54 protein-coding genes and 1 other RNA gene (2 of these 55 running past the window's edge) are annotated in these 56931 nt (G+C 63.9%); 41 read left to right on the top strand and 14 right to left on the bottom strand.

Features of this window, described 5'->3' with window-relative positions; genetic code table 11:
- Positions 1-1014, bottom strand: the 5' portion of a protein-coding gene (locus N7422_RS14570; RefSeq protein WP_279807179.1) for a UDP-glucose/GDP-mannose dehydrogenase family protein. Its footprint begins 303 nt before the window's first position; only the first 1014 of its 1317 coding nucleotides appear in the window; the start codon lies at positions 1012-1014; the stop codon falls past the left edge of the window.
- A gap of 802 nt (positions 1015-1816) precedes the next feature.
- Positions 1817-2596: a peroxide stress protein YaaA gene (gene yaaA / locus N7422_RS14565; RefSeq protein WP_279807178.1), complete on the bottom strand. Its 780-nt coding sequence runs from the start codon at positions 2594-2596 to the stop codon at positions 1817-1819.
- Positions 2597-2732: 136 nt separating this feature from the next.
- Here yaaA and N7422_RS14560 point away from each other — a divergent pair, with 136 nt between their 5' ends.
- The 5 genes from N7422_RS14560 (at position 2733) to moaE (ending at position 7009) form a co-directional block, all read left to right on the top strand.
- Positions 2733-3863: a polysaccharide deacetylase family protein gene (locus N7422_RS14560; protein WP_279807176.1), complete on the top strand. Its 1131-nt coding sequence runs from the start codon at positions 2733-2735 to the stop codon at positions 3861-3863.
- A 358-nt stretch (positions 3864-4221) separates the two neighbouring features.
- Complete coding sequence (locus tag N7422_RS14555; protein ID WP_279807175.1) at positions 4222-5616, top strand: PhoH family protein; 1395 nt, start codon at positions 4222-4224, stop codon at positions 5614-5616.
- 222 nt (positions 5617-5838) lie between these two features.
- On the top strand, positions 5839-6309 hold the full coding sequence (gene moaC / locus N7422_RS14550; protein WP_248917348.1) for a cyclic pyranopterin monophosphate synthase MoaC: 471 nt from the start codon (positions 5839-5841) through the stop codon (positions 6307-6309).
- Positions 6309-6554 carry a MoaD/ThiS family protein gene (locus N7422_RS14545; RefSeq protein ID WP_279807174.1) on the top strand — a complete coding sequence of 82 codons (246 nt, stop codon included), beginning with the start codon at positions 6309-6311 and terminating at the stop codon, positions 6552-6554. The genes moaC and N7422_RS14545 overlap by 1 nt, the downstream gene beginning before the upstream one ends.
- Positions 6555-6556: 2 nt before the next feature.
- Complete coding sequence (gene moaE / locus N7422_RS14540) at positions 6557-7009, top strand: molybdopterin synthase catalytic subunit MoaE (protein WP_279807173.1); 453 nt, start codon at positions 6557-6559, stop codon at positions 7007-7009.
- A gap of 76 nt (positions 7010-7085) precedes the next feature.
- Here the strand turns inward: moaE and rhlB are convergent, their stop codons facing one another.
- Together rhlB and N7422_RS14530 are read right to left on the bottom strand one after the other, a co-directional pair.
- Complete coding sequence (rhlB, locus tag N7422_RS14535; protein ID WP_279807172.1) at positions 7086-8528, bottom strand: ATP-dependent RNA helicase RhlB; 1443 nt, start codon at positions 8526-8528, stop codon at positions 7086-7088.
- Between the two features lie 101 nt (positions 8529-8629).
- Positions 8630-9286, bottom strand: a complete 657-nt coding sequence (locus tag N7422_RS14530) for an alpha/beta fold hydrolase (RefSeq protein WP_279807171.1) — start codon at positions 9284-9286, stop codon at positions 8630-8632.
- A 335-nt stretch (positions 9287-9621) separates the two neighbouring features.
- Between N7422_RS14530 and N7422_RS14525 the strand changes: the two genes are divergently transcribed.
- From N7422_RS14525 to N7422_RS14510, 4 genes are all read left to right on the top strand, one after another.
- Positions 9622-10650, top strand: coding sequence for an amino acid ABC transporter substrate-binding protein (locus N7422_RS14525; protein ID WP_279807170.1), 1029 nt, complete (start codon positions 9622-9624; stop codon positions 10648-10650).
- Between the two features lie 67 nt (positions 10651-10717).
- Positions 10718-11896, top strand: a complete 1179-nt coding sequence (locus N7422_RS14520; RefSeq protein WP_279807169.1) for an amino acid ABC transporter permease — start codon at positions 10718-10720, stop codon at positions 11894-11896.
- Positions 11897-11906: 10 nt separating this feature from the next.
- Positions 11907-13004: an amino acid ABC transporter permease gene (locus tag N7422_RS14515; RefSeq protein ID WP_279807168.1), complete on the top strand. Its 1098-nt coding sequence runs from the start codon at positions 11907-11909 to the stop codon at positions 13002-13004.
- Positions 13005-13014: 10 nt separating this feature from the next.
- Entirely contained in the window at positions 13015-13779 is a 765-nt protein-coding gene (locus N7422_RS14510) for an amino acid ABC transporter ATP-binding protein (protein WP_279807167.1), read from the top strand.
- A 183-nt stretch (positions 13780-13962) separates the two neighbouring features.
- Here the strand turns inward: N7422_RS14510 and algW are convergent, their stop codons facing one another.
- Positions 13963-15123, bottom strand: coding sequence for a Do family serine endopeptidase AlgW (gene algW / locus N7422_RS14505; protein WP_279807166.1), 1161 nt, complete (start codon positions 15121-15123; stop codon positions 13963-13965).
- A gap of 281 nt (positions 15124-15404) precedes the next feature.
- Between algW and N7422_RS14500 the strand changes: the two genes are divergently transcribed.
- The 3 genes from N7422_RS14500 (at position 15405) to cysN (ending at position 19290) form a co-directional block, all read left to right on the top strand.
- Complete coding sequence (locus N7422_RS14500) at positions 15405-16163, top strand: Nif3-like dinuclear metal center hexameric protein (protein ID WP_279807165.1); 759 nt, start codon at positions 15405-15407, stop codon at positions 16161-16163.
- A 292-nt stretch (positions 16164-16455) separates the two neighbouring features.
- Entirely contained in the window at positions 16456-17373 is a 918-nt protein-coding gene (gene cysD / locus N7422_RS14495; protein ID WP_011535568.1) for a sulfate adenylyltransferase subunit CysD, read from the top strand.
- A 15-nt stretch (positions 17374-17388) separates the two neighbouring features.
- Complete coding sequence (gene cysN / locus N7422_RS14490; RefSeq protein WP_279807164.1) at positions 17389-19290, top strand: sulfate adenylyltransferase subunit CysN; 1902 nt, start codon at positions 17389-17391, stop codon at positions 19288-19290.
- A 196-nt stretch (positions 19291-19486) separates the two neighbouring features.
- On the opposite strand, the gene N7422_RS14485 is transcribed toward cysN, so the two are convergent.
- The gene (locus N7422_RS14485) at positions 19487-19966 is read right to left on the bottom strand and encodes an Lrp/AsnC family transcriptional regulator (RefSeq protein WP_279807163.1); all 480 of its coding nucleotides are present in this window, start codon (positions 19964-19966) and stop codon (positions 19487-19489) included.
- 127 nt (positions 19967-20093) lie between these two features.
- Here N7422_RS14485 and N7422_RS14480 point away from each other — a divergent pair, with 127 nt between their 5' ends.
- A complete protein-coding gene (locus tag N7422_RS14480) occupies positions 20094-21290 on the top strand; it encodes a methionine gamma-lyase (protein ID WP_279807162.1) in 1197 nt (398 codons plus the stop codon).
- A gap of 24 nt (positions 21291-21314) precedes the next feature.
- Positions 21315-24005 carry an alpha-ketoglutarate dehydrogenase gene (gene mdeB, locus N7422_RS14475; RefSeq protein WP_279807161.1) on the top strand — a complete coding sequence of 897 codons (2691 nt, stop codon included), beginning with the start codon at positions 21315-21317 and terminating at the stop codon, positions 24003-24005.
- 79 nt (positions 24006-24084) lie between these two features.
- Here mdeB and N7422_RS14470 read toward each other — a convergent pair whose 3' ends face one another.
- Positions 24085-24522 carry a DUF1043 family protein gene (locus tag N7422_RS14470; RefSeq protein ID WP_279807160.1) on the bottom strand — a complete coding sequence of 146 codons (438 nt, stop codon included), beginning with the start codon at positions 24520-24522 and terminating at the stop codon, positions 24085-24087.
- Between the two features lie 135 nt (positions 24523-24657).
- Between N7422_RS14470 and N7422_RS14465 the strand changes: the two genes are divergently transcribed.
- The 3 genes from N7422_RS14465 to zapE all read left to right on the top strand — a co-directional run bounded on the left by N7422_RS14465 (position 24658) and on the right by zapE (position 27848).
- Complete coding sequence (locus tag N7422_RS14465) at positions 24658-25293, top strand: alpha/beta fold hydrolase (protein ID WP_279807159.1); 636 nt, start codon at positions 24658-24660, stop codon at positions 25291-25293.
- Positions 25294-25318: 25 nt separating this feature from the next.
- Positions 25319-26668 carry a tryptophan--tRNA ligase gene (locus tag N7422_RS14460; protein WP_279807158.1) on the top strand — a complete coding sequence of 450 codons (1350 nt, stop codon included), beginning with the start codon at positions 25319-25321 and terminating at the stop codon, positions 26666-26668.
- Between the two features lie 85 nt (positions 26669-26753).
- Positions 26754-27848 (top strand): cell division protein ZapE, encoded by a 1095-nt coding sequence (gene zapE, locus N7422_RS14455; RefSeq protein ID WP_279807157.1) that lies wholly within the window; start codon positions 26754-26756, stop codon positions 27846-27848.
- Positions 27849-27972: 124 nt separating this feature from the next.
- Here the strand turns inward: zapE and N7422_RS14450 are convergent, their stop codons facing one another.
- Both N7422_RS14450 and N7422_RS14445 read right to left on the bottom strand, forming a co-directional pair.
- Positions 27973-28869: a GlxA family transcriptional regulator gene (locus N7422_RS14450; RefSeq protein ID WP_173862478.1), complete on the bottom strand. Its 897-nt coding sequence runs from the start codon at positions 28867-28869 to the stop codon at positions 27973-27975.
- A 269-nt stretch (positions 28870-29138) separates the two neighbouring features.
- On the bottom strand, positions 29139-30179 hold the full coding sequence (locus N7422_RS14445; RefSeq protein WP_279807156.1) for an NADP(H)-dependent aldo-keto reductase: 1041 nt from the start codon (positions 30177-30179) through the stop codon (positions 29139-29141).
- Between the two features lie 257 nt (positions 30180-30436).
- On the opposite strand from N7422_RS14445, the gene rplM reads away from it, so the two are divergent.
- The 7 genes from rplM to N7422_RS14410 all read left to right on the top strand — a co-directional run bounded on the left by rplM (position 30437) and on the right by N7422_RS14410 (position 35300).
- A complete protein-coding gene (gene rplM, locus N7422_RS14440; protein ID WP_003260798.1) occupies positions 30437-30865 on the top strand; it encodes a 50S ribosomal protein L13 in 429 nt (142 codons plus the stop codon).
- A gap of 14 nt (positions 30866-30879) precedes the next feature.
- Positions 30880-31272 (top strand): 30S ribosomal protein S9, encoded by a 393-nt coding sequence (gene rpsI / locus N7422_RS14435; protein WP_003260797.1) that lies wholly within the window; start codon positions 30880-30882, stop codon positions 31270-31272.
- A 265-nt stretch (positions 31273-31537) separates the two neighbouring features.
- Positions 31538-32131, top strand: coding sequence for a ubiquinol-cytochrome c reductase iron-sulfur subunit (petA, locus tag N7422_RS14430; protein ID WP_279807155.1), 594 nt, complete (start codon positions 31538-31540; stop codon positions 32129-32131).
- The gene (locus N7422_RS14425; RefSeq protein ID WP_198744442.1) at positions 32131-33342 is read left to right on the top strand and encodes a cytochrome bc complex cytochrome b subunit; all 1212 of its coding nucleotides are present in this window, start codon (positions 32131-32133) and stop codon (positions 33340-33342) included. The genes petA and N7422_RS14425 overlap by 1 nt, the downstream gene beginning before the upstream one ends.
- Positions 33342-34121 carry a cytochrome c1 gene (locus N7422_RS14420; RefSeq protein ID WP_279807154.1) on the top strand — a complete coding sequence of 260 codons (780 nt, stop codon included), beginning with the start codon at positions 33342-33344 and terminating at the stop codon, positions 34119-34121. Before N7422_RS14425 ends, N7422_RS14420 begins: the two co-directional genes overlap by 1 nt.
- Positions 34122-34238: 117 nt before the next feature.
- The gene (locus N7422_RS14415) at positions 34239-34862 is read left to right on the top strand and encodes a glutathione S-transferase N-terminal domain-containing protein (protein ID WP_279807153.1); all 624 of its coding nucleotides are present in this window, start codon (positions 34239-34241) and stop codon (positions 34860-34862) included.
- A gap of 12 nt (positions 34863-34874) precedes the next feature.
- Positions 34875-35300, top strand: coding sequence for a ClpXP protease specificity-enhancing factor (locus N7422_RS14410; protein WP_279807152.1), 426 nt, complete (start codon positions 34875-34877; stop codon positions 35298-35300).
- Positions 35301-35348: 48 nt separating this feature from the next.
- On the opposite strand, the gene N7422_RS14405 is transcribed toward N7422_RS14410, so the two are convergent.
- The 5 genes from N7422_RS14405 to N7422_RS14385 all read right to left on the bottom strand — a co-directional run bounded on the left by N7422_RS14405 (position 35349) and on the right by N7422_RS14385 (position 39069).
- Complete coding sequence (locus N7422_RS14405; protein ID WP_279807151.1) at positions 35349-35567, bottom strand: YgdI/YgdR family lipoprotein; 219 nt, start codon at positions 35565-35567, stop codon at positions 35349-35351.
- A gap of 57 nt (positions 35568-35624) precedes the next feature.
- Entirely contained in the window at positions 35625-36203 is a 579-nt protein-coding gene (locus N7422_RS14400; RefSeq protein WP_279807150.1) for a BON domain-containing protein, read from the bottom strand.
- Positions 36200-36793, bottom strand: coding sequence for a phosphoheptose isomerase (locus N7422_RS14395; RefSeq protein WP_279807149.1), 594 nt, complete (start codon positions 36791-36793; stop codon positions 36200-36202). The genes N7422_RS14400 and N7422_RS14395 overlap by 4 nt, the downstream gene beginning before the upstream one ends.
- 87 nt (positions 36794-36880) lie before the next feature.
- Entirely contained in the window at positions 36881-37252 is a 372-nt protein-coding gene (locus N7422_RS14390; protein ID WP_279807148.1) for a YraN family protein, read from the bottom strand.
- Positions 37252-39069: a penicillin-binding protein activator gene (locus N7422_RS14385; protein ID WP_279807147.1), complete on the bottom strand. Its 1818-nt coding sequence runs from the start codon at positions 39067-39069 to the stop codon at positions 37252-37254. Before N7422_RS14385 ends, N7422_RS14390 begins: the two co-directional genes overlap by 1 nt.
- A 188-nt stretch (positions 39070-39257) precedes the next feature.
- Between N7422_RS14385 and rsmI the strand changes: the two genes are divergently transcribed.
- The 17 genes from rsmI to ftsZ all read left to right on the top strand — a co-directional run.
- The gene (gene rsmI, locus N7422_RS14380) at positions 39258-40133 is read left to right on the top strand and encodes a 16S rRNA (cytidine(1402)-2'-O)-methyltransferase (protein WP_279807146.1); all 876 of its coding nucleotides are present in this window, start codon (positions 39258-39260) and stop codon (positions 40131-40133) included.
- Positions 40134-40200: 67 nt separating this feature from the next.
- An RNA gene (gene rnpB, locus N7422_RS14375) (RNase P RNA component class A) lies at positions 40201-40560 on the top strand.
- Positions 40561-40869: 309 nt separating this feature from the next.
- A complete protein-coding gene (mraZ, locus tag N7422_RS14370; protein ID WP_011535546.1) occupies positions 40870-41325 on the top strand; it encodes a division/cell wall cluster transcriptional repressor MraZ in 456 nt (151 codons plus the stop codon).
- Between the two features lie 2 nt (positions 41326-41327).
- Positions 41328-42269, top strand: a complete 942-nt coding sequence (gene rsmH / locus N7422_RS14365) for a 16S rRNA (cytosine(1402)-N(4))-methyltransferase RsmH (protein ID WP_279807243.1) — start codon at positions 41328-41330, stop codon at positions 42267-42269.
- Positions 42266-42559, top strand: a complete 294-nt coding sequence (gene ftsL / locus N7422_RS14360; protein ID WP_279807145.1) for a cell division protein FtsL — start codon at positions 42266-42268, stop codon at positions 42557-42559. Before rsmH ends, ftsL begins: the two co-directional genes overlap by 4 nt.
- A complete protein-coding gene (locus N7422_RS14355; RefSeq protein WP_279807242.1) occupies positions 42559-44289 on the top strand; it encodes a penicillin-binding protein 2 in 1731 nt (576 codons plus the stop codon). The genes ftsL and N7422_RS14355 overlap by 1 nt, the downstream gene beginning before the upstream one ends.
- Entirely contained in the window at positions 44289-45752 is a 1464-nt protein-coding gene (locus N7422_RS14350; RefSeq protein WP_279807144.1) for a UDP-N-acetylmuramoyl-L-alanyl-D-glutamate--2,6-diaminopimelate ligase, read from the top strand. The genes N7422_RS14355 and N7422_RS14350 overlap by 1 nt, the downstream gene beginning before the upstream one ends.
- Positions 45745-47112: a UDP-N-acetylmuramoyl-tripeptide--D-alanyl-D-alanine ligase gene (murF, locus tag N7422_RS14345; RefSeq protein WP_279807143.1), complete on the top strand. Its 1368-nt coding sequence runs from the start codon at positions 45745-45747 to the stop codon at positions 47110-47112. The genes N7422_RS14350 and murF overlap by 8 nt, the downstream gene beginning before the upstream one ends.
- Positions 47112-48194 (top strand): phospho-N-acetylmuramoyl-pentapeptide-transferase, encoded by a 1083-nt coding sequence (gene mraY, locus N7422_RS14340; RefSeq protein WP_279807142.1) that lies wholly within the window; start codon positions 47112-47114, stop codon positions 48192-48194. The genes murF and mraY overlap by 1 nt, the downstream gene beginning before the upstream one ends.
- 6 nt (positions 48195-48200) lie before the next feature.
- Positions 48201-49547 (top strand): UDP-N-acetylmuramoyl-L-alanine--D-glutamate ligase, encoded by a 1347-nt coding sequence (gene murD, locus N7422_RS14335; protein WP_279807141.1) that lies wholly within the window; start codon positions 48201-48203, stop codon positions 49545-49547.
- Positions 49547-50758, top strand: coding sequence for a putative lipid II flippase FtsW (gene ftsW / locus N7422_RS14330; RefSeq protein ID WP_279807241.1), 1212 nt, complete (start codon positions 49547-49549; stop codon positions 50756-50758). The genes murD and ftsW overlap by 1 nt, the downstream gene beginning before the upstream one ends.
- Positions 50748-51827 (top strand): undecaprenyldiphospho-muramoylpentapeptide beta-N-acetylglucosaminyltransferase, encoded by a 1080-nt coding sequence (gene murG / locus N7422_RS14325; RefSeq protein WP_279807140.1) that lies wholly within the window; start codon positions 50748-50750, stop codon positions 51825-51827. The genes ftsW and murG overlap by 11 nt, the downstream gene beginning before the upstream one ends.
- Positions 51820-53268: a UDP-N-acetylmuramate--L-alanine ligase gene (gene murC / locus N7422_RS14320; protein ID WP_279807139.1), complete on the top strand. Its 1449-nt coding sequence runs from the start codon at positions 51820-51822 to the stop codon at positions 53266-53268. The genes murG and murC overlap by 8 nt, the downstream gene beginning before the upstream one ends.
- Positions 53265-54221 carry a D-alanine--D-alanine ligase gene (locus N7422_RS14315; protein WP_279807138.1) on the top strand — a complete coding sequence of 319 codons (957 nt, stop codon included), beginning with the start codon at positions 53265-53267 and terminating at the stop codon, positions 54219-54221. Before murC ends, N7422_RS14315 begins: the two co-directional genes overlap by 4 nt.
- Positions 54222-54226: 5 nt before the next feature.
- Positions 54227-55096 carry a cell division protein FtsQ/DivIB gene (locus N7422_RS14310; RefSeq protein WP_279807137.1) on the top strand — a complete coding sequence of 290 codons (870 nt, stop codon included), beginning with the start codon at positions 54227-54229 and terminating at the stop codon, positions 55094-55096.
- Between the two features lie 14 nt (positions 55097-55110).
- Positions 55111-56379, top strand: a complete 1269-nt coding sequence (gene ftsA / locus N7422_RS14305) for a cell division protein FtsA (RefSeq protein ID WP_028689735.1) — start codon at positions 55111-55113, stop codon at positions 56377-56379.
- Positions 56380-56434: 55 nt separating this feature from the next.
- On the top strand, positions 56435-56931 hold the beginning of the coding sequence (gene ftsZ, locus N7422_RS14300; protein ID WP_028689734.1) for a cell division protein FtsZ. 700 nt of this gene lie beyond the right edge of the window; only the first 497 of its 1197 coding nucleotides appear in the window; the start codon lies at positions 56435-56437; the stop codon falls past the right edge of the window.

The following is a 56931-nucleotide window of genomic DNA, read 5'->3' as shown; positions in this document are numbered from 1 at the left end:
CAGTTCCACCAGCGGGCTTTCGCGCAGGTCGTCGGTGCCGGCCTTGAAGCTCAGGCCGAGCAGGGCGACCTTGCGCTTGTCGTGGCTTTCGATGATGTCGAAGGCGTTCTGCACCTGCGACTCGTTGCTGCGCATCAGCGAATCGAGCAGCGGAGCGCGCACGTCGAGGCTGGCGGCGCGGTAGGTGAGGGCGCGCACGTCCTTGGGCAGGCACGAGCCGCCGAAGGCGAAGCCCGGACGCATGTAGTACTGAGACAGGTTCAGCGCCTTGTCCTGGCAGACCACGTCCATCACCTCGCGGCCATCGACGCCCACTGCCTTGGCGATGTTGCCGATCTCGTTGGCGAAGGTCACCTTGGTCGCGTGCCAGACGTTGCAGGTGTACTTGATCATCTCGGCCACCTCGACCGGCTTGCGGATGATCGGCGCGTCCAGTTCCTCGTACAGGGCCTGCAGCACGTCGCCGCTGGCGCTGTCGAGTTCGCCGATGACGGTCATCGGTGGCTGGTCGTAGTCCTTGATCGCGGTGCTTTCGCGCAGGAACTCAGGGTTGACCGCCACGCCGAAGTCGACGCCGGCCTTCTTGCCCGAGCAGTCCTCGAGGATCGGGATCACCACGTTCTTGACGGTGCCCGGCAGCACGGTGCTGCGTACCACGACGGTGTGACGGCTGCTCTTGTCGCGCAGCACGTAGCCGATCTCGCGGCACACCGACTCGATGTATTCCAGGCCCAGGTCGCCGTTCTTCTTGCTTGGCGTGCCGACGCAGATCATCGACACGTCGCTGGCGCGGATGGCTTCGGCGAAGTCGGTGGTGCCACGCAGGCGGCCATCGGCGATGCCTTGTTGCAGCAGCGCTTCCAGGCCTGGCTCGACGATGGGCGACTTGCCCTTGTTGATCAGGTCGATCTTGGTGCTGGACACGTCCACACCAATCACCTCATGGCCTCGTGCCGACAGGCAACCTGCGCAGACTGCACCCACATAACCCAAACCAAAGATGCTGATACGCATCGCATTCACCTCGTGTGTTTATCACGCCAGCCCTTCCGGGAGAGCCGACCGGGTTGATTAACCAGCAGTTTCTGGGCGCACGGATCCATGGCGAATTGACACTTCACCGAACGCGGGCATGAATAAATCCGGAGCGCAAAAAGTTATGCACTCAAAGTTGGCAGTCAAAGGCCAGTATTAATAAGGCGTGCCCTGAAATGCAGCCGTCTTTATTGCAACTCGCACTTCGCGAATTGCTGTGCTTGTTTTTTCAATTGGAAAAACCTTTTGAAATCAACCACTAGGACGATTCGTAAGGGGCGCGTCTCTCCTTCGTGGGCAGGGCTTTCGGTGGTTGCCGTTGCACTGCCTGACTTGTGGGTTCCGGTGATGGATACCACTCGGCTGTCATCTGTAAGTCATTTCTCACGGCAGGCGCTTGAAACTCGTTACGGGTGCTATGAGCGATAGGGCCGGGGAGAAGTTCCGAGATGGGTTTCGCCGGAATGAAAGATTTCTAAATATTTTTTCAGCGAGAAATACTTTCAATCTGATGGCACGGGGGAGTTTCGCGCCCGTATATAAAGGGTGAAAACGAGACGGGATGGTTATATGCCAGCATGCGAAAATTTTTTTCAAAATTCGTCAAAAAACTACGAACGGTCTTATGGCGTTTTGCGATAAGGCATGGCTAGACGGTTTATTGGCGTCGCAAAATTGGCTGTTTTGAGCACCGTGCCTTGCTGAGGGGCGTAGAAATGATCGCGGGGCAAGCCCACTCCCACGCGTGCGTGGGAGCGGGCTTGCCCCGCGATGGGAGGGATCAGCCTTCGGCGTGATCGCGCAGGAACACCAGATGGTCCGGCTTGGACTGCTCGGCGCTGTAGTAGTAACCCTGCACGTCGAAGCGCTTGAGTTGCTCCGGGTCGTCGATCCGCTCCTGGATCACGAAGCGGCTCATCATTCCGCGGGCCTTCTTGGCATAGAAGCTGATGATCTTGTACTGGCCGTTCTTCAGGTCCTTGAAGTCGACGTCGATCACCCGTGCCTTCAGGGCGCTCTTCTTCACCGCGCTGAAATACTCGTTGCTGGCCAGGTTCAGCAGCACGTCGTCACCCTGGTCGGCCAGGGCCTGGTTCAACCATTCGCTGATACGCGTGCCCCAGAAGGCGTAGAGATCCTTGCCGCGGGCGTTGGCCAGCTTGGTGCCCATTTCCAGGCGGTAGGGTTGCATCAGGTCCAGCGGGCGCAGCAGGCCGTACAGGCCGGAGAGCATGCGCAGGTGCTCCTGGGCGTAGGTGAAGTCGTCTTCGCCCAGGCTTTCGGCGTCGAGGCCGGTGTACACATCGCCCTTGAACGCCAGCAGCGCCTGCTTGGCGTTGGCCGGGGTGAAATCGGGTGTCCAGCTGCCGAAGCGCGCGGCGTTGAGGCTGGCGAGCTTGTCGGAAAGGTGCATCAGTTCGGCGATCTGCGCCGGCGACAGCTCGCGCAGCTGCAGGATCAGTGCCTGGGAGTCGTCCAGGTACTGGGGCAGGGTGTGGCGCTGGGTCACCGGCGGGGTGTCGTAGTCGAGGGTCTTGGCGGGGGAAATCACCGTCAGCATCGGGTCGGCTCCTGTAATCGTCGGGCGGATTCTACGGGGCCGGGACGGCTACGCCAAACTATGGCGACGATAGTCACGGAACATCGCCGAGGCTCGCGTTATAGTGCGCGCCATGCCTTCAAGGAGAATGCTCATCGTGCGTATCGCCTTTGCCCTGTTCGCCGGCCTGCTGAGCCTGGGCGTGCAGGCTGCCCCGGCGGATTTCGTCAGCCTCGATCGCCAGCTGTGGCCGGAATCGCTGGACAGTCCGGCGCTGTTCGATGTGGCGTCGCGTGCCGAGATTCTTTCGTTCGCCCGGGTGCTGCACGAAAGCGAGATGCTCGACGAACAGGCGCTGACCAAGCGGCTCGGGTTGCGTCAGGTCAACCTGCCGGTGGTTCGCGCCGTGCGCGCGCGCATGTGGCAGCGTCTGTGGACCAGTTATCAACAGGCGCAGCTGAGTTGCGAGCAGGACGCGTCGTTCTGCTATCCGGTCGAGTCCATGGCTGACTTGCGTACGCAATCCGCCACGTTCGCCTCCGATGTCGGCACGTTCTATGCAGAGTGGGTCGAGCCAAGCCATCAGTTCCACACCCGTTATCTGGATGAACAGTTGCGCAAGGCTGCGCTGTTCCCGCAGACCACCAGCGAGGTGGAGAAACTCTCCAGCCGTGAGCGCAATGGCGACGAACTCAATGACCGGATGTTCCTGCTGACCTTCGTTGGCGGGCCGGCGCCGCAGGGCGGCGGCACCGAGGCGATGACCGACTATCTGCGCCGGCAGAAGCTCGACGGGATCTTCTTCGTGCTTGGCAATCGCCTGCAGCAGCGCCGCGACGCGGGGCCTGTGGCCGAGTTGTATGCCGGGCAGTGCGTCGGGATCCAGGGCTGGGAATACCGTTCCCACGCGCAGTGGCAGGGCTGGCAGGAGTCGCTGCGGCGCAGCCAGGCGCGGGTTCAGGCCGACCTGCCGGAGCAGTACGTGCCGTTGTTCCGGCCGCCTTATGGGCAGCGTCGCAGTGATGGCGAGGCGTTCATTGCCAGCCAGCAGTTGCGCGTCTCGCTGTGGGATATCGATGCCCAGGACGATGGGCCGTTGACCGCCGAGGCGTCGGCGCAGCGGGTGCTGACCTTGATGCTGGTCTGGCGCAAGGGCGTGATCCAGTTCCGCGACAGCCTGCCCAAGGCGCAGCCGGCGCTGGAGTGGCTGTTGCAGCATACGGCGCAGAGCGGGATCGGCTGGGAGGATTGTCGGGGGTATGGGGCCGGGAGTAGGTCTGGTTCTTGACCTTGTGAGGACGGGGAGGTGCGCGATCCTGAAATCCATCGGCGCACGCCTGATGGCCATATCTTCAGCCCTGACCACAGCCACCTGATCCCTGAGCGTAGTCCCCTCAGCCCCCCGCGCCAAGCCCTGTTCGTCAATCCGAAAAATAAACTTCACCAGAGCGTAAAAAGTCTTTTTTCGGTCATGGTTTTTGCTGTATCAAGGAGTCAGACAGCCGAACCCTGCAGCACAGGTGGCGTCATCCACGCCCCTTGCCAGGTGAGCTCCCCGCCCGTAACGACGCGGATACGGGGAGAACGGCAGTCACTTTGCGGCGCAGCCGTATGCGCCGTGTGGCTTTCACATAAGGTGACCGAGTATGGATGACCAAGGACGCAACCCTTCCTCCAACCAGCCAATCCTGTATGTGCTCGATACCAACGTCCTGATTCACGATCCCAACGCCCTGCTCAACTTCGAGGAGCACCACGTCGCCATACCGATGACGGTGCTGGAGGAACTCGACAAGCTCAAGACCGGTAAACACACCATCGCCGCCGAATGTCGCCAGGCCATCCGCCTGATCGACCAGACCCTCGGCGACGCCTCGCCCAGCGATGTCGAGCAGGGCGTACCGATCCAGCGCGGCAAGAGCGGGCCCAAGGGCTTCCTGTCCATCCTCATGAGCACGCGCAACGAGCCCAATCGCGTGCTGCCCGAAAACCTCGCCGACAACATCATCATCAACCAGTTGCTGGACCTGCGTGCCAAGCGCCCGGACCTGGACGTGGTGCTGGTCACCAAAGACATCAACATGCGCCTGAAGGCGCGCGCCTGTGGTATCGCCGCCGAGGACTACAGCACCGACCAGCTGGTCGACGACGTGTCCTTGCTGTCCAAGGGCTACCATTCGGTCAGCGGCTCGTTCTGGGACCGCGTGAGCAAGGTCGACACCCGTCAGGAGCGTGGCCGCACCTGGCACCGGGTGCAGTTGACCGACAACCTGCCGGCGGTGCACGTCAACGAGTTCATCATCGACGAGCAGGGCTTCGTCGGCTGGATCAAGGGTATCCGCAACGACGAGCTGCTACTGCTCGACCTGCACCAGGAGCCGCTGCTGCACCAGGAAGCGTGGGGGCTCAAGCCACGGGACATCCACCAGAGCCTGGCGCTGTTCGCCCTGCTCGACCCGGATATCCACCTGGTCAACCTCACCGGCGCCGCCGGTTCCGGCAAGACCATCCTGGCATTGGCCGCGGCCATCGAGCAGACCATGGTCAGCAAGCGCTACCGACGCATCATCGCCACCCGCAGCGTGCAGGGGCTGGACCAGGAGATCGGCTTCCTGCCGGGCACCGAGGCGGAGAAGATGGAGCCCTGGCTGGGCGCCATCACCGACAACCTCGAAGCGCTGCACATGGACGACGAGAGCACCCACGGCAGTGTCGAGTACATCCTCGAGCGGGTGCCGTTGCAGTTCAAGTCGCTGAACTACATCCGGGGTCGCAGCTTCCAGCAGAGCCTGATCCTCATCGACGAGTGCCAGAACCTTACGCCGCACCAGATCAAGACCATCATCACCCGCGCGGGGAACGGGTCCAAGGTGGTCTGCCTGGGCAACCTGGCGCAGATCGACACGCCCTACCTGTCGGCCACCAGCTCCGGGCTGACCTACCTGACCGAACGCTTCAAGGACTTCCCCCACGGCGTTCACATCACCCTGCAGGGCGTGCCGCGCTCGGTGCTGGCCGAGTACGCCGAGTCGCATCTGTAAACCCTGCGCCGGGTCTTGTGGGAGCGGCCTTGCGTCGCGAAAGGGCTGCGAAGCAGCCCCGGCAATCTAAGCATCACAGCAGAAATTCTGGGGCCGCTTTGCGGCCCTTTCGCGACGCAAGGCCGCTCCCACATTTGTCCGTGTACGTCTGGCAGATACTTTCCGCTGCTCAAAGCTGACCTGCAGGTTTACACTCTGCATTCCCTTCCCAGGAGCAGAGCAGTGCTGACTCATCTTGATTCCCAGGGGCGCGCCAACATGGTCGACGTCACTGAAAAGGCCGTGACTGCGCGTGAGGCGATCGCCGAAGCGCGGGTGCGCATGTTGCCGGACACCCTGCGCATGATCGTCGATGGCCAGCATCCCAAGGGCGACGTGTTCGCCGTGGCCCGTATCGCCGGCATCCAGGCGGCGAAGAAGACCAGCGACCTGATCCCGTTGTGCCACCCGTTGATGCTCACCGGCGTCAAGGTCGAGCTGGCCGCCGAGGGCGAGGACGTGGTGCATATCGTCGCCCGCTGCAAGCTGGCCGGACAGACCGGCGTCGAGATGGAAGCGCTGACTGCCGCCAGCGTGGCCGCGCTGACGATCTACGACATGTGCAAGGCAGTGGACAAGGGCATGGTCATCGAGCAGGTGCGCCTGCTGGAAAAAACCGGCGGCAAGAGCGGCCACTACAAGGCGGAGGCGTGATGAAGGTCAAGGTCATGTACTTCGCTCGTTATCGCGAACGGCTGGGGTTCGACAGCGAGCGCCTCGACGGCGATTTCGCCAAGCTCGACGACGTGCGCCAGGCCTTGGTGGCCAAGGGCGGAGCGTACTCGGTGCTGGCCGAACAGAACCTGATGTGCGCGCGCAACGAAGAGCTGTGCAGGCTCGATGAACCGCTGGAGGAGGGCGATGAGATTGCCTTCTTCCCACCCGTGACCGGAGGTTGAACATGGCCGTACGCGTACAGGAAGCGGCATTCGATCCAGGCTTCGAGGTCAATGCCATGCACGCCGCCAACGTTGGCGTGGGGGCGGTGGTCGGTTTCGTCGGCTATGTGCGGGACTTCAATGATGGCCTGGATGTGGCGGGGATGTTCCTCGAACATTATCCAGGCATGACCGAGAAGGCCCTGGCCAAGATCGTGGTCGAGGCCGAGCAGCGCTGGCCGTTGCTCAAGGTCGAGGTGCTGCACCGCATCGGCGCCCTGGAGCCGGGCGAGCCGATCGTCTTCGTCGGCGTGGCCAGCGCGCACCGGCAGGCGGCGTTCGATGCCTGCAACTTCATCATGGATTACCTGAAGACCCGGGCGCCGTTCTGGAAGAAGGAGAACACCCAGGATGGACCGCGCTGGGTCGAGGGGAGGCAGAGCGACCAGGATGCGGCAGGGCGCTGGGAGTCCTAGGGGAAGGTCGCTTTCTGTAGGAGCGGCCTTGTGCCGCGAAGGGCCGCTCCCACAGGGAGGTGAGCGGCCTTGAAGATCAATGATGCTTGCGCGGCACCGGCTTCAACAGCTCGTCCGGCGGCATCTCGCACTTGATCTTGCGCCCCAGCAGCTCCTCGATCGCCGGCAGCTGGTACGAATCATCCTCGCCGGCAAAGCTGATCGACACGCCACTGCTGCCCGCCCGACCGGTACGGCCAATACGGTGCACGTAGTCGTCCGGATCTTCCGGCAGGGTGAAGTTGATCACATGGCTGATGCCGTCGATGTGAATGCCGCGGCCGGCCACGTCGGTGGCCACCAGCACGGTGATGCGCCCTTCGCGGAAGCTCTCCAGGGTCCGGATGCGCTTGTGCTGCGGCACGTCGCCCGACAGCTGGGCGGCGTTGACGCCGTCGCGCACCAGCTTTTCCTCGATGCGCCGCACTTCGTCCTTGCGGTTGGCGAATACCATCACCCGTTCCCACTTGTTCTGCGTGACCAGGTTGTACAGCAGCTTGTACTTGTCGCTGCCGGCCACCGCGTAGACATGCTGCTCGACGGTCTCGCTGGCCACGTTCTCCGGCTCGATCTCGACGATGGCCGGGTTGGTGGTCCACTGCTTGGCCAGGTTCATCACGTCGTCGGTGAAGGTGGCGGAGAACAGCAGAGTCTGGCGCTCGCTCTTCGGCGGGGTCTGGCGGATGATCTGGCGAACCTGGGGGATGAAGCCCATGTCGAGCATGCGGTCGGCTTCGTCCAGCACCAGTACCTCGACCATGTCCAGATGCACCTCGCCGCGCTGGTTGAAGTCCAGCAGACGGCCCGGGGTGGCCACCAGGATGTCGCAGTGGCGGGCTTCGAGCGACTTGAGCTGCTTGTCGAAGTCCATGCCGCCGACGAAGCTCATCACGTTCAGGCCGGTGTACTTGGTCAGCGCCTGGGCATCCTTGGCGATCTGCACCACCAGCTCGCGGGTCGGGGCGATGATCAGCGCCCGGGGTTCGCCCATGTAGCGTTCCTTGGGCGGAGGCACCTGCTGCAGCTGCGAAATGATCGAGATCAGGAACGCGGCGGTCTTGCCGGTGCCGGTCTGGGCCCGGCCGATGGCGTCCTGGCCACGCAGGGTATAGCCCAGGACCTGGGCCTGGATCGGCGTGCAGTAGGGGAAACCGAGGTCATGGATGGCGTGCATCAGCTCGTTGGAGAGCTTGAAGTCGTGGAAGCGGGTCTTGCCTTCCTGTGGCTCGACCACGAAGTCCTCGGGCTTCCACAGGCTGGCCTGGGGCTTTGGCTTGCGCTCGCGGCGCGGCTTCTCTTTGGCGGCGGGCTCGGCACGAGGCTTGTCGGTCGGTTTGGCTGGCGCCTTGGCGCTTTCGCGCGCCGGAGGCTTCGGGGCGGCCGGCGGCGAGGCCGGTGCGGGTGGAGTCACGGCGACGGGCTCGGTGGCCTGTGGCGCGGCGTCTCCCTTGGCGAATATTTTCTTGAGTGCCTTGAGCACGATCGTCTCGTCAACTGGTTAAGGAATGTACGCCGGGCAGTGTAATGCAAGAATCGGGCGCGGCGTAGTGGAATGCTCGGTGGGCTACAGGCGAGCCGGGGTCATTGCAGCTGGCGGTTCAGCCAGTCGTGGATGTCGTTCAGTTCCTCGACCACCACTTCATGCTCCATGGGGTACTCATGCCAGCGCGCGGCCACGCCCCAGGTATTGAGGTATTCGAACGCCGTACGGCCCATGGACGGGATCACCACCGGGTCATGCACGCCATGCAGGCACAGCGCCGGCGTGCGCTGCTGGCAGGCGCTCAGTTGCTGGCCGTCGGTGAAGGTCGGGGCATAGGTCGAGAGGGCGATGACCCCGCCCAGGGCTTCCTGCCACTTTATATAGGCCGTGTGCAGCACCACCGCGCCGCCCTGGGAGAAACCGGCGAGGAAGATGCGCGACAGGTCGATGCCCTTGGCCCGCTCGGCTTCGATCAGTTCGATCACCTGCGCGGCCGAGGCTTCCAGCTGGGCCTCATCGATGGACCGGGCCGGGGTCATGGCCTTGATGTCATACCAGCTGGGCATCTGGTAGCCGCCATTGATGGTCACCGGGCGGGTTGGCGCCTGGGGCATGACGAAGCGCGTGCCGAGCAGACGCTCCTGGAGAAATTCGGCCACCGGTAGAAAGTCGTAACGGTCGGCGCCCAGGCCGTGCAACCAGATCACACAGGCGTCGGCGGTCTTCTGCGGTTCGAGAATCAGCGGGTTGGTCATGACTGCTCCGAAAAAGTGCGCACGTACGGATTGAGTGCGTAAAAAAAAGGCGATGGGGGTTAATGCCAGAAAAAGATGTCGCAACTCTACAACTTTTCCTACTTGACGCTCGCTTAATCGCTTTAGCCCTCGACTGTGGTACGCCCTTTGCTATGTCCTTCGCATGCGTAGGAGTGGGCCAGTCGCGGTAACACCCTTCGTGTGGATTGAAGGCTGTCACAGAACAGCCCATTGCGCCAATTGACCCAAAAACAAGCCAACAAGGGGTCGGATGCGCCTCATAAGGGTGCGGTGCAATTCCGGCTCATACAACAAGAGCGATTTGGAGGTTGTTGATGAAGATGTTGAAAACCACCCTGGCAGTCCTGACCGCCGCCGCCGCGCTGGGCGCCACCAGCTTCGCCCAGGCCGGCGCCACACTCGACGCGGTGAAGAAGAAGGGCTTCGTCCAGTGTGGCGTGAGCGATGGTCTTCCAGGCTTCTCCGTGCCTGACGCGCAAGGCAAGATCGTCGGCATCGACGCCGATGTGTGCCGCGCCGTGGCCGCCGCCGTGTTCGGTGACGCGACCAAGGTCAAGTTCAGCCAGCTCAACGCCAAGGAGCGCTTCACCGCGCTGCAGTCCGGCGAAGTCGACGTGCTGTCGCGTAATACCACCTGGACCAGTTCGCGCGATGCCGGCATGGGCCTGGTGTTCGCTGGCGTCACCTACTATGACGGCGTCGGTTTCCTGGTCAACAAGAAGCTTGGCGTTTCCAGCGCCAAGGAGCTCGATGGCGCGACCATCTGCATCCAGGCCGGCACCACCACCGAACTGAACGTGTCCGACTACTTCCGCGCCAACGGCCTGAAGTACACCCCGATCACCTTCGACACCTCCGACGAGAGCGCCAAGTCGCTGGAGTCCGGCCGTTGCGACGTGCTGACCTCCGACAAGTCGCAGCTGTTCGCCCAGCGCTCCAAGCTGGCCGCGCCGACCGACTACGTGGTGCTGCCTGAAACCATCTCCAAGGAGCCGCTGGGCCCGGTGGTGCGCAAGGGCGACGAGGAGTGGTTCAGCATCGTCAAGTGGACCCTGTTCGCCATGCTCAATGCCGAGGAGGCCGGCATCACCTCGAAGAACGTCGAGGCTGAGGCCAAGTCCACCAAGAACCCTGACAACGCCCGCCTGCTGGGCGCCGACGGCGAGTACGGCAAGGACCTCAAGCTGCCCAAGGACTGGGTAGTGCAGATCGTCAAGCAAGTCGGCAACTATGGCGAAGTGTTCGAGAAGAACCTTGGCCAGAGCACCGACCTGAAGATCGACCGTGGCATGAACGCCCTGTGGAACAACGGCGGCATCCAGTACGCGCCACCTGTGCGCTGATGGCTGCCCCCCGCGGCGGCATCCTGCCGCCGCGGGTCGTTCGAATCCCTTCTTTTCGGGGCACTTCATGCAAAATCAAATCGGCGCACGGAAAGGGTTTTCCCTTAGTGATCCACGTGTGCGCGCGTGGCTGTTCCAGATCCTCACCGTGGTTTTCGTGGTGGGACTGGGCTGGTACCTGTTCCACAACACTCAAACCAACCTGCAGCATCGGGGCATCACCTCGGGCTTCGACTTCCTCGAGCGCAGCGCCGGCTTTGGCATCGCCCAGCACCTGATCCCCTACGTGGAATCGGACAGCTACGCCCGAGTGTTCGTCATCGGCCTGCTCAACACGCTGCTGGTGACCTTCATCGGCATCATCCTGGCAACGCTGCTGGGCTTCGTCATCGGCGTGGCGCGGCTGTCGCCGAACTGGATGATCAACAAGCTGGCGACGGTGTACGTCGAGACCTTCCGCAACATCCCGCCGCTGCTGCAGATCCTGTTCTGGTACTTCGCCGTGTTCCTGACCCTGCCGGGGCCACGGGGCAGCATCAACATCGACGACACCTTCTTCATCAGCAACCGCGGCCTGAACATGCCCGGCGCCTCGATGGCCGAAGGCTTCTGGCCGTTCGTGGCGGCGCTGGCCCTGGCGATCGTCGCCATCGTGGCGATGGTGCGCCATGCCAACAAGCGCTTCGACGAAACCGGCGAGCCGTTCCACAAGTTCTGGGTCGGCCTGCTGCTGTTCATCGGCATCCCCGGCGTATGCACGCTGCTGTTCGGCAGTCCGGTGCACTGGGAAGTGCCTCAGCTCAAGGGCTTCAACTTCGTCGGTGGCTGGGTGCTGATCCCCGAGCTGCTGGCCCTGACCCTGGCGCTGACCGTCTACACCGCGGCGTTCATCGCCGAGATCGTGCGCTCCGGCATCCGTTCGGTCAGCCACGGCCAGACCGAGGCGGCCCGCTCGCTGGGGCTGCGCGAAGGCCCGACGCTGCGCAAGGTGATCATTCCCCAGGCCTTGCGGGTGATCATTCCGCCGCTGACCAGCCAGTACCTGAACCTGGCGAAGAACTCGTCGCTGGCGGCCGGTATCGGCTACCCGGAGATGGTCTCGCTGTTCGCCGGTACCGTGCTCAACCAGACCGGCCAGGCCATCGAGGTGATCGCCATCACCATGAGCGTCTATCTCGCCATCAGCATCACCATTTCGCTGTTGATGAACTGGTACAACAAGCGCATCGCGCTGATCGAACGGTGAGGGTACATCCGTGACAGCCCATGTTTTCAAACCTGACATGCCGCCACCGGTGAAGACCGTCGGCGCGCTCGCCTGGATGCGGGCCAACCTGTTCTCCAGCTGGCTGAACACGCTGCTGACACTGTTCGCCCTGTATCTGGTCTGGCTGATCGTGCCACCGCTGGTGCAGTGGGCGTTCATCGATGCCAACTGGGTCGGCACCACCCGCGCCGACTGCACCAAGGAAGGCGCCTGCTGGGTGTTCATCCAGCAGCGCTTCGGCCAGTTCATGTACGGTTATTACCCGACAGAGCTGCGCTGGCGCGTCGACCTGACCGTCTGGCTCGCCGTGCTCGGCGCCGCACCGCTGTTCATCAAGCGCTTCCCGCGCAAGGCCGTGTACGGCCTGGGCTTCCTGGTGCTGTACCCGATCCTTGCCTACGTCCTGCTGCACGGCGGCGTGCTGGGCCTGGACACGGTGCCCACCAGTCAGTGGGGTGGCCTGATGCTGACCCTGGTGATCGCCACCGTGGGCATCGTCGGCGCCTTGCCGCTGGGTATCCTGCTGGCCCTCGGGCGGCGCTCGAACATGCCGGCGGTGAAGGTGGTCTGCGTGACCTTCATCGAGTTCTGGCGTGGCGTGCCACTGATCACCGTGCTGTTCATGTCGTCGGTGATGCTGCCGCTGTTCCTGCCCGAGGGCATGAGCTTTGACAAGCTGCTGCGGGCCATGATCGGCGTGATCCTGTTCCAGTCGGCGTACATCGCCGAGGTGGTGCGCGGCGGTCTGCAGGCCATCCCCAAGGGCCAGTACGAAGCCGCTGCGGCCATGGGCCTGGGCTACTGGCGGGCGATGGGCCTGGTGATCCTGCCCCAGGCGCTCAAGCTGGTGATCCCCGGCATCGTCAACACCTTCATCGCCCTGTTCAAGGACACCAGCCTGGTGATCATCATCGGCCTGTTCGACCTGCTCAACAGCGTCAAGCAGGCGGCGGCCGACCCGACCTGGCTGGGCATGGCCACCGAGGGCTACGTGTTCGCCGCCCTGGTGTTCTGGATTTTCTGTTTCGGTATGTCCCGCTACTCCATGCACCTGGAGCGCAAGCTGGACACTGGCCACAAGCGTTAGGAGTTTCGAAATGAGTGAAGCGATCAAGCAGCCTGCCGGCCCCGAAGGCATCATCCAGATGCAGGGCGTGAACAAGTGGTACGGCCAGTTCCATGTGCTCAAGGACATCAATCTGAACGTGCGCCAGGGCGAGCGCATCGTGCTGTGCGGGCCGTCCGGCTCGGGCAAGTCGACCACCATCCGCTGCCTCAACCGCCTGGAGGAGCACCAGCAGGGGCGCATCGTCGTCGATGGCGTGGAGCTGACCAGCGACCTCAAGCAGATCGAGGCGATCCGCCGCGAGGTGGGCATGGTGTTCCAGCACTTCAACCTGTTCCCGCACCTGACCATTCTCGAGAACTGCACCCTGGCGCCGATGTGGGTGCGCAAGCTGCCACGGCGCAAGGCCGAGGAAATCGCCATGCACTTCCTGGAGCGCGTGCGCATTCCGGAGCAGGCGCACAAGTACCCGGGCCAGTTGTCCGGTGGTCAGCAGCAGCGGGTGGCGATTGCCCGGGCGCTGTGCATGAAACCGAAGATCATGCTGTTCGACGAACCGACTTCGGCACTGGACCCGGAGATGGTCAAGGAGGTGCTCGACACCATGGTCAGCCTGGCCGAAGACGGCATGACCATGCTCTGCGTGACCCACGAGATGGGCTTCGCCCGCACCGTGGCGAACCGGGTGATCTTCATGGACAAGGGGGAGATCGTCGAGCAGGCGGCGCCGGATGACTTCTTCGACCGACCGCGCAGTGATCGGACCAAGCTGTTCCTCAGCCAGATCCTGCATTGATGCAATCGGGGTCGCTTTGCGACCCTTTTGGTGCGGCTGGCGCGGTCGTTGTAGGAGCGGCCTTGTGTCGCGAAAGGGCTGCGCAGCGGCCCCAGAATCTCAGCTTCGCCACAAATGCCGTTGGGGCCGCGTTGCGGCCCTTTCGCGAGACAAGGCCGCTCCTACAAGGAGCTCCGTGTAGCCTTACTTCTCTTCCTTCGTGGCCACTGGCGCCGGTGGCGGCCGCAGCCCCACCTCGGCCACCAGCTTCAGTTGCTGGCCATTGCGCACCACCTCGATGGTGATCTTCTCGTTGGGCTTGATCCGCGCCACCTGGTTCATCGACTTGCGCCCGTCACCGGCCGGTTCGCCGTTGATGCTCAGGATCACGTCACCCAGCTGCAGCCCCGCGCGCGCCGCCGGGCCATCGCGGAAGATGCCTGCCACCACGATACCCGGGCGACCCTGCATGCCGAACGACTCGGCCAGCTCCTGGCTCAGCGGCTGAACCTCGATGCCCAGCCAGCCACGGATCACCTGGCCATGCTCGACGATCGACTTCATCACCTCCAGCGCCAGCTTGACCGGGATGGCGAAGCCGATGCCCTGGGAACCGCCGGACTTGGAGAAGATCGCCGTGTTGATGCCCACCAGGTTGCCATTGGCATCCACCAGCGCGCCGCCCGAGTTGCCGGGGTTGATCGCCGCGTCGGTCTGGATGAAGTCTTCGTAGTTGTTCAGCCCCAGCTGGTTGCGGCCAGTGGCGCTGATGATGCCCATGGTCACGGTCTGGCCGACGCCGAACGGGTTGCCGATCGCCAGGGTCACGTCACCGATGTGAATGTTGTCGGAGCGGCCGATGGTGATCGCCGGCAGGTTCTTCAGGTCGATCTTGAGCACCGCCAGGTCGGTTTCCGGGTCGCTGCCGATCACCCGGGCCAGCGTCTCGCGGCCGTCCTTGAGGGCCACGACGATCTGATCGGCACCGCTGGTGACGTGGTTGTTGGTCAGCAGGTAACCTTCGGGGCTCATGATCACCGCCGAACCCAGGCTCGATTCCCAGCGGCGCTGCTTGGGCAGGTTGTCACCGAAGAAGCGGCGGAACTGCGGGTCTTCGAACAGCGGGTGGGCGCTCTTGTTCACCACCTTGGTGGTGTACAGGTTGACCACGGCGGGGGCGGCCAGTGTCACGGCGTCGGCGTAGGACACCGGGCCTTGCATGATTCGTGTGGTTTGCGGCGCTTGCTGCAGGTTGACGTCCTGGCTGGGCAGGCCGACCCATTGCGGGAAGCGCTGGATGATCAGTACGGCGATCAGCACGCCTGTGAGCAGGGGCCAGCCGAAGTAACGCAGAGCCTTGAACATGAATGAATCCTGGGAGTCGGGCGGGGGCCGGATCAGTGAGGCCCGGGGCAAGCGCGCGCGATCATACACGTGAACACAACGATCGGCGACGGCTCTGCTCGATCGCAGGCCAAGCCTGCTCCCACAGTGTGACGAGGTGGCGTGGGAGCGGGCTTGGCCCGCGATGGCTTGGATCCCCCAGGCGACTGCCGCCGGTTCCCCCGAAACCGACGACGGCCCATAATGGCGGCCATTATAGGGCCTCGCGCCCTGCCGCAACGCCGAATTCGAGGAGATTTTTCATGGCCGTCGCCCTCAATACCCTGGTCGAGGAAGCCGAACGCTACCTGGCCAGCGCGAAGATCCAGGATTACTGCCCCAACGGCCTGCAGGTCGAAGGCCGCCCCCAGGTCAGCCGCATCGTCACCGGCGTGACCGCCAGCCAGGCGCTGCTGGACGCCGCGGTCGAAGCCGAGGCCGACCTGGTGCTGGTGCACCATGGCTACTTCTGGAAGGGTGAAGACCCTTGCATCACCGGGATGAAGCAGCGGCGACTGAAGACCCTGCTCAAGCACGACATCAGCCTGCTGGCCTACCACCTGCCGTTGGACGTGCACCCTGAAGTGGGCAACAACGTGCAATTGGCGCGTCAGCTGGACATCACCGTCGAAGGCCCGCTGGACCCGAACAACCCCAAGGTGGTCGGCCTGGTCGGTTCGCTGGCCGAACCCCTGTCGGCTCGGGACTTCGCTCGCCGGGTGCAGGAGGCCATGGGCCGTGAACCACTGCTGGTCGAGGGCGAGCGGATGATCCGCCGCGTGGGCTGGTGCACCGGAGGCGGACAGGGCTACATCGACACCGCCATCGCCGCCGGGGTGGATCTGTTCCTCAGCGGCGAGGCCTCCGAACAGACCTTCCACAGTGCCCGCGAAAACGGCATCAGTTTCATTGCCGCCGGGCATCACGCCACCGAGCGCTATGGCGTGCAGGCGCTGGGCGATTACCTGGCGCGGCGGTTTGCGCTGGAGCACCTGTTCATCGACTGCCCGAATCCGATCTGACCCATCGCGGGCGGCGGATATGCTTTCCTGTAGGGGCGGCCTTGTGTCGCGAAAGGGCTGCAAAGCAGCCCCGGCGATCTATGCATCAACGCTGAAATCCCGGGGCTGCTACGCAGCCCTTTCGCGACACAAGGCCGCGCCTACAGGCGCCTCGCATGGCCCAAACCCCTAGTCATATCGTTAGATTGTTTCGATCTAGCCACCCTCCTAAATAGAATCAGGTGCTGTGATAAAGTGGCTCGCTCGAACACGGCCCGCAGGCCGTCCATAAGATCGTTTTTCGTGAGTAGCCATGGTCGACAATCTGACGCACTTGAAACAGCTGGAGGCGGAGAGCATCCACATCATCCGCGAGGTGGCCGCCGAGTTCGACAACCCGGTGATGCTGTACTCGATCGGCAAGGATTCCGCGGTCATGCTGCACCTGGCGCGCAAGGCGTTCTTCCCGGGCAAGCTGCCGTTCCCGGTGATGCACGTCGACACCCAGTGGAAATTCCAGGAGATGTACCGCTTCCGCGACAAGATGGTCGAAGAGATGGGCCTGGAGCTGATCACCCACGTCAACCCCGAGGGCGTGGCGCAAGGCATCAACCCGTTCACCCATGGCAGTTCCAAGCACACCGACATCATGAAGACCCAGGGCCTGAAGCAGGCGCTGGACAAGCATGGTTTCGACGCCGCCTTCGGTGGCGCGCGCCGCGACGAAGAGAAGTCGCGGGCCAAGGAACGCGTCTACTCGTTCCGTGACAGCAAGCACCGCTGGGACCCGAAGAACCAGCGCCCCGAGCTGTGGAACATCTACAACGGCAAGGTCAACAAGGGCGAGTCGATCCGCGTGTTCCCGCTGTCGAACTGGACCGAGCTGGACATCTGGCAGTACATCTATCTCGAAGGCATCCCGATCGTGCCGTTGTACTTCGCCGCCGAGCGCGAAGTGATCGAGAAGAACGGCACCCTGATCATGATCGACGACGAGCGCATCCTCGAGCACCTGAGCGACGAGGAGAAGGCGCGCATCGTCAAGAAGAAAGTGCGTTTCCGTACCCTGGGCTGCTACCCGCTGACGGGCGCGGTCGAGTCCGAAGCCGAAACCCTGACGGACATCATCCAGGAGATGCTCCTGACCCGTACGTCCGAGCGCCAGGGCCGCGTCATCGACCACGATGGCGCCGGTTCCATGGAAGACAAAAAACGCCAAGGCTACTTCTAATTTCAGGGTTCCATCATGTCGCACCAATCCGAATTGATCTGCGAGGACATCCTCGCCTACCTGGCCCAGCACGAGCGTAAAGAGCTGCTGCGCTTCCTCACCTGCGGCAACGTCGACGACGGCAAGAGCACCCTGATCGGGCGCCTGCTGCACGACTCGAAGATGATCTACGAGGACCACCTCGAGGCCATCACCCGCGATTCGAAAAAATCCGGCACCACCGGTGAAGAGGTCGACCTGGCGCTGCTGGTCGACGGCCTGCAGGCCGAGCGCGAGCAGGGCATCACCATCGATGTCGCCTACCGCTACTTCTCCACCGCCAAGCGCAAGTTCATCATCGCCGACACCCCGGGCCACGAGCAGTACACCCGCAACATGGCCACCGGCGCCTCGACCTGCGACCTGGCGATCATCCTGGTCGACGCCCGCTACGGCGTGCAGACCCAGACCCGCCGGCACAGCTACATCGCCTCCCTGCTGGGCATCAAGCACATCGTCGTCGCGGTCAACAAGATGGACCTCAAGGGTTTCGACGAGCAGGTCTTCGAGTCGATCAAGGCCGACTACCTGAAGTTCGCCGAGGGCATCGACCTCAAGCCGTCGAGCCTGCACTTCGTGCCGATGTCGGCGCTCAAGGGCGACAACGTGGTCAACCGCAGCGAGCGTTCGCCGTGGTACACGGGCCCGGCGCTGATGGAGATCCTCGAGACCGTCGAGATCGCCGCCGACCGCAACGTCACCGACCTGCGTTTCCCGGTGCAGTACGTCAACCGTCCGAACCTGAACTTCCGCGGCTTTGCCGGCACCATCGCCGGTGGTGTGGTGCACAAGGGCGACGAGATCGTGGTGCTGCCGTCGGGCAAGAGGAGCCGGGTCAAGTCCATCGTCACCTACGAAGGCGAGCTGGAGAACGCAGGCCCCGGCCAGGCCGTGACCCTGACCATGGAAGACGAGATCGACATCTCCCGTGGTGACCTGCTGGTGCACGCCGACAACGTCCCGCAGGTCGCCGACCAGTTCGACGCCATGCTGGTGTGGATGGCCGAAGAGCCGATGCTCCCGGGCAAGAAATACGATATCAAGCGCGCCACCAGCTATGTGCCGGGCTCGATCGCCAGCATTACCCACAAGGTCGACGTGAACACTCTGGAGCAGGGCGCCGCCAGCGCGCTGCAGCTCAACGAGATCGGCCGGGTCAAGGTCGCGCTGGACAGCGCCATCGCTTTGGACGGTTACGAAAGCAACCGCACCACCGGTGCGTTCATCGTCATCGACCGCCTGACCAACGGCACCGTCGGCGCCGGGATGATCATCGCCCCACCGGTGCTGCCGCACGGTGGCTCCGGCCAGCACGGCAAGCTGGCCCACGTCACCACCGAGGAGCGCGCCCTGCGCTTCGGCCAGCAGCCGGCCACGGTGCTGTTCAGCGGCCTGTCCGGCGCCGGCAAGAGCACCCTGGCCTATGCCGTGGAGCGCAAGCTGTTCGACATGGGCCGCGCGGTCTATGTGCTCGATGGCCAGAACCTGCGTCACGACCTGAACAAGGGCCTGCCGCAGGATCGCTCCGGCCGCACCGAGAACTGGCGCCGCGCCGCCCATGTGGCGCGCCAGTTCAACGAAGCCGGGCTGCTGACCCTGGCGGCGTTCGTCGCCCCGGATGCCGAAGGCCGCGAGCAGGCCAAGGCGCTGATCGGCAAGGAGCGGCTGATCACCGTGTATGTCCAGGCTTCGCCGCTGGTGTGCCGCGAGCGCGATCCGCAGGGGCTTTACGCCGCCGGTGGCGACAACATCCCGGGCGAGAGCTTCCCGTTCGACGTGCCGCTGGATGCGGACCTGGTGATCGACACCCAGTCGGTCAGCGTCGATGAAGGCGTGAAGCAGGTGCTGGATGTGCTGCGTCAGCGTGGCGCGATTTAAGCGGTAGCTTCACGCCACTTGCTGGGGCCGCCTTGCGGTACATCGCGGGCAAGCCCGCTCTTACAGGTGCCAAGCGATACCTGTAAGAGCGGGCTTGCCCGCGAGGTGCTGTCGGCCTACAGCATGTTCGACAGCCTGGTCAAAGAGGCATTTGGCTAGGCCGATGGGCGCCAGAGGGGGCGGGCGCAGCGCTGCCTCAGATGTGTTTTTCCGACACGGGAATCACCCGCCGTTCCTTCACCGCCTTGTACGAAAAACTCGAATAGATCTCTTTCACCCCCGGCAACCGCTGCAGCACTTCCCGGGTGAACTCCCCGAACGACTCCAGATCCCTCGCCAGGATCTCCAGCAGAAAGTCATAGCGTCCCGAGATGTTGTGGCACGCGACGATCTCAGGGATCTCCATCAGCCGCCGCTCGAACGCCAGGGCGATCTCCTTGGTGTGCGAATCCATCATGATGCTGACGAACGCGGTCACGCCGAAGCCCAGTGATTTAGGCGAAAGAATGGCCTGGTAACCGGTGATGTAGCCGTCGTCCTCCAGCAGCTTGACCCGTCGCCAACAGGGCGAGGTGGTCAGGGCGACCTGGTCGGCGAGTTCGGAAACGGTGAGACGGGCGTTGTCCTGCAGGGCGGCGAGCAGGGCGCGGTCGGTGCGGTCGAGTGACGAAGGCATATCTTGCCCTCCAGGCGATATTTTTGTTGTTTTTCTTTCAATAACGACGGCATTACGTGGGCAACTTTGGAAAAAACGTGGCAGCCCGGTGGCATAAGCTTATAGCAAACCACAAGAGGCTGTTGCCATGCGCGACTCCAACAACAACACCGGTTTTTCCACGCGGGCCATCCACCATGGCTATGACCCGCTGTCCCATGGCGGCGCGTTGGTGCCGCCGGTCTATCAGACCGCCACCTATGCCTTTCCTACGGTGGAATACGGTGCCGCCTGTTTCGCAGGTGAAGAGCCTGGGCACTTCTACAGCCGCATCTCCAACCCGACCCTGGCCCTGCTGGAGCAGCGCATGGCCTCGCTCGAAGGCGGCGAGGCCGGGCTGGCACTGGCCTCGGGCATGGGCGCCATCACCGCCACGCTGTGGACCCTGCTGCGCCCGGGTGACGAGCTGATCGTCGGCAGTACCCTGTATGGCTGCACCTTCGCCTACCTGCACCACGGCATCGGCGAGTTCGGCGTGAAGATCCGCCATGTCGACCTCAACGACATCCCGGCACTGAAGGCCGCGATAACGCCGAAGACCCGCATGATCTATTTCGAAACACCGGCCAATCCGAACATGCAATTGGTGGATATCGCCGCGGTGGTCGATACCGTGCGCGGCCACGACCTCTGCATCGTGGTCGACAACACCTACTGCACGCCATATTTGCAGCGCCCGCTGGAGCAGGGGGTGGACCTGGTGGTGCATTCGGCCACCAAGTACCTGTCCGGGCATGGCGATATCACCGCCGGCCTGGTGGTCGGGCGCAAGGCGTTGATCGACCGCATCCGCCTGGAAGGGCTCAAGGACATGACCGGCGCGGTGCTGTCGCCCCACGACGCTTCGCTGCTGATGCGCGGCATCAAGACCCTGGCCCTGCGCATGGACCGCCACTGCGCCAACGCCCGCCAGGTTGCCGAGTACCTGGAGCGCCAGCCGCAGGTCGAGTTGTTGCACTACCCAGGCCTGCCATCTTTTCCGCAATACGCGCTGGCCCAGCGGCAGATGCGTCTGCCAGGTGGGATGATCGCCTTCGAGCTGAAGGGTGGGATCGAGGCGGGTCGACGCTTCATGAATGCCCTGCAACTGTTCAGCCGCGCGGTGAGCCTGGGGGATGCCGAATCGCTGGCCCAGCACCCGGCGAGCATGACCCATTCCAGCTATACCCAGCAGGAGCGTGCCGATCACGGTATCTCGGAAGGGTTGGTACGTCTGTCGGTGGGCCTGGAGGACATCGACGACCTGCTCGCCGACATCAGCCAGGCCTTGAAGGCCTGTGCCTGAACTGCCACGGACGAGGCCTGCGCGATGGTAGCGATGATGAAACCGAACGAGCCGCTGACTGCCCTAGATGCGGTCCTGGACAGTGACCCCGCCGAAACGGCCGAATGGTGCCAGGCGTTGGAGTCGACCCTGGCTCATTGCGGGCCGGCGCGAGCGCGGTATCTTCTGCAACGCCTGCACGCCCATGCCCTGGAACTGGGCCTGGAGCGCGACGCCCAGGCCTTTTCGGCGTACCGCAACACCTTGCCCGTGGAGCAGCAGGGCGCCTACCCCGGCGATCTGGAACTGGACGAGCGGATCACCGCCATCCTACGCTGGAATGCCCTGGCCATGGTGGTGCGGGCCAACCATGCCTATGGCGAGCTGGGCGGGCACATCGCCAGCTACGCTTCGGCGGCGGAGATCTTCGAGGTCGGCTTCCAGCACTTTTTCCGTGGTGAAAGAGGCATGGCGCGGCGTACCGCCGACCTGGTGTTCTTCCAGCCCCACTCGGCCCCTGGCATCTATGCCCGTGCGTTTCTCGAAGGGCGCCTCAGTGAAGAGCAGTTGGCCAATTACCGTCAGGAGGTTGCCGGCAACGGTTTGTGCTCTTATCCACATCCGTGGCTGATGCCCGATTTCTGGCAGTTCCCCACCGGGTCCATGGGTATCGGCCCGCTCAATGCGATCTACCAGGCGCGGTTCATGCGCTACCTGCAGCATCGTGGACTGCTCGACACGTCGGATCGTCATGTGTGGGGCGTGTTCGGCGATGGCGAGATGGACGAGCCCGAATCCACCGCAGGCTTGACCCTGGCGGCGCGCGAAGGCCTGGACAACCTGACCTTCATCGTCAACTGCAACCTGCAGCGCCTGGATGGTCCGGTACGTGGCAACGGCCAGATCATCCAGGAACTGGAGGCGCTGTTCAGCGGTGCTGGCTGGAATGTGATCAAGGTGCTGTGGGGCTCGGAGTGGGATGCCTTGTTCGCCCGCGACCATGAGCATGCGCTGTTGCGCCAGTTGGCGGCGACGCCGGACGGGCAGTTCCAGACCCTCGGCGCCAAGGACGGTCGTTACAACCTCGAACACTTCTTCAACCAGAGCCCTGCCTTGCAACAGCTGGTGGCGCACATGAGCGCTGAGCAGATCAATGCCCTCAAGCGTGGCGGCCACGATTTTCGCAAGCTGCACGCCGCCTATGCCGCCGCCAAGGCGTGCAAGGGCCGGCCGACGGTGATCCTGGCCAAGACCAAGAAGGGCTATGGCATGAGCGCCGCCGGGGAGTCGCGGATGACCGCGCACCAGGCCAAGAAGCTCGATGTGCAGGCGCTGCTGGCCTTCCGTGATCGCTTCCACCTGCCGCTGTCGGACGAGGCGGTCGAGCAGTTGCGCTTCTACCGGCCTGCCGAGGACAGCCCGGAAATGGTCTACCTGCGCCAGCGCCGTGAGGCGCTCGACGGGCCGTTGCCGATGCGGCGCAGTGACTGTGCCAGCTTGCCCGTGCCGGATCTCGACACCTTCGCCGGCTTTGCCCTGCGTGCCGAGCACAAGGAGATGTCCACCACCATGGCGGCGGTGCGCCTGCTCGGCAACTGGCTCAAGGCTCCCGGGCTGGGGCCGCGGGTGGTGCCGATCGTCGCGGACGAGGCGCGCACGTTCGGCATGGCCAGCCTGTTCCGCCAGATCGGCATCTATTCGCCCCAGGGACAATGCTACGAGCCGGAAGATGCCGGTTCGCTGCTGGTCTACAAGGAGTCGCGCGATGGCCAGCTTCTGGAGGAAGGTATCACCGAGGCTGGGGCGATCTCGTCGTGGATCGCGGCGGCGACCGCCTATGCGATGCATGGCGAGCCAATGCTGCCGGTGTACATCTATTACTCGATGTTCGGCTTCCAGCGGGTCGGCGACCTGATCTGGGCCGCCGCCGACCAGCGCGCCCGTGGCCTGCTGCTCGGCGCCACGGCCGGGCGTACCACGTTGGGTGGCGAAGGGCTGCAGCACCAGGACGGCTCCAGCCTGGTCATGGCCGCGATGGTGCCTAACTGTCGGGCGTGGGATCCGTGTTTCGCCGGCGAGCTGGCGGTGATCCTCGATCATGCCGCGCGGCGCATGCTGGTGGAGCAGCGGGACGAGTTCCACTACGTGGCGGTTATGAATGAAAACTATCCACAACCATCATTGCCAGACGAGGTGCGTGAGGACGTGTTGCAGGGCATGTATCGGTATACCCGGCAGCAGGCGGCGAGCCCGCGAGCCGAAGTGCGGTTGTTGGGATCGGGCACGATCCTGCGCGAGGTGATTGCTGCCGGTGAGCTGCTGTCGAGCGACTGGCAGGTCGACTGCGAAGTATTCAGCGTCACCAGTTTCAGCGAACTGGCGCGTGGCGCGCGAGATGCGGATCGGACAGGCATGGCGGGGGGCGATGCGGAGTGCCATCTGCGACGTTGCCTGTCGGGCGGCGCGCCGGTGATCGCTGCCAGCGACTATGTGCGCGCCTGGCCGCAGTTGATCGCCGAGTATGTGAACGCGCCGTTCATCAGCCTGGGGACCGATGGCTTCGGGCGCAGCGACACGCGTCGGCAGTTGCGACGGTTCTTCGAGGTGGACCGGCATGCGGTGGTGATGGCGGCGTTGTACGGGCTGGTGCGCCAGGGCGTGCTGCCGGCGGATGTGCTGGAGCAGGCGAGGGGGCGTTACGGGATCGGCGAGGAGGGAGCGGCCTGGTATCGGTGAGGTGACCTGTGTCGGCCGGTATCGCGGAACAAAGCCCGCAAAAAAGGCCTCTTTCGAGGCCTTTTTCATGTCATTCGACTCAACGCTTGAGCCCGTAGCTTTCATCGAGCATGCCCGGCGAATTCGGCGCCTTCGGCGCGTAGTCACGCGGTACTTCGGCGGTGTCCTTCGGTGGCGTCAGGCGATCGCGTGGGCCTTGTGCCGTTTCCGAGTGCAACGCGGCCAGCAGGCGTTGGCGGGTCAACTCGTCCAGGGCCAGACGGTTGGCGCCATCGGCCAGATGGTCCTGGACGTCCTGGTAGCTCTGGGTCAGTTTCTTGACCAGCGAAGCGGTGCTGTTGAAGTGGGTGACCACCTCGTTCTGGTAATTGTCGAAGCGCTGCTGGATGTCATCCAGCTGGCGTTGGGTGTTGCTCGGTGCCGCGTTGGGCAGCAGGCGGGCCAGCGCGAAACCGACGACGACGCCGACTGCCAGGGCCAGGGTCGGCAGCAACCAAACAAGGAGCGAGTGTTCCACGAGTCCTTCCTCTATAAACGGCTTTGCTTTACGTTAACGGCTCAGACCTGCGCTGTATACCGCGAGCGATCGCAAATCAGAACAGAATTCCTCAGCTAGACGAGTCGACCCTCCTCGAGGTCACGGAGTAGTGCCTTGCTTATCCGCGAAACACCCTTGTTCATCGATGGCCCGTGTGGCCAGCTGGAAGCCTTGTACCTGGACGTGGCCGATGCCCGTGGCGCGGTGCTGATCTGTCACCCCAACCCGGTCCAGGGCGGCACCATGCTCAACAAGGTGGTTTCGACCCTGCAGCGTACCGCCCGTGACGCCGGTTATGTCACGTTGCGCTTCAACTACCGCGGTGTCGGCCAGAGCGCCGGCAGCCACGACATGGGCGCCGGCGAAGTGGACGATGCCGAAGCCGCCGCTGCCTGGCTGCGCCAGCAACATCCGGAGCTGCCATTGGTCCTGATGGGCTTTTCCTTCGGCGGTTTCGTCGCCGCCAGCCTGGGCGGGCGCCTGGAGGCGGGCGGTGTCGAGCTGCGGCAGCTGTTCATGATTGCCCCGGCGGTGATGCGCCTGACGGCACAGTTCCCGCTGCCCGAGCGCGCTGCCCTCACCATCGTGCAGCCGGACACCGATGAAGTGGTCGACCCGCAGTTGGTTTACGACTGGTCCGACACCCTGTCGCGCCCCCATGAGCTGCTGAAAGTGGCAGAATGCGGACACTTCTTCCATGGCAAGCTGACCGATCTGAAGGATCTGCTGCTGCCGCGCCTTTCGAACTGAGCCAAGCCTGAATAAGCGAACACCCATGACCACGCGCATTCTTACCGGTATCACCACCACCGGCACCCCGCACCTGGGCAACTATGCCGGCGCCATCCGCCCGGCGATCCTCGCCAGCCAGCAACCCGGTGTCGACTCGTTCTACTTCCTGGCCGACTACCATGCCCTGATCAAGTGCGACGACCCGCAGCGCATCCAGCGCTCGCGCCTGGAAATCGCCGCCACCTGGCTGGCTGGCGGCCTGGATCCGCACAAGGTCACCTTCTACCGTCAGTCCGACATCCCCGAAATCCCGGAACTGACCTGGCTGCTGACCTGCGTCGCCGCCAAAGGCCTGCTCAATCGCGCCCACGCCTACAAGGCTTCGGTGGACAAGAACGTCGAAGCCGGCGAAGACCCGGACGCCGGCGTGACCATGGGCCTGTTCAGCTACCCGGTGCTGATGGCCGCCGACATCCTGATGTTCAACGCCAACAAGGTGCCGGTCGGCCGCGACCAGATCCAGCACGTGGAAATGGCCCGCGACATCGGTCAGCGCTTCAACCACCTGTTCGGCCAGGGCAAGGATTTCTTCGCCCTGCCGGAGGCGGTGATCGAGGAAAGCGTGGCCACCTTGCCGGGCCTGGACGGTCGCAAGATGTCCAAGAGCTACGACAACACCATCCCGCTGTTCACCAGCGCCAAGGACATGAAGGACGCGATCTCGCGCATCGTCACCGATTCCAAGGCCCCGGGCGAGGCGAAGGATCCGGACAATGCGCACCTGTTCACCCTGTTCCAGGCCTTCTCGACGCCGACCCAATGTGCCGAGTTCCGCGAAGAGCTGCTGCAGGGCCTGGGCTGGGGCGAGGCCAAGCAGCGTCTGTTCCAGCTGCTCGACGGCCAGCTGGCCGAGAAGCGCGAGCACTATCACCAGCTGATCTCGCGTCCGTCGGACCTCGAGGACATCCTCCTGGCTGGCGCCGCCAAGGCCCGCAAGATCGCCACCCCGTTCCTCGAGCAGCTGCGCGAGGCGGTCGGCCTGCGTTCGTTCCGCACCACCGTGCAGGCCAACACCGAGGTAAAGAAGAAAGCTGCCAAGAGCGCCCGCTTCGTCAGCTTCCGTGACGAGGATGGCAGCTTCCGCTTCCGCCTGCTGGCTGCCGACGGCGAGCAACTGCTGCTGTCGCGCAGCTTCGCCGATGGCAAGAGCGCGGGCGCCGTGAGCAAGCAGCTGCAGCAGGGGGGCGAAGCCGATGTGCGTGTCGAAGGCTTGAGCTTCTCGCTCTGGCTGGACGGCGAGCAGGTGGCCGAAGGGCCTGAGTTTGACGCTGCCGAATCCCGTGATGCGGCCATTCTCAGCCTGCGCGAGGCACTGGCGCCACAAGCGGACTGAGGCATTACGTCGCAAGTCTGATTGCCATCAAGCGGGCCGGTCGCTACAGTGACGGCCCGTTTTTTGTTGCCTCGCTAACGAAATCATGACGCCCCTAGAACGATACCAAGCAGATCTGAAACGTCCCGACTTCTTCCATGACGCGGCGCAGGAAACTGCAGTGCGTCACCTGCAGCGCCTGTACGACGACCTGGTGCATGCGCAGAACAACAAGCCGGGCGTGTTCGGCAAGCTGTTCGGCAAGAAGGAGCAGACGCCGGTCAAGGGCCTGTACTTCTGGGGCGGGGTAGGGCGAGGCAAGACCTATCTGGTCGACACCTTCTACGAAGCGCTGCCGTTCAAGCAGAAGATGCGCACGCACTTCCACCGCTTCATGAAGCGTGTGCATGAGGAAATGAAGACCCTCAAGGGCGAGAAGAACCCGCTGACCATCATCGCCAAGCGCTTCAGCGAAGAGGCCAAGGTGATCTGCTTCGACGAGTTCTTCGTGTCTGACATCACCGACGCCATGATCCTCGGCACCCTGATGGAAGAGCTGTTCAAGAACGGCGTGTCGCTGGTTGCCACCTCCAACATCGTCCCGGACGGCCTGTACAAGGACGGCTTGCAGCGCGCGCGCTTCCTGCCGGCCATCGCCATGATCAAGCAGTACACCGATGTGGTGAACGTCGACAGCGGCGTGGACTATCGCCTGCGCCACCTCGAGCAGGCCGAGCTGTTCCACTTCCCGCTCAACGAGGCGGCGCATGAAAGCATGCGCGCCAGCTTCAAGGCGCTGACCCCGGAATGCACCCAGGCCGTCGAGAACGACGTGCTGATGATCGAGAACCGTCCGATCCATGCTCTGCGCACCTGCGACGACGTCGCCTGGTTCGACTTCCGCGCCCTGTGCGACGGGCCGCGCAGCCAGAACGACTACATCGAGCTGGGCAAGATCTTCCACGCCGTGCTGCTGAGCAACGTCGAGCAGATGGGCGTGGCCACCGACGATATCGCCCGCCGCTTCATCAATATGGTCGACGAGTTCTACGACCGTAACGTGAAGTTGATCATCTCGGCTGAGGTGGAGCTCAAGGACCTGTATACCGGTGGCCGCCTGAGCTTCGAGTTCCAGCGCACCCTGAGCCGGTTGCTGGAGATGCAGTCCCACGAGTTCCTGTCGCGGGCACACAAGCCGTAAGCGACTGAAGGCAGGGGCCGCTTCGCGCCCCATCGCTGGCAAGCCAGCTCCCACAGCTACGGCGTACGCGGTCGATGTGGGAGCCGGCTTGCCAGCGATGGGGCGCGAAGCGGCCCTTTTACGTTCAGGCCTCTTGCATGAACTGCTGTCGATACTGGTTCGGCGACAGCTCGGTATGCTGGCGGAACAGCCGGGCGAAGAAGCTCGCGTCGTCGTATCCCACCTCGTAGCTGATGGTCTTGATGCTCTTGCGCGTGCTCGACAGCAGGCCCTTGGCGGTCTCGATGCGCAGGCGCTGCAGGTAGTGCAGCGGCTTGTCGCCGGTGGCGCTCTGGAACCTGCGCATGAAATTGCGAATGCTCATGCCATGGTTACGGGCCACGTCCTCGAAGCGGAACTTGTCGGCGAAGTGCTCCTCGAGCCAGTGCTGGATCTGCAGGATGATCAGGTCCTGATGCAGCTTCTGGCCGCCGAAGCCCATGCGCCCCGGGGTGTAGCTGCGCTGCACCTCGTAGAGGATGTCGCGGGCCACAGCCCGGGCGACGTTGGCGCCGCAGAAACGCTCGATCAGGTAGATGTACAGGTCGCACGCTGACGTGGTGCCGCCGGCACAGTACAGGTTGTCGGCGTCGGTCAGGTGCTTGTCCTGGTTCAGGCGGATCTTCGGGAAACGCTCGGCAAAGCTGCTGAAGAAGCGCCAGTAGGTGGTTGCCTCCTTGCCGTCGAGCAGGCCGGATTCGGCCAGCCAGAACACGCCACTGGCCTCGGCGCACAGCACCGCGCCGCGGGCGTGTTGCTCGCGCAGCCAGGGCAGGACCTGGGGATAGCGTTGCAGCAGGTTGTCGAAGTCGTCCCAGAAGGCCGGGAGGATGATCACATCGGCGTCGTTCAGCCCGCTGTCGACCGGCAACTGCACATTGCTGAAACTGTCCACCGGCAGGCCGTCCGGGCTCACCAGGCCGATCTCGAACATCGGCTGCAGGCCCAGGCCCAGCTGCTTGCTGTAGCGCAGGCTGGCCAGGTGGAAGAAATCCTTGGCCTGCATCAGTGTCGAAGCGAACACCTTGTCAATGGCCAGGATGCTGACGCGCCGCAAGGACGCGGAGGGTTGGGTAAACATCATTGTCATTGTTCTTATAAGGGATAGTGGTCAATCACCGGCTGGATCGTCTTATTTTTTGGCGATTGTGTCTACCCCGCCAAAGTACGATCCCCATCGCGGGGCAAGCCCACCCCCACGCTGTTGCGCGGAGGCGTGGGAGCGGGCTTGCCCCGCGATGGGGCGCCAGCTCAAGGCGCCGGGTTCGGCTGCTCCTGATGCACCGCCTCGATCGCCGCCAGCAATTCGTCGCTCAGCGTCAGCGCCTGGCTGTCGATGTTGCTCTGCAATTGCTCCACCGTGGTCGCGCCGAGAATATTGCTGGTCACGAACGGCTGGCGGGTGACGAACGCCAGGGCCATCTGCGCCGGGTCCAGTCCATGCTCGCGGGCCAACTGCACGTAGCGGCTGCAGGCCGCCACGGTTTGCGGGTTGGAATAGCGCGCGAAGCGGCTGAACAGGCTCAGGCGGGCATTGGCCGGGCGGGCGCCGTTCTCGTATTTGCCTGACAGCATGCCGAAGGCCAGTGGCGAGTAGGCCAACAGGCCGCACTGTTCGCGAATGGCCACCTCTGCCAGGCCCACCTCGAAGCTGCGGTTGAGCAGGTTGTAGGGGTTCTGGATCGATACCGCCCGGGGCCATCCGCGGATTTCGGCCAGGTGCAGGAACTTCAGGGTGCCCCACGGCGTTTCGTTGGACAGGCCGACATGACGGATCTTGCCGGCGCGCACCTGCTCGTCGAGCACCTCCAGGGTTTCCTCCAATGGCGTGAAGAGATCCTGCGGCAGATGCTGGTAACCGAGCTTGCCGAAGAAATTGGTGCTGCGTTCGGGCCAGTGCAGCTGGTACAGGTCGATGCGATCGGTCTGCAGGCGTTTCAGGCTTTCGTCGAGCGCCGCGACGATGTGCTGGCGATTGTGCTTGAGCTGGCCGTCGCGGATGTGGCTGATGCCGTTGCCGGGTCCGGCGACCTTGCTGGCGAGGATCCAGTCATCACGGTCGCCGTTGGCGGCGAACCAGTTGCCGATGATGCGCTCGGTGGCGGCGTAGGTTTCCGGGCGTGGCGGCACCGGGTACATCTCAGCGGTGTCGATGAAGTTGATGCCGCTGGCCTTGGCCAGGGCGATCTGGGCGAAGGCCTGGTCCTGGGTGTTCTGCTCGCCCCAGGTCATGGTGCCCAGGCACAGGGCGCTGACGTGGAGGTCGGTACGACCGAGCTTGCGGTATTCCATCGGGAAGACGCTCCGTGGCAAAGAGGTCCATAAAAGCAGGTTGAAATTTTTCCTGCAATCTGGATAATTCGGCACCTCTCCGTGTGGCGGAAGTGATGCACCACCACAAAGGGGAACCCTTGTCGAACATTGGCGTGCCCGACCCGAGCCCCCAAAAGCGTCAGCGTTCGGCTGCGCGCTTGCCCTTGGCAAGCCGTGCACTATCCAGTAAGATTCGCCGTCTATTTTTCGCTGGGCGGCCTCTGAGGCTTTAGAGAATGAAAACTTTTACTGCTAAACCGGAAACAGTAAAGCGCGAGTGGTTCGTAGTCGACGCCGCTGGTCAGACCCTGGGTCGTCTGGCTACCGAAATCGCTAGCCGCCTGCGTGGCAAGCACAAGCCAGAATACACCCCTCACGTTGACACCGGCGACTACATCGTCGTCATCAACGCCGAGCAGGTTCGTGTGACTGGTGCCAAGTCTTCCGACAAGATGTACTACTCCCACTCCGGCTTCCCGGGCGGTATCAAGGAAATCAACTTCGAGAAGTTGATCGCCAAGGCCCCTGAGCGTGTCATCGAAACCGCGGTCAAAGGCATGCTGCCGAAGAACCCGCTGGGTCGCGACATGTACCGCAAGCTGAAAGTGTACGCGGGTGCTGCTCACCCTCACACTGCTCAGCAGCCTCAAGAACTGAAGATCTAACGGGATAGTTCATTATGTCGGCGACTCAAAACTACGGCACTGGCCGTCGCAAGACCGCAACCGCTCGCGTTTTCCTGCGTCCTGGTACCGGTAACATCTCCATCAACAACCGTTCCCTGGACGTGTTCTTCGGCCGCGAAACCGCTCGCATGGTTGTTCGCCAGCCGCTGGAACTGACCGAGACCGTTGAGAAGTTCGACATCTACGTCACCGTTTCCGGTGGTGGTGTCAGCGGTCAGGCCGGTGCGATCCGCCACGGCATCACCCGCGCCCTGATGGAATACGACGAAACCCTGCGTGGCGCTCTGCGTCGTGCTGGTTACGTCACCCGCGACGCTCGTGAAGTCGAGCGTAAGAAAGTGGGTCTGCGTAAAGCGCGTAAGCGTCCTCAGTACTCCAAGCGTTAATACCGCTTCGGCAGTCGAGAGAAGCCCGGTTCCTTTTTGGAACCGGGCTTTTTTTATGTCTTGAACTAACCTCTCTGTCAGTCCGTGGCCGTTTGTCGCATAGACACAGATCAAGCAAAGCGAGGGTTGTGGCCCGACGAGCGGGTAATCACCTTGTCAGTGTGTGGATTTGTTTCTTACCATGACGACCAAATTTTGGTGCCACAGACATACCTAAGTAGATGCCTGTTCAAACAGGCCAAGCAAGCTGATGGGAGAGGACTGAATGAGCAATGACGGCGTCAACGCAGGCCGGCGCCGCTTCCTCGTAGCCGCGACATCCGTGGTCGGGGCAGCGGGAGCAGTGGGGGCTGCGGTACCGTTCGTGGGGTCATGGTTTCCCAGTGCCAAGGCGAAAGCCGCAGGGGCACCGGTGAAGGTCAACATTGCCAAGGTCGAGCCCGGGCAACAGATGGTGGCCGAGTGGCGCGGCCAGCCGGTATTCATCGTGCGGCGAACGGACGAAATCCTCGCCAATCTGAAAAAGATCGAAGGTGACTTGTCCGACCCGCAATCCAAGGCGTCGGTGCAGCCGACCTATGTCGACCCCGAGGTTCGCTCGATCAAACCCGAGATTCTCATTCTGGTCGGCCTGTGCACGCACCTGGGCTGCTCGCCGACGTTCCGTCCTGAAGTGGCGCCGGCCGACCTTGGGCCGAAATGGGTGGGCGGCTACTTCTGCCCTTGCCACGGCTCCCACTACGACCTGGCTGGCCGTGTCTACAAATCCCAGCCGGCGCCTCTCAACCTGCCAGTGCCACCGCACTCGTACGAGTCGGACGAAATCATCGTCATCGGCGTCGATCAGGAGAACGCATGATGAGCAAGTTCATGGAGTGGATCGATGCGCGCTTCCCCGCCACGAAGATGTGGGAAGACCATCTGAGCAAGTATTACGCGCCCAAGAACTTTAACTTCCTGTACTTCTTCGGCTCCCTGGCATTGCTGGTGCTGGTCAACCAGATCGTCACCGGCGTGTGGTTGACCATGAGTTTCACCCCCTCGGCGGAAGAGGCATTCGCTTCGGTCGAGTACATCATGCGCGACGTCGAGTACGGCTGGATCCTGCGCTACCTGCATTCCACTGGCGCCTCGGCGTTCTTCATCGTCGTCTACCTGCACATGTTCCGCGGGCTGCTCTACGGCTCCTACCAGAAGCCACGTGAACTGGTCTGGCTGTTCGGCATGCTGATCTACCTGGCGCTGATGGCCGAGGCCTTCATGGGCTATCTGCTGCCGTGGGGCCAGATGTCCTACTGGGGTGCCCAGGTGATCATCTCGCTGTTCGGTGCGATCCCGGTCATCGGTGATGACCTGACCCAGTGGATCCGTGGCGACTACCTGATTTCGGGTATCACCTTGAACCGCTTCTTCGCGTTGCATGTGGTGGCCCTGCCGATCGTGATCCTCGGCCTGGTGGTGCTGCACATCCTGGCGCTGCACGAAGTCGGGTCGAACAACCCCGATGGTGTGGACATCAAGAAGAAAAAGGACGAGAACGGCATCCCGCTGGATGGCATCCCATTCCACCCGTACTACACCGTCAAGGACATTGTCGGCGTGGTGGTTTTCCTCTTCGTGTTCTGTGCCGTGGTGTTCTTCTTCCCGGAAATGGGTGGCTACTTCCTGGAGAAACCGAACTTCGAGCAGGCCAACGCCTTCAAGACGCCTGAGCACATCGCGCCGGTGTGGTACTTCACGCCGTTCTACGCGATCCTGCGCGCGGTGCCTGACAAGCTGTTCGGGGTCATCGCCATGGGCGCGGCGATCGCCGTGCTGTTCGTGTTGCCCTGGCTCGATCGCAGCCCTGTGCGCTCCATGCGCTACAAGGGCTGGCTGAGCAAGATCTGGTTGCTGGTGTTCTGCGTGTCCTTCGTCATCCTTGGCGTGCTGGGCGTACTGGCGCCAACCCCGGGGCGTACCTTGCTGTCGCAGGTGTGCACGGTGTTGTACTTCGCCTACTTCCTGCTGATGCCGTTCTACACAAGGCTCGAGAAGACCAAACCGGTTCCGGAAAGGGTGACTGGCTGATGAAAAAGTTGATTGCAGTATGCTTGCTGGCACTGATGCCTAGCCTGTCGTTCGCCGCCGAACATGGCCTGGAGCTGGACAAGGTCGATATCGACCTGGCCGACAAGGCCGCCATGCAGGATGGCGCGCGCACCTTCGCCAACTATTGCATGGGGTGCCACAGTGCCAAGTTCCAACGCTATGAGCGGGTGGCCGATGATCTGGGCATTCCTCACGAGCTGATGCTCGAGAACCTGGTGTTCACGGGCGCCAAGATTGGCGACCACATGAAGATCGGCATGCAGCCGAACGATGCCAAGACCTGGTTCGGCGCGGCGCCGCCCGACCTGACCCTGGTCGCCCGGGTGCGTGGCAACGACTGGCTGTACACCTACCTGCGCAGCTTCTACGAGGACAAGACGCGGCCTTACGGGGTGAACAACAAGGTTTTCCCCAACGTCGGCATGCCCAACGTGCTGGTTGGCCTGCAGGGCAACCAGGTGATCGGCTGCAAGCAGGTGCAGACCGTGGTCGATGGCAAGAAGCAGTTCGACCCGCTGACCGGTAGCCCGCTGACCCATGAAGCGTGCGACCAGCTGACCGTGGAGGAGAAATCCGGTACCCTGACGGCCGAGCAGTTCGACGAGAAGGTCAAGAACCTGGTGACCTTCCTGGCCTATTCGGCCAACCCGGTCAAACTGGAAAGTCAGCGCATCGGTACCTATGTGTTGCTGTACCTGGCTTTCTTCTTCGTTTTCGCCTATTTGCTCAAGCGCGAATACTGGAAGGACGTGCACTGATCACGCAGTAGTTTCTGGTAGTTGAACGCGCCCGGGGTGACCCAGCAATAATGCTGGGTCACCCCGGGCGCGTTTTCATTTACAGTTTTACAAGCATCCCGTGCGAGGAGGCGCTACATGGGCGCGACCAACAGGTTAGCCTGCTATTCCGACCCCGCTGATCATTACTCCCATCGGGTTCGCCTGGTGCTCGCCGAGAAAGGCGTCGCCGTGCAGATCATCGATGTTGTCGCTGATCGCCTGCCGCCCAAGCTGGTTGAAGTGAACCCTTACGGCAGCCTGCCGACCTTGGTGGACCGCGACCTGGCGCTGTACGAATCGACCGTGGTCATGGAGTACCTCGAGGAGCGTTACCCGCATCCCGCGCTGATGCCGGTGTACCCGGTGGCGCGTGGCAACAGCCGCCTGCTGATACACCGTATCCAGCGCGACTGGTGCAGCCTGGCTGACACCGTGCTCGATGCGCGCAACAGCGATGCGGCGCGGGCCCAGGCACGCAAGGAGTTGCGTGAGAGCCTGACTGGAGTGGCGCCGTTGTTCGGCGAAATGCCTTGCTTCATGAGTGAGGAGCAAAGCCTGGTCGATTGCTGTCTACTGCCTATCCTCTGGCGATTGCCGGTGATGGGTATCGAATTGCCGCGGCAGGCCAAGCCGCTGCTGGAATACATGGAGCGACAGTTCGCCCGCGAGCCCTTCCAGGCGAGCCTGTCCGCTACTGAACGTGAAATGCGCAAGGTTTAAAAGGAGCCGTTGATGAACTCCAGTCGCCCCTATCTGGTTCGCGCGCTGTACGAGTGGATCGTCGACAACGATTGCACCCCCCACATGCTGGTCAATGCCGAGTATCCGGCGGTCCAGGTGCCTCAAGGTTTCGCCAGTGATGGCCAGATCGTTCTCAATATCTCGCCCAGCGCCGTGCGCAATCTGCACATGGACAACGAGGCGGTGAGCTTCGAGGGCCGCTTTGGTGGTGTCGCGCACTCGTTGTACGTGCCGGTCGGCGCCATCCTGGGTATTTACGCTCGGGAGAATGGCCAGGGCATGGTCTTCGAGCTCGAGCCGCCGCTCGAGGATGAACTCGAGGACGACAGCCTCGAACCGGATGACGAGGGTCCGCCCGAGGGTGGTGGCCAGCCGCCGCGCCCCAGCGGTCGGCCCAGCCTCAAGGTGGTCAAGTAACGAAAAAGGCGATCCGCATGGATCGCCTTTTTCGTTACCGCAGTTGGATCACAGGTCCTTGATGCTTTGCACCTGGTCCTTGTTGATGCGGGTCGGCTTGCCGTCCAGTTGCTTGAACTCGTAGAAGCCGGAGTCGCGGTCGTAGTGCGGCGTGTCGGTGGTCTGCAGTTCGCGGCCATCGTTGAGAATGATCACGCTCGGGGTGGAGCAGCCGGCCAGGGTGGCAAGGGCGCCGAACAGCAGGGCAGGCAGCAGGAGCTTCTTCATGGGGTACTTCCTGGATCAGGGGTGGAGAACGGGCACCGGGGTACCCGTCGAGGTTGTTCAGTCGATGTATTCGAACAGCTTGACGATCTTCTGCACGCCCGACACGCCCTGCACCACATTGGTGGCGGCATTGGCCTCTTGCTGAGTCACCAGGCCGAGCATGTAGACAATACCGTTTTCGGTGATCACCTTGATCCGCGAGCCGGGGACGCTGGCGTCGGCCAGCATCTGGGTCTTGATCTTGGTGGTCAGCCAGGCGTCGTTGTTGCGCGCGAGGATGGACGACGGCTGCATGACCTGCAGCTCGTTATGCACCTTCTTGACCCGTTGCACCTGGCCGGCGGTCTGCTCGGCGAGGGACTTGAGATCGGCGCGCGGCGTTTGGCCGGCGAGCAGCACCACGCCGTTGTAGCTGCTGACGACGACGTGTGAGTTCTTGTCGAGATCGGGGTTGGCCTTGGCGATGTTGACCGAAACCTTGGTTTCGATCAGCGAGTCGTCGATCTTGCTGCCGATGGTCCGCGTGCCGCGGTCATCCTCGATCGGCGAATTGCGCGCTGAGGTCAGCACCGAGCTGCAGCCGGAAACACCCAGGCACAGGGTAAGGGCCATCAGGCCGAGACGCTTGGAGATCATTCTTCACTCCCGAACAGTTGGCTGTCGATCAGGTCGCACAGGCAGTGGATCGCCAGCAGGTGGACTTCCTGGATGCGTGCCGTGACCGTGGCGGGGACGCGGATTTCCACGTCTTCGGGCAGCAGCAGGGATGCCATGCCGCCGCCGTCGCGTCCGGTCAGGGCGACGACAATCATTTCGCGGTCATGCGCGGCCTGGATCGCTTGAATCACGTTGGCCGAGTTGCCGCTGGTGGAGATCGCCAGCAGCACGTCGCCGGGCTGGCCCAGGGCGCGAATCTGCTTGGAGAAGACTTCGTTGTAGCTGTAGTCGTTGGCGATGGAGGTGAGCGTCGAGCTGTCGGTGGTCAGCGCGATGGCCGGCAGGCTCGGGCGTTCGCGCTCGAAGCGGTTGAGCAGTTCCGAGGAGAAGTGTTGGGCATCGCCGGCCGAGCCGCCATTGCCGCACGCCAGCATCTTGCCGTCGTTGAGCAGGGCGTTGACCATGACCAGGCTGGCCTGCTCGATATAGGGGGCCAGGATGTCCATTGCCTGCTGCTTGGTATCGATGCTGGCCTGGAACAGCCGGCGGATTCGGGATTGCATGTCCATCTGGGTGACCTTAAGTAGGGCGGTGGCTGGCGCGACGCGCGACAGGGACCAGCCCGCGAAACATAGAGCTAGAAATTCGGATAGGGTTCAGCATTCGAAGGCGTTTTTCAGCCATTGAAGCGGTTGCCCCGCGTGCCCCTGGCCCTGCAGGGCGACTACGTCGAAGCGGCAGGGTTGGGTGGCCCAGCGGGATTCGCTCTGCAGGAAAAGGTTGGCGGCAAGCGTCAGTCGCTTCTGCTTGCGCTCGTCGATACTGCCAAGCGCGCCACCGAAGCCCGCGTGCAACCGATAGCGGACTTCGACGAATACTACTGTATCGGCATCGAGCATGACCAGATCAAGCTCGCCGCCCTTGCATCGCCAGTTGCGCGTCAACAGCTGCAGGCCATGCCCTTCGAGGTATTCAAGGGCATGGTCTTCTGCTGCCTGGCCGGCGCGGCTGGGCGATGCGTCGGGCATCAGCGCGGGGTATCCGGCAGGCGCTTGACCTGGCCGCCGGCGAACTCGGCCCATGGCAGTTGACGCTCCACGCGCTGGTTGGCGTTCATGCTCAGGCTGCCGGACAGGCCTTCCACGCGGTTGTCCGGGAGCGCCTTGAGTTGCCCCAGGCGCGGCGCCAGGCTGTAGGCGTCAACCCCCATGGCATACAGGCGGCCGAGGCTGCCGGCGGCCTGTGGCCACTGCTGCACGACCTGCTGGCGCAGGCTGTTGGTGCTGTCGAGCAGCCACGGCGTTTCGCAGAAGCGAATGCCGTTCATGTCGTTGTACTGGTTCACGTCACCGCTGGCGCTGTACAGGTTGGAGGTGGCGTAGACCGGCACGTCGCCGGCGTACTGGAAGTTCAGGGTCGGCTTGATCTGCTGCGCCTGCTGTGGGGTCGAGGCGAGGAAGATGAAGTCGATGTCCTGGCGACGCGAAGGCTGCGCGGCGATGTTGCCGCCGACGGTGCTCTGCAGGCTCTTGGCCCGGCCTTCGCTCTGGCGCAGCTGGAACAGGTCGGCGATCTGCTGGGCGAGGGCGACGGGCTGGGCGATGCGCTGGGCGGTGATCAGGGTGCCACCGTTGCCTTCCCAGTCCTGGCGGAAGGCGGCCAGCACGCGGTCGCCCCATTCGCCGCTCGGCACCAGGGCCACGGCACGGACCATGCCGTCGGCGCGGGCGCGGCGCGCCACTTCGCGGGCTTCGTCCTCGGCGGCCAGGCCGAACTGGAACAGTTGCGCCGGAGCCTTCTGACCTGCCTCCGCGTAGTTCAGCGCCAGGGTGGTGATGGGCAGTTGTGGATAGGCGGCAAGCTTCTTGACCAGTGGTTTCTCCAGCGGGCCGACCACCAGTTGCACGCCTGCTGCCTGGGCCTGGCGGTAGAAGTCATCGAGCGAGGTGATGCGCGAACTGTCGAAGACCTGTATGGCCGGGGCTGGTTGGCCACCTTGCTGTGCCTGGAAGTGCGCGGCCATGAAGCCATCGCGCAGGGCGCGGGCAACGCCGGCCAGCGGCCCCTCCTGGGGCAGCAGCAGGGCAATCTTGGTCAGCGGCTGGCTGGCCAGCTCCTTGAGCTTCACCAGGGCCTGGGGCAGCTGCTTGGCGGCCGGATGGTCCGGATGCTGGTTGCGCCAGGTATCGATGGCGGACTGTTGCTGCTCCAGGGTACCGGCGCTCTTGACCGTGAGGGCCAGGCTGGTCCAGCCGGCCAGGGTTTCGTTGCTGGCGGGTTGCTGGAGTTGCTCGGCAGGCAGCGAGGCGACCAGCGCCCAGATGGCGTCGTTGTTGGCGGCGCCGGCCTGGCCGCTGAGCAGCGGGGCAAGCAGCACGCGCTGCTCAGCGGCGGCCAGGGTCTGGCCGTCGGCTTCAAGGGCTGCGGCGTGCACGCTGTAGGTGCGCGCCTGCTGTTCTTCCGGTAGCTCGCCGACGCGTTGCAGGCTCGGATGGGCAAGGGCGGTCAGTGCGGCCTTGGGCTGGTTGCGGCTCATGGCCAGCTCGGCGGCCAGCGTGGAGGCGAACACTTGCTGGGCGGGCTTGAGCGAGTCCAGTGGGACTTGTTCGAGAATGCGGGCCGAGCGCGGGAAGTCCTTCTGTTTGAATGCCAGGTCCGCGGCGCTCAGGCGCAGCAGTGCGGCATCTTCCGCGGACTTGCTGGACGCTGCTTTCTCCAGCAGTTGCTCGATGCTGGCATCCGGGGTGCGTGGCAGTTCGCCCAGGCTGGATGAGGGCGAGCTGGCGCAGGCCGCCAGCAGGGCAGCGAGGCAGAAGGCTGTGAACAGCCGCAGGCAAGCGATCATGTAAAGGTCCTGTTACTCGATCAAGTTGGCCGGCAATTGTACCCAAGCGCCGCGCGTGGTGCGATCTTGCCGACAACGAACCTTCACTATAGATGGCCGAGTGGAGGGCACCGTGGAAGTTCTTTGCGCCCTGTTGCAGGTGCTCGGGCTACAATGGCGGCCTTTGATCCGGAAAGCAGGTGCGCGCAGTGACTGATGTTGCAGGGGTTTCGAAATCCACGTTGGGCAAGCTTTATGTCGTCGCCACGCCCATCGGCAACCTCGACGACATGAGTGCTCGGGCGCTCAAGGTGCTCGCCGACGCGAGCCTGATCGCCGCGGAGGATACTCGGCATTCGGTGCGCCTGCTGCAGCACTTTGGCATCGACACGCCGCTGGCGGCCTGCCATGAGCATAACGAGCGCGACGAAGGTGGGCGCTTCATCACCCGGCTGCTGGCGGGGGACGACGTGGCGCTGGTGTCCGACGCCGGCACGCCCTTGATCTCCGATCCGGGTTATCACCTGGTGCGTCAGGCGCGTGCCGCAGGCGTGCAGGTGGTGCCCGTGCCGGGCGCTTGCGCGTTGATTGCCGCCTTGTCGGCGGCGGGCCTGCCGTCGGACCGTTTCATCTTCGAAGGCTTTCTGCCGGCCAAGGCCGCAGGGCGGCGGGCGCGCCTGGAGCAAGTCAAGGAAGAGCCGCGTACGTTGATCTTCTACGAGGCGCCGCACCGCATCCTGGAGTGCCTGGAAGATATGGAGGCGGTGTTCGGTGGTGAGCGTCCGGCAGTTCTGGCGCGTGAGATCACCAAGACGTTCGAGACCCTCAAGGGCTTGCCGTTGGCAGAGCTGCGCGGGTTCGTGCAAGGCGACAGCAACCAGCAGCGCGGTGAGTGCGTGGTGCTGGTGGCCGGCTGGAGTGCGCCGGAAGGTGAGCAGGCCATCAGCGCCGAAGCGCAGCGGGTACTCGACTTGCTGCTGGCCGAGCTGCCGCTGAAAAAAGCCGCGGCGCTGGCTGCCGAGATCACGGGTGTGCGCAAGAATCTGCTCTATCAGCTGGCGCTGGAAAAACAGAAATCCAACTAATGGCGTAGTGATATTAGTTGTCGTCTCGCTTGTTCTCGAGCGCCGCTACCGGTAACCTTGGCGGCGGAGAGTCGATCGGACAGTCGCTGCCGTCTTTTGTTCCGCAAGAGGCGGGGGAGGAAAGTCCGGGCTCCATAGGGCAGAGTGCCAGGTAACGCCTGGGAGGCGCGAGCCTACGGAAAGTGCCACAGAAAACAACCGCCTAAGCACTTCGGTGCCGGTAAGGGTGAAAAGGTGCGGTAAGAGCGCACCGCACGGCTGGCAACAGTCCGTGGCTAGGTAAACCCCACTCGGAGCAAGACCAAATAGGGTTCCATATGGCGTGGCCCGCGTCGGAACCGGGTAGGTTGCTAGAGGCGTCCAGTGATGGCCGTCGTAGAGGAATGACTGTCCTCGACAAAACCCGGCTTACAGATCGACTCTCCACCTCTTCCCTCCCTGCTTGATTCGATAGCAGATGCGTCCTGGTAATACCGAAAAATTCTTACTCTTAATAAATTACTTTAACTCCGCACTCTATCCGCTTGAGTGTATTTGATTTTTCCCGTCATTTTTTCTCTCCGTTAATCCTTCCATCTTCCTTTGTTGCGCTAAATCTCCGTCCTGTAAGGGATTTCCTTATGAACGTGCCTTGACGGTGTGGCGGGCGGATTCCTATAGTGTGCGCAAGTGGCAGAAAGTGGGATGAAGTGGGTTTTCTGGCACAAAAACGCTAACATTGTGGGGAATCGCAGCCGTGTTTCGCGGAGCCAACGCCGTCAGCCTCGATGCAAAGGGCCGTCTCGCCATGCCGAGCCGGTACCGTGACGAGCTCGATTCGCGTTGCAATGGCCAGTTGATCGTGACCATCGACGCCGTTGATCCCTGCTTGTGTGTTTATCCCCTCGATGAGTGGGAACAGATAGAAGCCAAGTTGCGTGCCTTGCCATCGTTGCGTGAGGAAAACCGTCGCCTGCAGCGTCTGCTGATCGGTAATGCGGTTGACCTGGAGCTCGATGGCAGTGGGCGTTTCCTGGTGCCACCCCGCCTGCGTGAATACGCCAAGCTCGACAAGAAGGCGATGCTGGTGGGGCAGCTGAACAAATTCCAGCTGTGGGATGAGGATGCCTGGAACGCGGTTTCGGCAGCCGACCTTGCAGCTATTCAACAACCGGGCGCCATGCCCGATGACTTGCGTGACCTGATCCTGTGACCATAGATAGCGGCTTCAACCACATCACCGTCCTGCTCGACGAAGCTGTCGAGGCATTGGCCCTGCGCGCCGACGGTTGCTATCTGGACGGCACCTTCGGGCGCGGCGGCCATAGTCGCCTCATCCTCAGCAAGCTCGGGCCGCAGGGGCGGTTGCTGGGGTTCGACAAAGATCCACAGGCGATTGCCACGGGGCAAGCGCTGGCGGCCGAAGACGGCCGCTTTGTCATTGTGCAGCGCAGCTTTGCCGAACTGGGCGCGGAAGTCGCCGAGCGCGGCCTTGACGGCCAGGTCAGCGGCATCCTGCTCGATCTGGGGGTGTCCTCGCCGCAGCTGGACGACCCGGAACGTGGCTTCAGCTTCCTGAACGACGGCCCGCTGGACATGCGCATGAACCCAGGGCAGGGCATCAGTGCCGCCGAGTTCATCGCCACTGCGCCGGAAGAAGAAATCGCCCGTGTCTTCAAGGAATACGGCGAAGAGCGCTTCGCCAAGCGCATGGCCCGTGCCGTGGTGCAGCGTCGCGAGCAGCAGCCCTTCACCCGTACCGGTGACCTCGCCGAAGTGCTCAAGGTCGCCAACCCGGCCTGGGAAAAAGGCAAGAACCCGGCCACCCGCGCGTTCCAGGGGCTGCGCATCCATGTCAACAACGAACTGGGCGATCTGGAGGCCGGCCTCGAGGCTGCGATCGATGCCCTGGAGGTTGGCGGTCGCCTGGCGGTGATCAGCTTCCACTCCCTCGAAGATCGCATCGTCAAGCTGTTCATGCGCAAGCTGGCCAAGGGCGAGCAGGATAATCTGCCACGCAACCTGCCGGTGCAGCACAAGGTCTTCGAGCCGAAGATCAAGCTCATCGGCAAGGCGCAGTTCGCCTCCGAAGCCGAGCTCAAGGCCAACCCGCGGGCGCGCAGCGCCGTGATGCGGGTGGCGGAGAAGTTGCGGTGAGCCGGCTGTTCGCCAAACCTTTGCCAGGCGGAAGCTTCCTGATGCTTCTGCTGTTCGTGGGTGTGCTGATTTCGGCGATCGCCGTGTCCTACAGCGCCCACTGGAACCGCCAACTGCTCAACACCCTGTACGGCGAGTTGAGCGAGCGCGACAAGGCGCAGGCCGAGTGGGGTCGGCTGATCCTCGAACAAAGCACCTGGACCGCCTCCAGCCGTATCGAGAGCCTGGCTTCCGAGCAGCTCAAGATGCGTGTGCCGGCCGCTGACGAAGTGCGGATGGTGGCGCCATGATGAAGCTCGAGGGCGCACTCTACCCCTGGCGGTTCAGGGTGGTGATCGGCTTGCTGGCGCTGATGGTCGGTGCCATCTGCTGGCGCATCATCGACCTGCAGGTGGTCGACCGTGACTTCCTCAAGGGCCAGGGCGATGCCCGCAGCCTGCGTCACATTCCCATCCCCGCGCACCGCGGCCTGATCACCGACCGCAACGGCGAGCCATTGGCCGTCAGCACCCCGGTCACCACCCTGTGGGCCAACCCCAAGGAAATGCAGGCGTCGAAGGAGCGCTGGCCACAATTGGCGGCTGCACTGGGACAGAACGCCCAGCAACTGACCGAGCGTCTCACCCAGCAGGCCAGCAAGGAATTCATCTACCTGGTCCGCGGCCTGACCCCGGAGCAGGGGCAGCATGTGCTCGACCTGAAAGTGCCTGGCGTATATGGCCTGGAAGAGTTCCGCCGTTTCTATCCCGCCGGCGATGTCACTGCGCACATGGTCGGATTCACCGACCTGGACGACCATGGTCGTGAAGGCGTCGAGCTCGCCTACGACGAATGGCTCGCCGGGGTGCCCGGCAAGCGCCAGGTGATCAAGGACCGGCGCGGCCGGCTGATCAAGGACATCCAGGTAACCAAGAACGCCAAGGCCGGTAAGACCTTGGCGTTGTCGATAGACCTGCGCCTGCAGTACCTGGCCACCCGCGAACTGCGCAACGCCATCGCCGAGCAGGAAGCCAAGGCCGGCAGCCTGGTGATCATGGACGTCAAGACCGGCGAGGTCCTGGCCATGGTCAACCAGCCGACCTACAACCCGAACAACCGCCGCAGCATGTTCCCCGCAGCCATGCGCAACCGGGCGATCATCGACGTGTTCGAGCCTGGCTCCACGGTCAAGCCGATCTCGATGAGTGCCGCGCTGCAGAGCGGCCGCTGGAAGCCCACCGACAAGGTCGAGGTGTATCCGGGCACCCTGCAGATCGGTCGCTATACCATCAAGGACGTTTCCCGCAGCGAGGGCCCGATCCTCGACCTGACCGGCATCCTGATCAACTCCTCCAACGTCGGCATGAGCAAGATCGCCTTCGATATCGGCGGCGAGGCCATCTACCGCGTGATGTCCCAGGTCGGTCTGGGGCAGTACACCGGCCTTGGCTTCCCGGGCGAGCGCGTTGGCAACCTGCCCAATCATCGCGAGTGGCGCAAGGCCGAGACGGCGACGCTGTCGTACGGCTATGGCGTCTCCGTCACCGCCCTGCAGCTGGTGCATGCCTACGCCGCGATTGCCAACGACGGCAAGATGGTGCCGCTGTCCATCCTCAAGGTCGACAAGGCGCCGGAAGCCGTGCAGGCCATTCCGAAGGAAACCGCCGAGACCGTGCAGGGCATGCTGCAGCAGGTGATCGAGGCGCCGCGCGGCGTGTTCCGTGCCCAGGTGCCGTTCTATCACGTGGGTGGCAAGTCCGGTACGGCGCGTAAAGCCACCGTCGGTTCCAAGGGCTACACCGAGAACGCCTACCGCTCGCTGTTCGCCGGCTTCGGCCCGATGAGCGATCCGCGCTACGCCATCGTCGTGGTCATCGACGAGCCCAGCAAGGGCGGTTACTTCGGTGGCCTGGTCTCGGCCCCCGTATTCAGCAAAGTGATGTCAGGCACCCTGCGCCTGATGAATGTGCCGCCGGACAACCTGCCTGCGCCTTCGACGCAGCAAGCCAGCGCAGTACCCGCCAAGGGAGGGCGAGGTTGATGACGATGCCATTGAGCAAGCTGTTCGCCCATGCCAGCCGCGATCCGCTGATCCGCGAGTTGACGCTGGACAGTCGTGCCGTACGCCCGGGCGATCTGTTCCTGGCCGTGCCGGGCGCCAAGGTCGATGGCCGTGCGCATATCGCCGACGCCCTGGCCCGTGGCGCCGCCGCTGTGGCCTACGAAGAGCAGGGCGCCAGCGTGCTGCCGCTCACCGACGTGCCGCTGATTCCGGTCAAGGGCCTGATCGGCCAGCTGTCGCAGATTGCCGGGCGCTTCTATGGCGAGCCTAGCCGTCAACTCGAACTGGTCGGCGTGACTGGCACCAACGGCAAGACCAGCGTGACGCAACTGCTGGCCCAGGCCCTCGACACCCTGGGCAAGCGCTGCGGCCTGATCGGCACGCTGGGCACCGGCTTCTACGGTGAACTGCAGAGCGGGCGCCTGACCACGCCGGACCCGATCGCCGTGCAGTCGACCTTGAACGACCTGAAGAAGGGCGGGGCCAAGGCCGTGGCCATGGAAGTCTCCTCCCACGCGCTCGAGCAAGGCCGGGTCGCCGCCCTGGACTTCGATATCGCGGTGATGACCAACCTGTCCCGCGACCACCTGGACTACCACGGCAGCATGGAGGCCTATGAGGCCGCCAAGGCCAAGCTGTTCGCCTGGCCGAGCCTGCGCGCCCGGGTGGTCAACCTGGACGACGATTTCGGTCGCCGTCTGGCCGCGTCCCCTGCCCAGTCGCGCCTGATCAGCTACAGCCTGCAGGACTCGGCGGCGACGCTGTTCTGCAAGCAGGCCACGTTCAATGACGATGGCGTACGCGCCGTGATCGTCACCCCGCAGGGCGAGCATGTGCTGCGCAGTCGTCTGCTGGGCCGTTTCAACCTGAGCAACATGCTGGCGGCGGTGGCCACCCTGCTGGCACTGGATTACCCGTTGGACGAGATTCTCAAGGTCACCTCGCAGCTGCAGGGGCCGGTCGGCCGCATGCAACGCCTGGGTGGCGGCGACAAGCCGTTGGTGGTGGTCGACTACGCCCACACCCCGGACGCCCTGGAAAAGGTCCTCGAAGCCCTGCGCCCCCATGCCCATGGCAAGCTGCTGTGCCTGTTCGGTTGCGGCGGCGACCGTGATGCCGGCAAGCGCCCGCTGATGGCCGAAGTGGCCGAGCGCCTGGCCGACCGTGTACTGGTCACCGACGACAATCCCCGCACCGAGGACCCGCTGCGCATCTTCGACGATATCCGCCCTGGCTTCGCCAAGCCGGCAGCCGTCGAGTTCGTTGCCGGACGCGGCGAGGCCATCGCCCGCCTGATCGCCGGCGCCGGCGCCGACGATGTGATCGTCCTGGCCGGCAAGGGGCATGAGGATTATCAGGAGATCAATGGCGAACGCCATGAGTTCTCCGATCTGGTGGAAGCCGACAAGGCACTTGCAGCCTGGGAGGCGCCACATGTTTAAGCCCATGACACTCAGCCAGCTGACCCACGTGCTGAACGCGCGCCAGGTCGGCGCCGACGCAAGCTTCACCGGCGTCAGCATCGACAGCCGCACGGTCGCACCTGGCCAGTTGTTCGTCGCCCTGACCGGCCCGCGTTTCGATGGCCATAACTATCTGGCCGATGTCCAGGCCAAGGGCGCTGTCGCGGCCCTGGTCGAGCGCGAAGTCGCCGATGTCGACCTGCCGCAGCTGGTGGTGGCTGACTGCCGCGTAGCCCTTGGTCAGCTCGGCGCCCTCAACCGCGCCTATTTCGACAAGCCGGTCGTCGCCATTACAGGCTCCAGCGGCAAGACGACGGTCAAGGAGATGCTGGCCGCCATCCTGCGTACTCGAGGAGCGGTGCACGCCACCCGTGGCAACCTGAACAATGACCTCGGCGCGCCGCTGACCCTGCTGGAAATCGCGCCCGAGCACAGTGCCGCGGTGATCGAGCTGGGCGCCTCGCGCATCGGCGAGATCCGCTATACCGTTGGCCTCACCCAGCCACAGGTGGTCATCATCAACAACGCCGGCACCGCCCATGTGGGCGAGTTCGGTGGCCCGGAGAAGATCGTCGAAGCCAAGGGCGAGATCCTCGAAGGTCTGGGCGAGGGCGGTGTGGCCGTCCTCAACCTGGCCGACAAGGCATTCGACATCTGGCGCAAGCGTGCGGGCGATCACCGTATTTTCAGCTTCGCCCTGGATAATCCGCAGGCAGACTTCTACGCCAGCGACATCGGTCGTGATGCCCGGGGCTGTCCGTCGTTCACCCTGCGTGGGCCGGACGGCAGCGTCCCGGTGCAGCTGAACCTGCTCGGTACCCATAACGTCAGCAACGCCCTGGCCGCCGCCGCCGCCGCCCACGCCGTTGGTCTGAGCCTGAATGGCATCGCCGCCGGCCTGGGCGCCGTGCAACCGGTCAAGGGCCGCACCGTGGCCCAGATTGCGCCGAACGGCGTACGGGTGATCGACGACAGCTACAACGCAAATCCCACCTCGATGTGCGCCGCCATTGATATACTCGCCGGCTTTTCCGGACGCACCGTCCTGGTGCTCGGGGATATCGGCGAACTGGGGCAATGGGCCGAGGATGGCCACCGCCAGGTGGGTGATTACGCCCGCGGCAAGGTCGACGCCCTGTACGCGGTAGGTACCAACATGGCCCATGCGGTCAAGGCGTTCGGTGCCAATGGCCGCCATTTCGCTACTCAAGCTGAGCTGATCGATGCTGTTCGTGCCGAGACAGCCAGCGATACCACTATCTTGATCAAGGGCTCGCGCAGCGCTGCGATGGAAAACGTCGTGGCCGCATTGTGCGGTGCCAGCGGGGAGAAACATTAATGCTGCTGCTGTTGGCTGAGTATCTGCAACAGTTCCACAAGGGCTTCGCGGTCTTCCAGTACCTGTCCCTGCGCGGGATCCTCGGTGTGCTGACCGCGTTGTCCCTGGCCCTTTGGTTGGGCCCGTGGATGATCCGTACCCTGCAGATCCGCCAGATCGGTCAGGCCGTGCGCAACGACGGCCCGCAATCGCACCTGTCCAAATCCGGCACGCCGACCATGGGCGGCGCGCTGATCCTTTCCGCCATCGCCATCAGCACCCTGCTGTGGGCCGACCTGACCAACCGCTACGTGTGGGTGGTGCTGATCGTCACCCTGGCGTTCGGCGCCATCGGCTGGGTCGACGACTATCGCAAGGTGATCGAGAAGAACTCCCGTGGCCTGCCGAGCCGCTGGAAGTATTTCTGGCAGTCGGTGTTCGGCCTGGCCGCGGCGATCTTCCTGTACAAGACCGCGCCGACCAGCGTCGAGACCACGCTGATCATCCCGATGCTCAAGGACCTGGCCATTCCGCTGGGGGCCGGGTTCATCGTGCTCACCTACTTCGTCATCGTCGGCTCGAGCAACGCGGTCAACCTGACCGACGGCCTCGACGGCCTGGCGATCATGCCGACCGTGATGGTCGGCGGCGCCCTGGGCATCTTCTGCTACCTGTCGGGCAACGTGAAATTCGCCGAATACCTGCTGATTCCGTACGTGCCGGGCGCGGGCGAGCTGATCGTGTTCTGCGGTGCGCTGATCGGTGCCGGCCTGGGCTTCCTGTGGTTCAACACCTATCCGGCACAGGTGTTCATGGGCGATGTCGGCGCGCTGGCGCTGGGCGCCGCACTGGGCACCATCGCGGTGATCGTTCGCCAGGAAATCGTCCTGTTCATCATGGGCGGTGTGTTCGTGATGGAGACCCTGTCGGTGGTCATCCAGGTGGCGTCGTTCAAGCTCACCGGCAAGCGCGTGTTCCGCATGGCGCCGATCCACCACCACTTTGAACTCAAGGGTTGGCCCGAGCCACGGGTGATCGTCCGCTTCTGGATCATCACCGTGATTCTGGTGCTGATTGGCCTTGCCACCCTGAAACTGAGGTAAACGAGCGTGTCACTGATCGCTTCCGACCAATTCCGCATCGTTGTCGGCCTCGGCAAGAGCGGCATGTCCCTGGTTCGCTTCCTGGCGGACCGGGGCATTGCCTTTGCGGTCGCCGACACCCGCGAGCAGCCGCCGGAACTGGACACCCTGCGCCGTGAATACCCGCAGGTGGAAGTGCGCTGTGGTGAGCTGGACGCCGACTTCCTGTGCCGGGCCAGCGAGCTGTACGTCAGCCCGGGCCTGGCGCTGGCCACGCCTGCCCTGCAGCAGGCGGCGGCGCGAGGCGTGAAGCTGTCCGGCGACATCGAACTGTTCGCCCGCCACGCCCAGGCGCCGATCGTGGCGATCAGCGGCTCCAATGCCAAGAGCACTGTGACCACCCTGGTCGGCGAGATGGCCGTCAAGGCTGGCAAACGTGTGGCTGTGGGCGGCAACCTCGGCACCCCGGCCCTCGACCTGCTGGCCGATGACGTGGAGCTGTACGTGCTGGAACTGTCCAGCTTCCAGCTGGAAACCACCGACCAGCTCAACGCCGAAGTGGCCACCGTGCTCAACATCAGCGAAGACCATATGGACCGCTACAGCGGCCTGCCGGCCTACCACCTGGCCAAGCACCGGATCTTCCGCGGTGCCCGCCAGGTGGTGGTCAACCGTCAGGACGCGTTGAGTCGCCCGCTGCCGGTCGAAGGCCGCCCGTGCTGGACCTTCGGCCTCAACGCGCCAGACTTCAAGGCCTTCGGCCTGCGTGAAGTGGATGGCGAGAAATACCTGGCGTTCGAATTCCAGACGCTCATGCCGGTGCGCGAGCTGAAGATCCGTGGCGCCCACAATCAAAGCAACGCCCTGGCCGCGCTGGCGCTCGGCCATGCCGCCGGCCTGCCGTTCGCGCCGATGCTCGAGGCCCTGCGCGAATTCAAGGGCCTGGCCCATCGCTGCCAGTGGGTGCGCGAGCGCAACGGCGTGAACTGGTACGACGACTCCAAGGCCACCAACGTCGGGGCCGCGCTGGCCGCCATCGAAGGCCTGGGTGCCGACATCGAAGGCAAGCTGGTGCTGATCGCCGGTGGTGACGGCAAGGGGGCCGACTTCGCGGCCTTGCGTGCGCCGGTGGCCCAGCATTGCCGCGCCGTCGTGCTGCTCGGCCGTGATGCCGCGCGCCTGGCGGAGACCCTGAAGGATGCCGTGCCGCTGGTGCGCGTGCAGACCCTCGACGAAGCGGTGCAACGCTGTGCCGAACTGGCCCAGCCAGGTGACGCGGTGCTGTTGTCGCCGGCCTGCGCCAGCCTCGACATGTTCAGGAACTTCGAAGAACGCGGGCGCCTGTTCGCCCAGGCGGCGGAGGAGCTGGCATGATCTTCGGCATCCTCAAACCGTACCCGTCGCCGCTGATCAGTGGCCGTGGCATCGACCTCGATTTTCCGTTGCTGGCCGGCTGCCTGGCGCTGCTCGGCCTGGGCCTGGTAATGATCACTTCGGCGTCCTCGGAAGTGGCCGCGGTGCAATCGGGCAACCCGCTGTACCACATGTTCCGCCACCTGGTGTACGTCGCCCTCGGGCTCGGCGCCGGGGTGATGACCATGCTGGTGCCGATCGCCACCTGGCAGCGCATGGGCTTCTTGATGCTGCTCGGTGCCTTCGGCTTGCTGGTGCTGGTGCTGGTGCCGGGTATCGGTCGCGAAGTGAACGGCTCGATGCGCTGGATCGGCTTCAGTTTCTTCAACGTCCAGCCCTCCGAGATCGCCAAGGTCTTCGTGGTCATCTACCTGGCCGGCTACCTGGTGCGTCGGCAGACCGAGGTGCGCGAGAGCTGGATGGGCTTCTTCAAGCCGTTCATCGTACTGCTGCCGATGGCCGGCCTGCTGCTGATGGAGCCGGACTTCGGCGCCACGGTGGTGATGATGGGGGCGGCCGCGGCGATGCTGTTCCTCGGCGGTGTCGGATTGTTCCGTTTCTCGCTGATGGTAGTGCTGGCGGTGGTCTCGGTGGTCGTCCTGGTCCAGGCGCAGCCTTACCGGATGGCGCGTCTGATCACCTTCACCGACCCGTGGTCCGACCAATTCGGCTCCGGCTACCAGCTGACCCAGGCGCTGATCGCCTTCGGTCGCGGCGAATGGCTGGGCGTGGGCCTGGGCAACAGCGTGCAGAAGCAGTTCTACCTGCCCGAAGCGCACACCGACTTCGTGTTCTCGGTGCTGGCCGAAGAGCTCGGCGTGATCGGCTCGCTGCTGACCATCGCGCTGTTCGTCTTCATTACCGTGCGCGCCCTGTACATCGGCCTGTGGGCCGAGAAGGCCAAGCAGTTCTTCGCCGCTTACATGGCCTTTGGCCTGGCATTCCTGTGGATCGGTCAGTTCCTGATCAACATCGGTGTGAACGTCGGCCTGCTGCCGACCAAGGGCCTGACCTTGCCCTTCCTCAGCTACGGGGGCAGCTCGCTGGTGATCTGCTGCGCCTGTGTGGGGCTGCTGCTGCGGATCGAATGGGAGAGTCGCACGCACCTGGGCAGCGAAGAGCACGAATTCAAGGAAAGCGATTTTGCCGAGGAGACCAGTCATGGGCGCTGACGGCAAGAACGTCCTGATCATGGCCGGCGGGACCGGCGGCCACGTGTTCCCGGCCCTGGCCTGCGCCCGCGAGTTCCAGGCCCGTGGCTACAGCGTGCACTGGCTGGGCACCCCGCGCGGCATCGAGAACGAACTGGTGCCCCAGGCCGGCCTGCCACTGCACCTGATCCAGGTCACCGGCCTGCGCGGCAAGGGCAAGCTGTCGCTGCTCAAGGCGCCATTCACCCTGGTCAAGGCCGTGCTGCAGGCGCGGCGCATCATCCGCGAGCTCAAGCCGGTCTGTGTGGTCGGCTTCGGCGGTTACGTGACCGGCCCCGGCGGCGTCGCCGCGCGGCTGTGCGGCGTGCCGCTGGTGATCCACGAACAGAATGCCCGCGCCGGCACCACCAACCGCCTGCTGCTGCCGTTGGCCGCGCGGGTCTGCGAGGCCTTCCCGGACACCTTCGCCGCCAGCGACAAGCTGCGCACCACCGGCAATCCGGTGCGCCCGGAGCTGTTCATGGACGCACAGCGCGCGCCCCTGGCCGAGCGCCGCGCGCGCCTGCTGGTCATGGGGGGCAGCCTCGGTGCGGAACCATTGAACAAATTGTTGCCTAAGGCCCTGTCCGAAGTGCCGGCGAGCCTGCGCCCCGAGGTGTTCCACCAGGCTGGCAAAAACCACGCGCCGATCACCGCCGAGCGTTATCAGGAGGCCGGTGTCGAGGCGCAGGTCGAACCGTTCATCAAGGACATGGCCCACGCCTATGGCTGGGCCGATATGGTGGTGTGCCGGGCCGGCGCCCTGACCGTCAGCGAACTCGCGGCGGCGGGCCTGCCCTCGATGCTGGTGCCGTTGCCCCATGCCATCGACGATCACCAGACCCACAACGCCCAATACCTGGCTCGCGAAGGCGCCGCCTTCCTGATGCCACAAGCGACAACTGGCGCAGCGCAGCTCGCTGAACGCCTGAACGAGGTGCTGATGCAACCCGAGAAACTCAACACCATGGCCGGCACCGCGCGTCGCCTGGCCAAACCTGCCGCAACCAGCACCGTGGTCGATATCTGCCTGGAGGTGGCTCATGGTTGAGAGCCAGAAAGCCATGCCCCAGCCGAAGATGGGTCGTATCCGTCGCATCCACTTCGTCGGTATCGGCGGCGTGGGCATGTGCGGCATCGCCGAGGTGCTGCTGAACCTGGGCTATGAAGTGTCCGGTTCCGACCTCAAGGCTTCGCCGGTCACCGAGCGCCTGGAGTCGTTCGGCGCGGAAATCTTCGTCGGCCACCGCGCCGAGAACGCCGCCACCGCCGATGTGCTGGTGGTGTCCAGCGCGATCAACCCGGCCAACCCGGAAGTCGCCACCGCCCTGGAGCGCCGTATCCCCGTGGTACCGCGCGCCGAGATGCTCGCCGAACTGATGCGCTATCGGCATGGCGTGGCGGTGGCCGGCACCCACGGCAAGACCACCACCACCAGCCTGCTGGCGTCGGTGTTCGCCGCCGGCGGCCTGGACCCGACCTTCGTCATCGGTGGTCGCCTGACGGCGGCCGGCACCAACGCGCAGCTGGGCACCAGCCGCTACCTGATCGCCGAGGCCGATGAAAGCGATGCCAGCTTCCTGCACCTGCAGCCGATGGTGGCCGTGGTCACCAACATCGACGCCGACCACATGGCGACCTACGAAGGCGACTTCAACAAGCTGAAGAAGACCTTTGTCGAGTTCCTGCACAACCTGCCGTTCTATGGGCTGGCGGTGATGTGCCTGGATGACCCGGTGGTGCGCGAGATCCTGCCGCAGGTGAAGCGCCCGACCGTGACCTACGGCTTCAGCGAAGAGGCCGATATCCGCGCCATCAATGTGCGTCAGCAGGGCATGCAGACCCACTTCACCGTGCTGCGCCGTGACTGCGAGCCGCTGGAGGTGTCGGTGAACATGCCGGGCAACCACAACGTGCTCAACGCCCTGGCGACCATCGCCATCGCCACCGACGAAGGCATCAGCGATGACGCCATCGTCCAGGGGCTTTCCGGCTTCCAGGGCGTTGGTCGGCGCTTCCAGGTATACGGCGAACTGCCGGTCGAAGGCGGCAGCGTGATGCTGGTCGACGACTACGGCCACCACCCGACCGAGGTCGCCGCGGTGATCAAGGCCGTACGTGGCGGCTGGCCGAGCCGGCGCCTGGTGATCGTCTACCAGCCGCACCGCTACAGCCGCACCCGCGACCTGTACGACGACTTCGTGCAGGTGCTGGGCGACGCCAACGTGCTGCTGCTGATGGAGGTCTACCCGGCTGGCGAAGAGCCGATCCCAGGGGCCGACAGCCGCCAGCTGTGCCACAGCATCCGCCAGCGCGGCAAGCTGGACCCGATCTACATCGAGCGTGGCGCCGAGCTCGCGCCGCTGGTTCAGCCGTTGCTGCGCGCCGGCGACATCCTGCTGTGCCAGGGTGCCGGTGACGTCGGCGGGCTCGCCCCGCAACTGATGAAAAGCCCGCTGTTCGCTGGCGCCAAGCAGGAGAAGTCGAAATGACCAGCGCCTACGACACGCTGCATTCCACCCTCGACGTGAAAGCCTTCGGCCGCGTCGCCGTGCTCTACGGTGGCAAGAGCGCCGAGCGTGAAGTCTCGCTCAAGTCGGGCAAGGCGGTGATCGAGGCGTTGACCGGCGCCGGTGTCGACGTGGTCGCCATCGATGTCGGCGACGACCTGCTGAGCCGCCTGCAGAGCGAGAAGATCGACCGCGCCTTCATCATCCTCCACGGCCGCGGCGGTGAGGACGGCAGCATGCAGGGCCTGCTCGAGTGCCTGGGAATTCCCTACACCGGCAGCGGCATCCTCGCCTCGGCGCTGGCCATGGACAAGCTGCGCACCAAGCAGGTGTGGCAGAGCCTGGGCATCCCGACCCCGCGTCACGCGGTACTGGCCAGCGAGCACGATTGCGTCGCCGCCGGCCAGGAACTGGGCTTCCCGCTGATCGTCAAACCTGCCCATGAAGGTTCCAGCATCGGCATGGCCAAGGTGGGCAGCGTGGAAGAACTGGTCGCCGCCTGGAAAGACGCTGCCAGGTTCGATTCGCAGGTGCTGGTCGAGCAATGGATCCACGGTCCGGAGTTCACCATCGCCGTGCTGCGTGGCCAGGTGCTGCCGCCGATCGCGCTGGGTACTCCGCACGTGTTCTACGACTACGACGCCAAGTACATCGCCAACGATACCCAGTACCGCATCCCGTGCGGCCTGGACAGTGTCAAGGAACAAGAGCTGATCGACCTGACCGCGCGTGCCTGCGATGCCGTTGGCATCGAAGGCTGGGGCCGGCTGGACGTGATGCAGGACGAGCAGGGCCGGTTCTGGCTGCTCGAAGTCAACACCGCACCGGGCATGACCGATCACAGCCTGGTGCCGATGGCGGCCCGCGCGGCTGGCCTGGACTTCCAGCAACTGGTGCTGGCGATCCTGGCCGACAGCGTAGAGAAGCGAGGTTAACAGCCATGCAAGGCGCGATGATACGTCAGCAACCACCCGTTACCGGCCGCAGCAAGCCGGTGCCGCGTGGTGCCAGCCGACTGGTGGCCGACGAGCCCGTATCGGCGCGCCTGCCCCGTCCGAGCTTCGGTGGCCTCAAGCGCCTGCTGTGGCCGGTGCTGCTGGTGGCCGCGGGCTTTGGCGCCTACGAGGGCGCCATCCGCCTGATGCCGTATGCCGACCGCCCGATCACCAAGATCGCCGTGCAGGGCGATCTCAGCTACATCAGCCAGCAGGCGGTGCAGCAGCGTATCGCGCCCTATGTGGCGGCGAGCTTCTTCACCGTGGACCTGGCTGCGATGCGCGTGGAGCTCGAGCAGATGCCGTGGATCGCCCACGCCGAGGTGCGCCGCGTGTGGCCGGATGAAGTGGTGATCCGCCTGGAAGAACAGTTGCCGGTGGCGCGCTGGGGTGACGAGGCCTTGCTCAACAACCAGGGCCAGGCCTTCACCCCGCGCGAGCTGGCCAACTACGAGCACCTGCCGCAGCTGTTCGGGCCGCAGCGCGCTCAGCAACAAGTCATGCAGCAGTATCAGGTATTGAGCCAGATGCTGCGCCCCATGGGCTTTTCCATCGCTCGCCTGGAGCTGCGCGAGCGAGGCAGCTGGTTCCTGACCACTGGCGCGGGTAGCGCCGGTCCAGGCATCGAGCTGCTGCTGGGGCGCGACCACCTGGTGGAGAAGATGCGCCGTTTCATTGCCATTTACGACAAATCGCTTAAAGACCAGATCACCAATATCGCCCGCATCGATCTGCGTTACGCCAACGGATTAGCGGTTGGCTGGCGGGAACCGAATGCACCGACGACGGCCCAACCCGCCGTTGCGAAGAATTAGAGAGAGGCAGGACCATGGCAAACGCGCATAGCGGCAAAATGATCGTCGGGCTGGACATCGGCACCTCCAAGGTGGTGGCGCTGGTGGGCGAGGTCGGCGAAGACGGTACCCTGGAGATCGTGGGTATCGGCACCCATCCGTCCCGCGGCCTGAAGAAGGGCGTGGTGGTGAACATCGAATCGACCGTGCAGTCGATCCAGCGCGCCGTCGAGGAAGCCCAGCTGATGGCGGGCTGCCGCATCCACTCGGCGTTCGTCGGGGTGGCCGGCAACCACATCCGCAGCCTGAACTCCCATGGCATCGTCGCCATCCGCGACCGCGAAGTCAGCACCGCCGACCTCGAGCGCGTGCTCGACGCCGCCCAGGCCGTGGCCATTCCAGCCGACCAGCGCGTGCTGCACACCCTGCCGCAGGACTACGTGATCGACAACCAGGAAGGCGTGCGCGAGCCCCTGGGCATGTCGGGCGTGCGCCTGGAAGCCAAGGTCCATGTGGTCACCTGCGCGGTCAACGCCGCGCAGAACATCGAGAAGTGCGTGCGCCGCTGTGGCCTGGAAATCGACGACATCATCCTCGAGCAGCTGGCCTCGGCCTACTCGGTACTGACCGACGACGAGAAGGAACTGGGCGTGTGCCTGGTGGACATCGGTGGCGGCACCACCGACATCGCCATCTTCACCGAAGGCGCGATCCGTCACACCGCGGTAATCCCGATCGCCGGCGACCAGGTCACCAACGACATCGCCATGGCCCTGCGCACCCCCACGCAGTACGCCGAGGAAATCAAGATCCGCTATGCCTGCGCCCTGGCCAAGCTGGCCGGCGCCGGTGAGACCATCAAGGTGCCGAGCGTCGGCGACCGCCCGCCGCGCGAGCTGTCCCGCCAGGCCCTGGCCGAAGTGGTGGAGCCGCGTTACGACGAGCTGTTCACCCTGATCCAGGCCGAGCTGCGCCGCAGCGGCTTCGAGGACCTGGTGCCGGCCGGCATCGTCCTCACCGGCGGCACCGCGAAGATGGAAGGCGCCGTTGAACTGGCCGAGGAAATCTTCCACATGCCGGTACGCCTGGGCGTGCCGCATAGCGTTCGGGGGCTGAGCGACGTGGTGCGCAACCCGATCTACTCCACCGGTGTGGGCTTGCTCACCTACGGCCTGCAGAAGCAGTCCGAGGATCCGTCCCTGACCGGTATCAGCAACAGCAACAGCAGCAACAACAGCTATGGCGATGAACCGAAGGGCCCTGTGCTTGAGCGTCTCAAGCGTTGGGTCCAGAGCAACTTCTAAGTTTCAAAGCAGTAGTGGTAGGCGCGACAACTAGAGAACTGTAAGGAGAGGGAAAATGTTCGAACTCGTAGACAACGTCCCGCAAAGTCCGGTCATCAAGGTGATCGGCGTCGGCGGTGGCGGCGGCAACGCCGTCAACCACATGGTCAAGAGCAACATCGAAGGCGTCGAGTTCATCTGCGCCAACACCGATGCCCAGGCGCTGAAGAACATTGGCGCGCGCACCATCCTGCAACTGGGTACCGGCGTGACCAAGGGCCTGGGCGCAGGCGCCAATCCGGAAGTCGGCCGTCAGGCCGCGCTGGAAGACCGCGAGCGCATCGCCGAGGTGCTGCAGGGCACCAACATGGTGTTCATCACCACCGGCATGGGCGGCGGTACCGGTACTGGCGCGGCGCCGATCATCGCCGAAGTGGCCAAGGAAATGGGCATCCTCACCGTCGCGGTGGTGACCCGTCCGTTCCCGTTCGAAGGTCGCAAGCGCATGCAGATCGCCGACGAAGGCATCCGCATGCTGGCCGAGAGCGTCGACTCGCTGATCACCATCCCCAA

The sequence above is a fragment of the Pseudomonas sp. GD04091 genome (assembly GCF_029836165.1).
Taxonomy (GTDB): domain Bacteria; phylum Pseudomonadota; class Gammaproteobacteria; order Pseudomonadales; family Pseudomonadaceae; genus Aquipseudomonas.
The sequence above is the reverse complement of the archived record's forward strand: the minus strand, read 5'-3'. Positions and strand labels throughout refer to the sequence as shown.

Coding starts and splice junctions, on each gene's coding strand:
- N7422_RS14555 (WP_279807175.1), top strand. CDS start 4,222: ATGGATGACCAAGGACGCAACCCTTCCTCCAACCAGCCAATCCTGTAT.
- rpsI (WP_003260797.1), top strand. CDS start 30,880: ATGTCGGCGACTCAAAACTACGGCACTGGCCGTCGCAAGACCGCAACC.
- moaE (WP_279807173.1), top strand. CDS start 6,557: ATGGCCGTACGCGTACAGGAAGCGGCATTCGATCCAGGCTTCGAGGTC.
- mdeB (WP_279807161.1), top strand. CDS start 21,315: ATGGTAGCGATGATGAAACCGAACGAGCCGCTGACTGCCCTAGATGCG.
- cysD (WP_011535568.1), top strand. CDS start 16,456: ATGGTCGACAATCTGACGCACTTGAAACAGCTGGAGGCGGAGAGCATC.
- N7422_RS14395 (WP_279807149.1), bottom strand. CDS start 36,793: ATGGACATGCAATCCCGAATCCGCCGGCTGTTCCAGGCCAGCATCGAT.
- N7422_RS14410 (WP_279807152.1), top strand. CDS start 34,875: ATGAACTCCAGTCGCCCCTATCTGGTTCGCGCGCTGTACGAGTGGATC.
- N7422_RS14400 (WP_279807150.1), bottom strand. CDS start 36,203: ATGATCTCCAAGCGTCTCGGCCTGATGGCCCTTACCCTGTGCCTGGGT.
- N7422_RS14525 (WP_279807170.1), top strand. CDS start 9,622: ATGAAGATGTTGAAAACCACCCTGGCAGTCCTGACCGCCGCCGCCGCG.
- N7422_RS14460 (WP_279807158.1), top strand. CDS start 25,319: ATGACCACGCGCATTCTTACCGGTATCACCACCACCGGCACCCCGCAC.
- N7422_RS14415 (WP_279807153.1), top strand. CDS start 34,239: ATGGGCGCGACCAACAGGTTAGCCTGCTATTCCGACCCCGCTGATCAT.
- N7422_RS14510 (WP_279807167.1), top strand. CDS start 13,015: ATGAGTGAAGCGATCAAGCAGCCTGCCGGCCCCGAAGGCATCATCCAG.
- N7422_RS14485 (WP_279807163.1), bottom strand. CDS start 19,966: ATGCCTTCGTCACTCGACCGCACCGACCGCGCCCTGCTCGCCGCCCTG.
- N7422_RS14390 (WP_279807148.1), bottom strand. CDS start 37,252: ATGCCCGACGCATCGCCCAGCCGCGCCGGCCAGGCAGCAGAAGACCAT.
- murC (WP_279807139.1), top strand. CDS start 51,820: ATGGTTGAGAGCCAGAAAGCCATGCCCCAGCCGAAGATGGGTCGTATC.
- N7422_RS14310 (WP_279807137.1), top strand. CDS start 54,227: ATGCAAGGCGCGATGATACGTCAGCAACCACCCGTTACCGGCCGCAGC.
- N7422_RS14420 (WP_279807154.1), top strand. CDS start 33,342: ATGAAAAAGTTGATTGCAGTATGCTTGCTGGCACTGATGCCTAGCCTG.
- algW (WP_279807166.1), bottom strand. CDS start 15,123: ATGTTCAAGGCTCTGCGTTACTTCGGCTGGCCCCTGCTCACAGGCGTG.
- N7422_RS14385 (WP_279807147.1), bottom strand. CDS start 39,069: ATGATCGCTTGCCTGCGGCTGTTCACAGCCTTCTGCCTCGCTGCCCTG.
- rplM (WP_003260798.1), top strand. CDS start 30,437: ATGAAAACTTTTACTGCTAAACCGGAAACAGTAAAGCGCGAGTGGTTC.
- cysN (WP_279807164.1), top strand. CDS start 17,389: ATGTCGCACCAATCCGAATTGATCTGCGAGGACATCCTCGCCTACCTG.
- N7422_RS14315 (WP_279807138.1), top strand. CDS start 53,265: ATGACCAGCGCCTACGACACGCTGCATTCCACCCTCGACGTGAAAGCC.
- N7422_RS14480 (WP_279807162.1), top strand. CDS start 20,094: ATGCGCGACTCCAACAACAACACCGGTTTTTCCACGCGGGCCATCCAC.
- N7422_RS14520 (WP_279807169.1), top strand. CDS start 10,718: ATGCAAAATCAAATCGGCGCACGGAAAGGGTTTTCCCTTAGTGATCCA.
- mraY (WP_279807142.1), top strand. CDS start 47,112: ATGCTGCTGCTGTTGGCTGAGTATCTGCAACAGTTCCACAAGGGCTTC.
- N7422_RS14425 (WP_198744442.1), top strand. CDS start 32,131: ATGAGCAAGTTCATGGAGTGGATCGATGCGCGCTTCCCCGCCACGAAG.
- N7422_RS14355 (WP_279807242.1), top strand. CDS start 42,559: ATGAAGCTCGAGGGCGCACTCTACCCCTGGCGGTTCAGGGTGGTGATC.
- N7422_RS14530 (WP_279807171.1), bottom strand. CDS start 9,286: ATGACCAACCCGCTGATTCTCGAACCGCAGAAGACCGCCGACGCCTGT.
- yaaA (WP_279807178.1), bottom strand. CDS start 2,596: ATGCTGACGGTGATTTCCCCCGCCAAGACCCTCGACTACGACACCCCG.
- N7422_RS14545 (WP_279807174.1), top strand. CDS start 6,309: ATGAAGGTCAAGGTCATGTACTTCGCTCGTTATCGCGAACGGCTGGGG.
- petA (WP_279807155.1), top strand. CDS start 31,538: ATGAGCAATGACGGCGTCAACGCAGGCCGGCGCCGCTTCCTCGTAGCC.
- murG (WP_279807140.1), top strand. CDS start 50,748: ATGGGCGCTGACGGCAAGAACGTCCTGATCATGGCCGGCGGGACCGGC.
- ftsA (WP_028689735.1), top strand. CDS start 55,111: ATGGCAAACGCGCATAGCGGCAAAATGATCGTCGGGCTGGACATCGGC.
- N7422_RS14445 (WP_279807156.1), bottom strand. CDS start 30,179: ATGGAATACCGCAAGCTCGGTCGTACCGACCTCCACGTCAGCGCCCTG.
- N7422_RS14405 (WP_279807151.1), bottom strand. CDS start 35,567: ATGAAGAAGCTCCTGCTGCCTGCCCTGCTGTTCGGCGCCCTTGCCACC.
- N7422_RS14350 (WP_279807144.1), top strand. CDS start 44,289: ATGACGATGCCATTGAGCAAGCTGTTCGCCCATGCCAGCCGCGATCCG.
- murF (WP_279807143.1), top strand. CDS start 45,745: ATGTTTAAGCCCATGACACTCAGCCAGCTGACCCACGTGCTGAACGCG.
- zapE (WP_279807157.1), top strand. CDS start 26,754: ATGACGCCCCTAGAACGATACCAAGCAGATCTGAAACGTCCCGACTTC.
- N7422_RS14500 (WP_279807165.1), top strand. CDS start 15,405: ATGGCCGTCGCCCTCAATACCCTGGTCGAGGAAGCCGAACGCTACCTG.